Annotated in this window: 36 protein-coding genes and 1 tRNA gene; 19 read left to right on the top strand and 18 right to left on the bottom strand. The window is 61.8% G+C overall.

Going from position 1 to position 42515, the window contains the following annotated elements; all coding sequences use genetic code 11:
* Window positions 1-219: 219 nt before the first annotated feature.
* Together rapA and rluA are read left to right on the top strand one after the other, a co-directional pair.
* Window positions 220-3087, top strand: a complete 2868-nt coding sequence (gene rapA, locus BN1119_RS06390; protein WP_041995426.1) for an RNA polymerase-associated protein RapA — start codon at window positions 220-222, stop codon at window positions 3085-3087.
* Window positions 3088-3201: 114 nt separating this feature from the next.
* Window positions 3202-3858, top strand: coding sequence for a bifunctional tRNA pseudouridine(32) synthase/23S rRNA pseudouridine(746) synthase RluA (rluA, locus tag BN1119_RS06385; RefSeq protein WP_041995424.1), 657 nt, complete (start codon window positions 3202-3204; stop codon window positions 3856-3858).
* Window positions 3859-3931: 73 nt separating this feature from the next.
* Here the strand turns inward: rluA and BN1119_RS06380 are convergent, their stop codons facing one another.
* From BN1119_RS06380 to BN1119_RS06360, 5 genes are all read right to left on the bottom strand, one after another.
* Complete coding sequence (locus BN1119_RS06380; protein ID WP_244463689.1) at window positions 3932-4078, bottom strand: hypothetical protein; 147 nt, start codon at window positions 4076-4078, stop codon at window positions 3932-3934.
* Window positions 4079-4180: 102 nt separating this feature from the next.
* Window positions 4181-5998 carry a putative bifunctional diguanylate cyclase/phosphodiesterase gene (locus tag BN1119_RS06375; protein WP_244463691.1) on the bottom strand — a complete coding sequence of 606 codons (1818 nt, stop codon included), beginning with the start codon at window positions 5996-5998 and terminating at the stop codon, window positions 4181-4183.
* 124 nt (window positions 5999-6122) lie between these two features.
* Window positions 6123-6620 carry a putative pterin-binding protein gene (locus BN1119_RS06370; RefSeq protein ID WP_041995420.1) on the bottom strand — a complete coding sequence of 166 codons (498 nt, stop codon included), beginning with the start codon at window positions 6618-6620 and terminating at the stop codon, window positions 6123-6125.
* A 93-nt stretch (window positions 6621-6713) separates the two neighbouring features.
* The gene (groL, locus tag BN1119_RS06365) at window positions 6714-8351 is read right to left on the bottom strand and encodes a chaperonin GroEL (protein WP_041995418.1); all 1638 of its coding nucleotides are present in this window, start codon (window positions 8349-8351) and stop codon (window positions 6714-6716) included.
* A gap of 39 nt (window positions 8352-8390) precedes the next feature.
* Window positions 8391-8684 (bottom strand): co-chaperone GroES, encoded by a 294-nt coding sequence (locus BN1119_RS06360; RefSeq protein ID WP_041995438.1) that lies wholly within the window; start codon window positions 8682-8684, stop codon window positions 8391-8393.
* Between the two features lie 251 nt (window positions 8685-8935).
* On the opposite strand from BN1119_RS06360, the gene BN1119_RS06355 reads away from it, so the two are divergent.
* Window positions 8936-10261 (top strand): MATE family efflux transporter, encoded by a 1326-nt coding sequence (locus BN1119_RS06355; protein WP_244463690.1) that lies wholly within the window; start codon window positions 8936-8938, stop codon window positions 10259-10261.
* A gap of 103 nt (window positions 10262-10364) precedes the next feature.
* Here BN1119_RS06355 and BN1119_RS06350 read toward each other — a convergent pair whose 3' ends face one another.
* On the bottom strand, window positions 10365-10829 hold the full coding sequence (locus BN1119_RS06350; protein ID WP_041995414.1) for an FxsA family protein: 465 nt from the start codon (window positions 10827-10829) through the stop codon (window positions 10365-10367).
* Window positions 10830-11273: 444 nt separating this feature from the next.
* Between BN1119_RS06350 and aspA the strand changes: the two genes are divergently transcribed.
* The 3 genes from aspA (at window position 11274) to BN1119_RS06335 (ending at window position 15452) form a co-directional block, all read left to right on the top strand.
* Window positions 11274-12716, top strand: a complete 1443-nt coding sequence (aspA, locus tag BN1119_RS06345; RefSeq protein WP_041995412.1) for an aspartate ammonia-lyase — start codon at window positions 11274-11276, stop codon at window positions 12714-12716.
* A 128-nt stretch (window positions 12717-12844) separates the two neighbouring features.
* A complete protein-coding gene (locus tag BN1119_RS06340) occupies window positions 12845-14164 on the top strand; it encodes an anaerobic C4-dicarboxylate transporter (RefSeq protein WP_041995410.1) in 1320 nt (439 codons plus the stop codon).
* A 205-nt stretch (window positions 14165-14369) separates the two neighbouring features.
* Window positions 14370-15452, top strand: coding sequence for a porin (locus tag BN1119_RS06335; protein WP_041995408.1), 1083 nt, complete (start codon window positions 14370-14372; stop codon window positions 15450-15452).
* 74 nt (window positions 15453-15526) lie between these two features.
* Here BN1119_RS06335 and mdtH read toward each other — a convergent pair whose 3' ends face one another.
* Entirely contained in the window at window positions 15527-16720 is a 1194-nt protein-coding gene (gene mdtH / locus BN1119_RS06330) for a multidrug efflux MFS transporter MdtH (RefSeq protein ID WP_041995405.1), read from the bottom strand.
* Between the two features lie 94 nt (window positions 16721-16814).
* Here mdtH and BN1119_RS06325 point away from each other — a divergent pair, with 94 nt between their 5' ends.
* A complete protein-coding gene (locus tag BN1119_RS06325; RefSeq protein WP_041995403.1) occupies window positions 16815-17714 on the top strand; it encodes a LysR family transcriptional regulator in 900 nt (299 codons plus the stop codon).
* Between the two features lie 53 nt (window positions 17715-17767).
* On the opposite strand, the gene BN1119_RS06320 is transcribed toward BN1119_RS06325, so the two are convergent.
* A complete protein-coding gene (locus BN1119_RS06320; protein WP_041995401.1) occupies window positions 17768-19537 on the bottom strand; it encodes a M4 family metallopeptidase in 1770 nt (589 codons plus the stop codon).
* A gap of 343 nt (window positions 19538-19880) precedes the next feature.
* On the opposite strand from BN1119_RS06320, the gene BN1119_RS06315 reads away from it, so the two are divergent.
* The gene (locus BN1119_RS06315; RefSeq protein WP_041995399.1) at window positions 19881-20435 is read left to right on the top strand and encodes a GNAT family N-acetyltransferase; all 555 of its coding nucleotides are present in this window, start codon (window positions 19881-19883) and stop codon (window positions 20433-20435) included.
* Window positions 20435-20995 (top strand): GNAT family N-acetyltransferase, encoded by a 561-nt coding sequence (locus tag BN1119_RS06310; RefSeq protein WP_041995397.1) that lies wholly within the window; start codon window positions 20435-20437, stop codon window positions 20993-20995. Before BN1119_RS06315 ends, BN1119_RS06310 begins: the two co-directional genes overlap by 1 nt.
* A gap of 65 nt (window positions 20996-21060) precedes the next feature.
* On the opposite strand, the gene BN1119_RS06305 is transcribed toward BN1119_RS06310, so the two are convergent.
* Window positions 21061-21348: a hypothetical protein gene (locus BN1119_RS06305; RefSeq protein ID WP_041995436.1), complete on the bottom strand. Its 288-nt coding sequence runs from the start codon at window positions 21346-21348 to the stop codon at window positions 21061-21063.
* Window positions 21349-21855: 507 nt separating this feature from the next.
* The gene (locus BN1119_RS06300) at window positions 21856-23022 is read right to left on the bottom strand and encodes a multidrug effflux MFS transporter (protein ID WP_041995395.1); all 1167 of its coding nucleotides are present in this window, start codon (window positions 23020-23022) and stop codon (window positions 21856-21858) included.
* 172 nt (window positions 23023-23194) lie between these two features.
* On the opposite strand from BN1119_RS06300, the gene BN1119_RS06295 reads away from it, so the two are divergent.
* From BN1119_RS06295 to hemW, 3 genes are all read left to right on the top strand, one after another.
* Entirely contained in the window at window positions 23195-23884 is a 690-nt protein-coding gene (locus BN1119_RS06295) for a metallophosphoesterase (protein WP_041995393.1), read from the top strand.
* Window positions 23885-24004: 120 nt separating this feature from the next.
* A complete protein-coding gene (rdgB, locus tag BN1119_RS06290) occupies window positions 24005-24601 on the top strand; it encodes an RdgB/HAM1 family non-canonical purine NTP pyrophosphatase (RefSeq protein ID WP_041995391.1) in 597 nt (198 codons plus the stop codon).
* Window positions 24602-24734: 133 nt separating this feature from the next.
* Window positions 24735-25880: a radical SAM family heme chaperone HemW gene (hemW, locus tag BN1119_RS06285; protein ID WP_041995389.1), complete on the top strand. Its 1146-nt coding sequence runs from the start codon at window positions 24735-24737 to the stop codon at window positions 25878-25880.
* 90 nt (window positions 25881-25970) lie between these two features.
* On the opposite strand, the gene BN1119_RS06280 is transcribed toward hemW, so the two are convergent.
* The gene (locus BN1119_RS06280; protein WP_041995388.1) at window positions 25971-26210 is read right to left on the bottom strand and encodes an alternative ribosome-rescue factor A; all 240 of its coding nucleotides are present in this window, start codon (window positions 26208-26210) and stop codon (window positions 25971-25973) included.
* A gap of 145 nt (window positions 26211-26355) precedes the next feature.
* Window positions 26356-26796, bottom strand: coding sequence for a Zn(2+)-responsive transcriptional regulator (gene zntR / locus BN1119_RS06275; protein WP_041995386.1), 441 nt, complete (start codon window positions 26794-26796; stop codon window positions 26356-26358).
* Between the two features lie 455 nt (window positions 26797-27251).
* Between zntR and purH the strand changes: the two genes are divergently transcribed.
* From purH to BN1119_RS06250, 5 genes are all read left to right on the top strand, one after another.
* A complete protein-coding gene (gene purH, locus BN1119_RS06270) occupies window positions 27252-28844 on the top strand; it encodes a bifunctional phosphoribosylaminoimidazolecarboxamide formyltransferase/IMP cyclohydrolase (RefSeq protein ID WP_041995384.1) in 1593 nt (530 codons plus the stop codon).
* 68 nt (window positions 28845-28912) lie between these two features.
* Entirely contained in the window at window positions 28913-30202 is a 1290-nt protein-coding gene (gene purD, locus BN1119_RS06265; protein WP_041995382.1) for a phosphoribosylamine--glycine ligase, read from the top strand.
* Window positions 30203-30469: 267 nt separating this feature from the next.
* Window positions 30470-33043 (top strand): alpha amylase C-terminal domain-containing protein, encoded by a 2574-nt coding sequence (locus BN1119_RS06260; RefSeq protein WP_041995380.1) that lies wholly within the window; start codon window positions 30470-30472, stop codon window positions 33041-33043.
* 285 nt (window positions 33044-33328) lie between these two features.
* On the top strand, window positions 33329-33703 hold the full coding sequence (locus BN1119_RS06255) for a cytochrome b562 (RefSeq protein WP_041995378.1): 375 nt from the start codon (window positions 33329-33331) through the stop codon (window positions 33701-33703).
* Window positions 33684-34205 (top strand): cytochrome b/b6 domain-containing protein, encoded by a 522-nt coding sequence (locus BN1119_RS06250; protein WP_041995376.1) that lies wholly within the window; start codon window positions 33684-33686, stop codon window positions 34203-34205. Before BN1119_RS06255 ends, BN1119_RS06250 begins: the two co-directional genes overlap by 20 nt.
* Before the next feature lie 91 nt (window positions 34206-34296).
* On the opposite strand, the gene BN1119_RS06245 is transcribed toward BN1119_RS06250, so the two are convergent.
* Complete coding sequence (locus BN1119_RS06245) at window positions 34297-35184, bottom strand: NmrA family NAD(P)-binding protein (protein WP_041995374.1); 888 nt, start codon at window positions 35182-35184, stop codon at window positions 34297-34299.
* Between the two features lie 41 nt (window positions 35185-35225).
* Between BN1119_RS06245 and BN1119_RS06240 the strand changes: the two genes are divergently transcribed.
* Complete coding sequence (locus tag BN1119_RS06240) at window positions 35226-36185, top strand: LysR family transcriptional regulator (protein ID WP_084205321.1); 960 nt, start codon at window positions 35226-35228, stop codon at window positions 36183-36185.
* 218 nt (window positions 36186-36403) lie between these two features.
* Here the strand turns inward: BN1119_RS06240 and BN1119_RS06235 are convergent.
* The 5 genes from BN1119_RS06235 to rpsU form a co-directional block, all read right to left on the bottom strand.
* Window positions 36404-36480, bottom strand: a tRNA-Ile gene (locus BN1119_RS06235).
* Between the two features lie 181 nt (window positions 36481-36661).
* A complete protein-coding gene (rpoD, locus tag BN1119_RS06230; protein WP_280136472.1) occupies window positions 36662-38572 on the bottom strand; it encodes an RNA polymerase sigma factor RpoD in 1911 nt (636 codons plus the stop codon).
* Between the two features lie 168 nt (window positions 38573-38740).
* A complete protein-coding gene (gene dnaG, locus BN1119_RS06225) occupies window positions 38741-40525 on the bottom strand; it encodes a DNA primase (protein WP_041995370.1) in 1785 nt (594 codons plus the stop codon).
* Window positions 40526-40612: 87 nt separating this feature from the next.
* Window positions 40613-41056, bottom strand: a complete 444-nt coding sequence (locus BN1119_RS06220; protein WP_041995368.1) for a GatB/YqeY domain-containing protein — start codon at window positions 41054-41056, stop codon at window positions 40613-40615.
* Window positions 41057-41070: 14 nt separating this feature from the next.
* Complete coding sequence (gene rpsU, locus BN1119_RS19840; RefSeq protein WP_005309452.1) at window positions 41071-41286, bottom strand: 30S ribosomal protein S21; 216 nt, start codon at window positions 41284-41286, stop codon at window positions 41071-41073.
* A gap of 179 nt (window positions 41287-41465) precedes the next feature.
* On the opposite strand from rpsU, the gene tsaD reads away from it, so the two are divergent.
* Window positions 41466-42479, top strand: a complete 1014-nt coding sequence (tsaD, locus tag BN1119_RS06215; RefSeq protein ID WP_041995366.1) for a tRNA (adenosine(37)-N6)-threonylcarbamoyltransferase complex transferase subunit TsaD — start codon at window positions 41466-41468, stop codon at window positions 42477-42479.
* The last annotated feature ends 36 nt before the right edge of the window (window positions 42480-42515 follow it).

Genomic DNA, 42515 nt, shown 5'->3' with positions numbered 1-42515 from the left:
CAGAAAAGGTTCGTTCGCTGATAAATACAGCAAAACACTCATTTATCGAGCGTTTAACCCAAGGGACAGGCCGGTCAGGGGCAATCTGGCTCCACATGCATACATGGGGGAGCGGGTATCTTTGTTGCCCGCCATATCCATGATGATCGCGTTCACGCCTTCGGGTAACATAGCGCCCCTTTGTGATTCACACACTCTTGTTGGGCTTTGGAGAGTTTAATGCCTTTTGCACTTGGCCAGCGTTGGATTAGTGATACGGAAACGGATCTGGGGTTGGGAACAGTTGTGGCCGTCGAAGGGCGCATGGTGACCCTGCTGTTTCCGGCAACCGGTGAAAACCGCATGTATGCCAAAGAAGAGGCGCCGGTCACCCGGGTCAGTTTCAATGTAGGGGATCAGATTGCCAGCCATGAGGACTGGACCCTGACCGTCGACGAAGTGCAGGAAAAGGATGGCCTCCTTATATATGTAGGCACACGCACCGACAACGGTGAACCCGTGGCACTCAAGGAAGTGTTTCTCAACAATTTCATCAAGTTCAACAAGCCGCAGGAACGACTGTTCGCCGGTCAGATCGATCGGATGTCCCGCTTTACCCTGCGCTACGAAGCCCTGATCAATCAGCACAAGCGCCGTCGCAACCCGACTCGCGGTCTGGCCGGTGGCCGGGTCAGCCTGATCCCGCACCAGCTCTATATCGCCCATGAGGTGGGTCATCGTTATGCGCCCCGCGTCCTGCTGGCCGATGAGGTGGGTCTGGGCAAGACCATAGAAGCAGGCATGATCATCCATCAACAGCTGCTCTCCGGCCGCGCCCAGCGGGTGCTCATCCTGCTGCCCGAGACCCTGCAGCATCAGTGGCTGGTCGAAATGCTGCGCCGCTTCAACCTGCACTTCTCTCTGTTTGACGAGGAGCGCTGCATCGAGGCCTTCGCCGATGCGGAGAACCCTTTCGAGACCGAACAGCTGGTGATCTGCAGCCTCGACTTCCTGCGCAAGAAGCGCCGCCGCTTCGAACAGGTGCTGGAAGCCGAGTGGGATCTGCTGGTTGTCGACGAGGCCCACCACCTGGAGTGGAGCGTGGAGGCGCCTAGCCGCGCCTATGAGATGGTGGAAGCCCTGGCCGAACAGGTGCCGGGTGTGTTGCTGCTGACCGCCACCCCGGATCAGCTGGGTCACCAGAGCCACTTCGCCCGCCTGCGTCTGCTCGATCCCGAGCGCTTCTACGACTACGACGCCTTCCTCGCCGAGGAGCAGGCCTATGGCCAGGTGGCCACGGCAGCCCAGGAACTGCTGGATGGCGAGACCCTGAGCGAGGAAGCCAAGCAGATCCTCGCCAGCCAGCTGGAAGGGCTGGATCTGCGCGATGCCGCCGCCCGTCAGCAGGCAGTCGCCAAGCTGCTGGACCAGCACGGCACCGGCCGGGTGTTGTTTCGCAACAGCCGCGCCAATATTCAGGGCTTCCCCGAGCGTCACCTCAACGTCTACCCCATGCCGCTGCCGGAGCAGTACAAGACCGCCATCAAGGTGATGAGCATGATGGGAGGCAATGGGGGGGACCTGCAGTCACGTGCCCTGCGCTACCTCTATCCGGAGAAGATCTACCAGCAGTTCGAGGGCGATAGCGCCAGCTGGACCCAATTCGATCCCCGCATCGACTGGTTGCTGGAGCTGTTGCTCGGCGCACGCCAGCAGAAGGTGCTGGTGATCTGCTCGGAGGCGGCCACCGCCCTCGCCCTGGAAGAGGCACTGCGCACCCGCGAAGGGATCCGCGCCACCGTCTTCCATGAAGGCATGTCCATCCTGGAGCGGGATCAGGCGTCCGCCTATTTCGCACAGGCCGAGGGCGGCGCCCAGGTGCTGCTCTGCTCCGAAATCGGCTCCGAGGGGCGCAACTTCCAGTTTGCCAGCCACCTGGTGCTGTTCGATCTGCCCCTCAACCCGGATCTGCTGGAGCAGCGCATCGGTCGCCTGGACCGGATCGGCCAGCAGAACACGGTCGAGATCCACGTCCCCTACCTGGCGGGCAGTGCCCAGCCTGCACTCCTGCGCTGGTACCATGACGGCCTGGATGCCTTCGAGCAGACCTGCCCCACGGCCCGCCCGGTATTCGAAGCGGTGCGGGATCAACTGTTCGAGCTGCTGGCCGCCAACAGCGGTGACACCGACGAACTCGACGCCTTGCTTGGCCGAACTCGCGAGCTGCACGAACCGCTCAAGGCGCGCCTCGAGCAGGGGCGCGATCGCCTGCTGGAAATCCACTCCAGCGGTGGCGACGCCGCCAGACAGCTGGTCGAGACACTGGCCGCCGAAGATGACGACACAGCCATGATCTCGTTCGCCCTCAAGATGTTCGACGAGATCGGCGTCAATCAGGATGACAGGGGCGAAAACGCCCTGGTGCTGACCCCGGGGGATCACATGCTGGTCTCCAGCTTCCCGGGCCTGCCCCAGGATGGCATGACGGTCACCTTCGACAGGGATACCGCCCTCTCCCGGGACGACATGTTCTTCCTTTCCTGGGATCACCCCATCATGCGGGGCGGCATAGACCTGATCCTGGGTTCCGAGATTGGGGCCACCTCGGTTGCCCTGCTCAAGAACAAGGCGCTGCCGGTGGGATCCATCCTGCTGGAGCTGATCTTCGTGGCCGAGTCGGCGGCCCACCCCCAGCTCTACCGTTTCATGCCGCCAACCCCAATCCGCCTGCTGATGGACAAGAACGGCCAGAACCTGGGCGATAAGGTGGCATTCGATGCCTTCAACCGCCAGCTGACGCCGGTCAACCGTCATCTGGGCAGCAAACTGGTCACCGCATCCCAACCGGTGATCCATGGCCTTATCGGCAAGGGCCAGATCATCGCAGACACCCTGAAGGCCGCCATCGTCGACGAGGCCCGTGGCCAGATGGCGCAGACCCTGCAACACGATCTGGACCGGCTGGAGGCCCTCAAGGCCGTCAACCCGAACGTCCGTGACAGCGAACTCGACTATCTGCGCGACCTGCAAGCGGAGCTGCACCATCTGATCGATCAGACCCAGCTCAAGCTGGATGCAATCCGCTTTATCGTGGTGACCCATAACTGACGCGATACTGAGAGGCATGATCTGAACCTGCTCAAGCTGGATGTCATGCCCTTTAAGATTGTGGTTACCCATAACTGATGGGGGCTTGCCCCCACCTTCTGATGCGAGACCTTTATGTTTGAATACTCACCGCCTCTGGAACCCTGGCTCGATATCCTGTTCAAGGACAAGGACATCATGGTGGTCAACAAGCCCACCGGCCTGCTGAGCGTCCCCGGGCGCGGTCCCGAGAATGAAGACAGCGTCCTGCACAGGGTGAAGCAGCAGCACCCCAAGGCGGCGGCGGCCCATCGCCTCGACATGTCCACCACCGGGGTGCTGGTGATCCCGCTCAACCCCAATGCCCACCGGGAGCTGAGCCGGCAATTTCGCGAGCGGGAGACAGAGAAACACTACCTCGCCTGGGTCTGGGGCGAGCCGGCGGCGCAGTCCGGCGAGATTGACCTGCCTCTGTGCGTGGATTGGCCGAACCGGCCCAAGCAGAAGGTGGACTTCGAGGAGGGGCGCCATGCCCTGACCCTGTGGCAGACGCTGAAGGTGGAAAACGGCAACAGCCTGATCAAGCTGACCCCCATCACGGGTCGCTCACACCAGCTGCGGGTCCATATGCTGGAGCTGGGGCATCCCATCCTCGGGGACAACCTCTATGCCCACCCGCAGGCCCTGGCGGCGGCCCCCCATCTCTATCTCCATGCGGCCAGTCTGACCATCAGCCACCCCCGCAGCGGCGAGCGGATGACCTTCGAGGCCCAGGCCCCCTTCTCCTGCTGAGGCGCCTGCCAGAACAGAGTCCCACATAAAGAAAAGCCTCGGTCGAAAGACCGAGGCTTTTTGTTGCTGGGCATCATACGTGGATATTGATGTTGCCACCCAGGGTGTTGCCTGCCGTGCTCTGGGGGGCGGGAGCGGACTGCGCTGCGCCCTGCAACAGGGCCAGGGCGGTTTGCCCCTCCTGCACCTGTTGCTTCTTCGCCAGGCTGGCGACCATCATGGCACTTCCATAAGATGCAGATGTAGAACCGGATATTTCCATTTGCATTCCTCCTGCCCTCAGGCTATCGGCCATTACGACAGAAACATGAGCCGCAATCTCTCAACTGTTGCATGCCTTGCCGGGGGCCTTGCTTCCCAACCAGCGCTCTTCCATCTCCAGCAGGGTCTGATAGGCCGCCTCGGCCTGGGCCGGACGGCTGAACAGGTAACCCTGACCATAGAGATGAATATCGGTGAGGCTGCGCAACACATCGAGCTGGGCCTGGGTTTCTATCCCCTCGCACACCAGCGTCTTGCCCAGCATGGAGCCGAGTCGACAGATGTTGGCCACCAGTTCGGTCGCCTCCGTGGAGCTGTCGATCCCCTGGATGAAGGAGCGGTCGATCTTCACCTTGCTTACCGGCAGCTTCTGCAGATAGCTGAGGGAGGAGTAGCCGGTGCCAAAATCGTCAAGGGCCAGCTGCACCCCCTGCTGATCCAGATCCTGCATCAGTTGCAGCGAGTTCTTCACCTCGTTCATCGTCGTGTCCTCCGTCACCTCCAGTACCAGGTGGGCGGCGGAAATATGATGATCCATCAAGGCTTTGGCGACCAGCTTCAGCAGGCTGCGCTGGTACATGCCGGGGGAGATGTTGACGCACATCTGCAGATCGACCAGCCCCAGCTGCTGCCACTGATAGAGCTGGGCACAGGCACTGTTGAGCACCCAGCCCCCCAGCTTCTCGGCCAGCTGGAACTCTTCGGCCACCTGGATCACCTCGTTGGGGGGAATGAAGCCCAGTTCGGGGTGTCGCCAGCGCAGCAGGGCTTCGACCGCCTCGCAACGCCCCGTCTCCAGATTGACGATGGGCTGGTAGTAGAGCTCGAGGGCATTGCGCTCGAGGGCCACCACCATGTCGGAAGCCAGATGCTTGCGCCTTGCCGTCTCGTTTTGCAGTGACTTGTCGTAGATGACATAGGGGACATGGGTCTTGCGGCTGTGGAAGAGGGCCTGCTCGGCCCGGCTCAGCAGATCCTGGGTCTCTTCGCTGTCCATCGGGAAGAAGGCGATGCCGATCCCCACCTCCAGACGAAATGGGTAGTGATCCAGCAGGATATCCTGCTTGATCAGGTGAAGCAGGCGGGAGACCAGCTCGCGCACCTGCTTGAGGTCGCTGCTGCCTCGCTGGATGATGGCGAATTGATCCCCCACCAGCCGCGCGGCCCATTCACTCTCGTTGCACAGCGAAGCCAGCCGGCGTGCCAGCTCTTGCAGCAAGAGATCGCCGATGTTGTAGCCGAACTTGCTGTTGATATCGCGAAACTCATTGATGTCGACCAGCACCAGGCCAAAGGGTTGATCCCGGCTGGCGCACTCCTCCATCTGCTCCAGCAGGGCAAGGCGATTGGAGAGTCCGGTCAGCGTATCGAGGCGAGCCTCCCGGTAATGACGCCGCCCCTCACGGATCAGCAGGATGCTGAGCATGATCACCGACAGCAACAGACCACTCACCATGAAGAGCAAGGCATTGCGCAGGGTGCCGAAGTGCTGGTCATTGCCCGTGTAGACCTTGATGTTCTGCTGCATCACGGAGGCGAGAGAGTAGGAGAGCGGCTCTTGCAAGGGGGAGAGTCGCATCATGACGCGCTGGTAGTCACCGCTGCCGCGCTTGAGCTCCATGATACGGGGTTCAAGCTCGCGGATGGTGCTCTCGATCAGCTGCACCAGACGCAGGGCCTTCTGCTTGTCCCGCAGGCTTTCGCGCAGCTGGCCGCTCAGCAGCACGGGGGTACGGCTCCACAGGATGTCGTAACGCAGCATCAGGGTGTCATGGTCGATGCCGCCATAATGGTAGAGTTCGACCGAGTTGAGAAAACGTCCCAGCTCCAGTTGCAACTGCATCAAGGCCCAGGAGACATCGTAGGTGTACTTCTCCATGATCCGGGTCGCATTCTGGATCTGCACCAGGCAGTAGAGCGTGCTCCCGGTGAACGAGAGTATGGAGAGATAGAGAATGAGCAATATCGACCAACTCTTTCTTTTCACCCGCCCAGTCCCCTCGTCAGTTCTGGATATCGATGGCACTCAGTTGCCAGATCATCATGTCGGTGAAGGCAGACTGCTTGAGCTCCGGATATTGATCCAAGGGTAGGATAAACCAAAGCGGCCCCTTGTCACGTACCCGCATGGTGATGCCATCGTCCTGCCAGGCCAGTATGGGCTCGTATTTCTGCACCCTTTCCCAATCGACCTTGATCTGAAAACTGTTGAGGGCGGTCAGGGTCAGGGTCTTGCCCCTGGCATTGAGCGCCGCCAGCAGATCCGCCACCTTGGGCCCCTTGTAGTGATGGGGTTTGTCGACCCAGGGGTTGCTGGTGACTATTTCGTGCTGTGGCAGGGACTGGATGAGGGCCAGATCCAGTGCGACCCTGCCCTCTTGCCCTTGCTCGGCATTGACGTTGCCGGTCACGGTCAGGATAACGGGCCCCTTGGGCGCCTCCATGGCCATGGCCGGGTTCATGAGGCCGGCAAGCAGGGCGAGAACAGCGAGTTTCATCATAGATACACCAATGATTTTATTATCAATACAACCAGTTTAACCGCAGTAAAAAAAACGGCCCGCCAATGCGAGCCGTTTGATGGCAAGGTGCGATTACATCATGCCGCCCATGCCCCCCATGCCGCCCATATCCGGCATGGCAGGGGCATCTTTCTTCGGCAGTTCGGTGACCATGCACTCTGTGGTGATCATCAGACCGGCGATGGAAGAGGCGAACTGCAGCGCGGAGCGGGTGACCTTGGTCGGATCCAGGATACCCATGGCCAGCATGTCGCCATACTGCTCGCTGTAAGCGTTGTAGCCGTAGTTGCCTTCACCGTTCTTCACGGCATTGGCAATGACGGAGGCCTCTTCACCGGCGTTGATGACGATCTGACGCAGCGGTGCTTCCATGGCGCGCAGGGCAACCTTGATACCCACGTTCTGATCTTCGTTGTCGCCACGCAGGCCAGCCAGTTTGGCGGCTACACGCACCAGGGCGACACCACCACCGGCCACCACGCCTTCTTCCACGGCAGCGCGAGTGGCGTGCAGGGCATCATCGACGCGGGCTTTCTTCTCTTTCATCTCGACTTCGGTGGCAGCACCCACCTTGATCACGGCAACACCGCCAGCCAGCTTGGCCACGCGCTCTTGCAGCTTCTCGCGATCGTAATCGGAGGAGGTCTCCTCGATCTGTTGACGGATCTGAGCCACGCGGCTCTCGATCAGGGCTGCATCACCCACGCCATCGATGATGGTGGTGTTCTCTTTGGTGATGACGATGCGCTTGGCACGGCCCAGATCTTCCAGTGCCGCCTTCTCCAGCTCCATGCCCACCTCTTCGGAGATCACGGTACCACCGGTCAGAATGGCGATATCTTGCAGCATGGCCTTGCGACGGTCGCCAAAGCCAGGCGCCTTGACGGCAGCCACTTTGACGATGCCACGCATGGTGTTGACCACCAGGGTCGCCAGGGCTTCGCCTTCCACGTCTTCGGCGACGATCAGCAGGGGTTTGCCCGCCTTGGCCACACCTTCCAGCACCGGCAGCATTTCGCGGATGTTGGAGACTTTCTTGTCCACCAGCAGGATGAAGGGATCATCCAGCTCGACGGCGCCGGTTTCCGGCTTGTTGACGAAATAGGGGGAGAGGTAGCCACGGTCGAACTGCATGCCTTCCACCACGGCCAGCTCGTCTTCCAGGCCCTGACCGTCTTCGACTGTGATGACGCCATCACGGCCAACCTTGTCCATGGCTTCGGCAATCAGCTTGCCCACTTTCTCGTCGGAGTTGGCGGAGATGGTACCCACCTGGGCGATGGCATTGCTGTCGGCGCAGGGCTGGGACAGGGTCTGCAGCTCGGCAACGGCGGCCACCACGGCCTTGTCGATACCACGCTTCAGATCCATGGGGTTCATGCCGGCGGCAACGGCCTTCAGGCCTTCGTTGACGATGGCCTGAGCCAGTACGGTGGCGGTGGTGGTGCCGTCACCGGCGGCGTCGTTGGCCTTGGAAGCGACTTCCTTGACCATCTGGGCGCCCATGTTCTGGAACTTGTCTTCCAGTTCGATTTCACGGGCGACGGAGACGCCATCCTTGGTGATGGTCGGGGCACCGAAGGACTTGTCCAGTACCACGTTGCGGCCTTTGGGGCCCAGGGTCACCTTGACGGCATCGGCCAGGATGTTGACGCCTTCGAGCATTTTGATGCGGGCTTCGTTGCCAAACTTGACTTCTTTAGCTGCCATGATTCTTGAATCCTTTAATCAATTCGGGGGAAGGAAAAATTAGGCTTCGACGATCGCCAGGATGTCGGTCTCGGACAGGATCAGCACGTCCTGGCCGTCCAGCTTCTCGGTCTTGACGCCGTAACCTTCGTTGAAGATCACCTGGTCGCCGACCTTGACTGCGAGGGCTTTCACTTCGCCATTATCCAGAATTCGACCAGTCCCCACGGCCAGAACTTCACCACGGGTGGACTTCTGAGCCGCAGTACCAGTCAGGACGATACCGCCGGCGGATTTGGCTTCAGCCTCGATGCGCTTGATGATGACGCGGTCGTGCAGTGGACGAATTTTCATCGATAACTCTCCCAAAATGAGTCACTTTGTTACTTGAGGAATGGCCATTCCTGGCCAAATTGCATATGTCCCAGATGTGGGGCACTTATTCCTCCCCTTCAAGGGCGGATACAAAAAAAATTTTTTCACGTACTATGAACGCCTTCGATGGATCGCCGTGCCCCGTCATGGACCCAGGTTTGTCCCAGTGCAAACCAGACCTCAGTCCCCAGCCGTTATTAAGAGACGAGCCCTTGACCCGACCCAACCCCATGCTGACCGCCCCCATGCCTGCCGTTCTGCTGCGCATGACTGGTCCCATGATCCTCGGCATCGTCGCCATCCTGGCCTTCAACCTGATCGACACCTTCTTCATCGGCATGCTGGGCACCCAGGCGCTTGCCGCCATCAGCTTCACCTTCCCGGTCACCTTCGTGGTCACCTCCCTGGCCATGGGGCTGGGGGCCGGGCTCAGTGCCGTGATCGGCCACACCCTGGGTCAGGGCAAGCACGAGGAGGCGGCCCACCTCACCACGGACAGCCTGTTTCTCGCCGTGGTACTGGTCTGCGCCCTCGCCCTGCTGGGCGCCCTCACCATCAACCCCCTGTTTCGTCTGCTGGGGGCGGGAGAGGCCCTGATCGCCCTCATCCACGACTACATGCTGATCTGGTACCTGACGGTGCCCATGCTGGTGCTGCCCATGGTGGGCAATGCCGCCATTCGCGCCACCGGGGACACCAAGACCCCGAGCCTGGTGATGGCGGTGGCGGGGCTGGTCAACGGGGTGCTGGATCCCCTGCTCATCTTCGGCATAGGTCCCTTCCCCGAATGGGGCATTCGCGGGGCGGCCATCGCCACCTCCCTCTCCTGGCTGATGGCCATGCTGGTCAGCCTCTACATACTGCGTCATCGTGAGGGCCTGCTGCGCTGGCGCCTCTCGCCCCGTCGCGCCCTGCTGGCCCACTGGCGCGCCCTGCTCCATGTGGCCGTGCCCGCCTCCTTCACCAACATGCTCAACCCCCTGGCCAACGCCGTGCTGATGGCCATCTTCGCCGGGCTCGGCACCGAGGTGGTGGCCGCCTACGGGGCGGCGTCCCGGGTCGAGGCCCTGCTGCTCATCGTCATGATGGCCCTCTCCTCGGTGCTGGCGCCCTTCGTGTCCCAGAATTGCGGCGCGAGCAATCCGGCCAGGGCCAGGGCGGCGCTGCTGCTCTGCATGCGCTTCGCCCTGCTGTTCCAGCTCGCCATCTATGCCCTGACCTGGCTGCTCGCCCCCCTGATCGCCACCCTGTTCAGCGACCACCCCCAGGTGGTGCGTCTCATCGTCCTCTACCTGCATCTGGTACCCATCGGCTACGGCTTTCAGGGCATGGTGATGCTGCTGGCCTCCTCCCTCAACGGGGTGAGAGCCTCCAGCATCTCTTTCCTGTTCAATGGCATGAGACTATTTGTGTTCTTGCTGCCCGGGGCCTGGCTCGGCGCCCGGCTGGGCGGGGAAGAGGGGGTCTATCTGGGCATACTGATCGCCAATCTGGCGGCAGGGGGTCTGGCCTGGTTCTATGCCCACCACCACTTCGAGCGGCTCTGCCGCCGCTGAGGCTGGGGGAGCGCGAAGCCATATGACCAACGGGGCCGCTGTCGCGGCCCCGTTGTGTCTCATCCTGTCCCTGCCGGGTCAAACGTGCCCGTCGGCGCGAGGATCACTCCTTGCGCTCGAACTCCCCTTCTATGGTGGTGCCGGGACGATCGTGCAGGGTGGGCTCAGGGGAGGATCCAAAACCCTCCTGGGGTGGGAAGCCCCCCATGGCCCCCTGCACCCTGACCCCCTTGACCAGCCGATCTGCCAGTCGGCCCCGCAACGGCGGCAACAGCAGCAGCAACCCCAGCAGATCGGTGACGAAACCCGGGACGATCAGCAGCAGCCCCGCCAGGGCGAGCAGCATGCCCCCCAGCAGTTCGCGGGCCGGCATCTCCCCCAGCTGCATCCGCTGCTGGGCCTCCAGCAGGGTCTTGATCCCCTGTTGCCTTACCAGGGCGCTGCCCACCATGGCGGTCAGCACTATGAGTACCACGGTCGACAGGGCGCCGATCACGGTCCCCACCTGGATCATGACGGTCAGCTCCAGCAGGGAGAGACCGATAAACAGCAGAAACAACTTACCCATGTTGACCTCGGTGCGACTTGATAGAGATAGGCCAGTCCACACTGGCGCTCGCCTTCTCCACCCTGTGCGGGTCAAAGAAATGGCATTCCTGTTCCATAGATGGGGCGGCTCGGCGCATTTTCAAGTCAAAGCGCGATCCCTTCGTGATTTCAGGGAAATTTTCTGCCGTCATGGCTGGGCGTAAGTGCCCTGTTCTGTCACAGTAAATGGGGCAATTGCAACATCAGTTTAATAGGCGCAAAAAATTTGAGAATCCTTCAAATTTAGTGATCTGCGTCTAGTTAGATTTACCCCCAATGGGGTAAGGTTGCCGACAGTAATCGGGGGAGCCATTCCCCTACCGCCCCACTCGATGTGTGGTGCTTCAGGATGAAATGTGCGCAAGGAACTCGCGACCACTCGGTGAGGATCATTTTCCATTTATCTGATTTCTGAGGCATGACAATGAGCGACATCAAAAGCGTCCGCATTGAAGAAGATCTGCTGGGCACCAAAGAAGTGTCCAATGAACTCTACTATGGCGTCCACACCCTGCGGGCGGTCGAGAACTTCAAGCTGAGCACTCAGAAAATTTCTGACGTCCCCGAGTTCGTCCGTGGCATGGTGCTGACCAAGAAGGCGGCTGCGCTGGCCAACGGCGAGCTGGGTACCATACGTCCTGAAATCGCCGACAAGATAGTCGAAGCCTGCGACCTCATGCTCAACACCGGCAAGTGCTTCGATCAGTTCCCGATCGACGTCTACCAGGGCGGCGCCGGTACCTCGGTCAACATGAACACCAACGAAGTGCTGGCCAACATCGCCCTCGAAATCATGGGGATGGAGAAGGGCCGCTACGACGTCATCAACCCTAACGACCACGTCAACAAGTGCCAGTCCACCAACGATGCCTACCCCACCGGTTTTCGCGTTGCCGTGGTCAACAGCACGGACACCACCCTGGATGCCCTGGAAGACCTGATCACCGCCTTCGATGCCAAGGCCAAGGAGTTCAGCGGCGTGCTCAAGATGGGCCGTACCCAGCTGCAAGACGCCGTGCCCATGACGCTGGGCCAGGAGTTCCACGCCTTCGCCGTCACCCTGCGTGAAGAGATCAAGTCCATCAAGCGCTGCCAGGAGCTGCTGCTGGAGGTGAACCTGGGGGCGACCGCCATCGGTACCGGCCTCAACACCCCGCCCGAGTACTCCGCCCTGGCCATCCAGCGCCTGGCCGAGATCACCGGTCGTGCCTATGTGCCCGCCGAGGATCTGATCGAGGCGACCTCCGACTGCGGCGCCTATGTGATGCTGCACGGCGCCGTCAAGCGTCTGGCCATGAAGCTCTCCAAGATCTGCAACGACCTGCGTCTGCTCTCCTCCGGCCCGCGCACCGCACTCAAGGAGATCAACCTGCCGGAGATGCAGGCGGGTTCTTCCATCATGCCGGCCAAGGTCAACCCTGTCATCCCGGAAGTGGTCAACCAGGCCTGCTTCAAGGTATTCGGCAACGACGTCACCATCACCTTCGCCGCCGAGGCGGGTCAGCTGCAGCTGAACGTGATGGAACCCGTGATTGGTCAGGCCATGTTCGAATCCCTGAGTCTGATGAAGAATGCCTGCGTCTCCCTGCGCGAGAAGTGCGTGGAAGGCATCACCGCCAACCCGGAGATCTGCATGAACCACGTGCTCAACTCCATCGGCATCGTCACCTACCTCAACCCCTTCATCGGTCACCACGAAGGGGATATCGTCGGCAAGATCTGTGCCCAGACCGGCAAGAACGTCCGTGAAGTCGTGCTCGAGCGCGGTTTGCTGACCCCGGAACAGCTCGACGAGATCCTCTCCATCGACAACCTGATGAACCCGCAATACAAGGCCAAACGCTTCCAGCGCGGCGTCACCGCATAAGCGAGTCAGGGCCGGGACACTCCCGGCCCTGAAAGTCATTTCCCGAGCGGCCGGTTCACCCGGCCCATCAGGAAATGGCTTTGTGCCAGACCCCATTTTCAAAACTAAAAAATAATGGAGTGTTCACTATGATTGGAATCGAGTTGGCCGTCGTGCTCGGCGCTATCTATCTGGGGGCCCGGATAGGCAGCATAGGCATCGGCTTCGCCGGTGGCCTGGGGGTACTGGTGCTGACCTGGGGGCTGGGCATGCAGATCCCGGGTGATCAACTGGTCAGTTACATCCCCTGGGACGTGATCATGATCATCGCGTCCGTCATCTGCGCCATCGCCTGCATGCAGCTGGCCGGCGGCATGGACTACCTGGTCTCCCTGGCCGAGAAGGCACTGCGCAAGAATCCCAAGCACATCACCTTCGCCGCCCCGGTCGTCACCTACCTGATGACCATGCTGGCCGGGACAGGCCACACCGCCTTCTCCACCCTGCCGGTGATCGCCGAGGTGGCCAAGGAGCAGGGCATTCGCCCGTCCCGTCCGCTCTCCATCGCCGTGATTGCCTCCCAGATCGCCATCACCGCCTCCCCCATCTCCGCGGCCGTGGTGGCCTTCTCCGGCATGCTGGAACCGTTTGGCGTCGACTACCTGACCCTGCTGGCCATCTGCATCCCCTCCAGCTTCCTGGCCTGCATCCTGGGCGCCTTCGTGGCGAACCTGATGGGCAAGCCCCTGGAGCAGGATGAGGTCTATCTGGAGCGTAAAGCGAAAGGCCTGATCAAGTTGCGCGGCACCAGCCAGATCGAGCTCAAACCCTATGCCAAGCTGTCTGTGGGCATCTTCGTCGCCGCCATCGTCGCCGTCATGGCCTATGCCACCGCCATCTCCAGCAACGTGGGCCTGATTGCCCACCCGCCCATCCCCCGCGATGGCGCCATCATGGGCATCATGCTCGCCGCCGCCACCATCATGACCCTGGTGTGCAAGCTGGACGCCACCCAGGTGACCAACATGCCCACCTTCAAGTCCGGCATGTCCGCCTGCATCTGCGTGCTGGGGGTGGCCTGGCTCGGCAACGTCTTCGTGAAGGGCAACATGGACACCATACAGATGGTCGCCGGCGATCTGCTCAACAACTACAGCTGGCTGCTGGCCGTGGTGCTGTTCTTCTCCTCCATGCTGCTCTACTCCCAGGGGGCCACCACCAAGGCCCTGATGCCGGCCGCCCTGGCGCTGGGTGTCAGCCCGCTGACCGCGATTGCCTCCTTCGCCGCCGTGAGTGCCCTGTTCGTGCTGCCCACCTACCCGACCCTGCTGGCCGCGGTCGAGATGGACGACACCGGCTCCACCCGTATCGGCAAGGCGGTATTCAATCACCCCTTCTTCGTGCCGGGTGTCGCCACCATCGCCATGGCCGTGACCCTGGGCTTCTTCTTCGGCGGTCTCATGCTCTGACCCCGATCCCCCTTCGGTGATCAAGCGGCCTGCGGGCCGCTTTTTTTTGTCGTACTGCGTCACAAAAACGGTGACCGTTCGGGCGAACAAGCCCCGGCTTCAGCTCCCATCAAGGTTCCCCCTCCTAGAATGGCCACATCGGAAAATACCGATCATTCAGGCTCCTGCGTGGACCTGGAGAGTACTTACCCCAGAGGAATAGACAATGAAAAAGAGCGCATTGACCCTGGCTGTTTCCAGCCTGATGCTGGCCGGTACCGCCCAGGCTGCCACCCTGTATGATCAAGATGGCACCAAGCTGGACATCGGCGGTCGCGTACAAGGCATGTACTACGGCACCAGCAATGACGATCTGGAAGGCGACCAGAGCTACCTGCGTCTGCACGTCGCAGGGGAGACCCGCATCGATGACGAGACCAAGGCATTCGCCTTCGCCGAATACAACCTGCCGACCTCGGGTTCCGACAACGACGAGCTGCGTTACGGCTACGTCGGTATCCAGCACGATCGCTTCGGTACCTTCAGCTACGGCCGTCAGGATGGTCTGTTCGCCAAGGCGGTCAACAACTATACCGACGTGCTGCCGGAGTGGGGGGGCGACGGCCTGGGCAAGGACACTGACGTGTTCGGCACCGGTCGCACCAACGGCCTGGCCCAGTATATCTACACCTATCAGGGGCTGACCCTGGGTGCCCAGTTCACCGGCAAGAACGATCCCTGGAACGACAAGGACAGCAAGTGGATGAAGGGCTCCGACGAGGGCTACGCCCTGTCCGCCAACTATGACTTCGACATGGGTCTCTCGCTGGGTGCCGCCTACAACATGGCCACCAAGACCAGCGACCAGAAGGCACTCGCCGCCTTCGGTGGCGATGACGACGCCCAGCTGTATGGCGCCGGCATCAAGTACGCCTCGGGCAATCTCTACCTGGCGGCCAGCTATGCCCACGGTCAGGATCATGTCTTCGTCAGCAAGAACGGCCAGAGCGGATTTGCCGACAAGAGCGATGGCTATGAAGCCGTGGCCCAATACAGCGTCACACCCAAGTTCAAGCCGTCCGTCGCCTACCTGCGTACCGACGTGAAGGATAATCGCAGCGGCGCCAACATCGACGATACCCTGACCGAATACGTCAGTGTCGGTGCCTGGTACAACTTCACCGACAACTTCAACGCCTACGTCGATTACAAGATCAACCTGCTCGACGAAGACGGCAGCAATGGCTACAGCAAGCTGGGCCAGGTCTCAGACGACGTGGTCGGTGTCGCCCTGCAGTACAACTTCTGACACAGGATCGGCCCTCGCGCCGACACCCAGTCCCGAACCGGCCGCATCAGCGGCCGGTTTTTTTTGCCTCGCGGTCATGCCCGGAGCCGGGTCAGCTCAGGGCGGTGGGCGAAACAGTGCGCCAGCAGCAGCAGGGTCACCACGCCGACGGTGCCGAGCACCAGCCAGGGCAGCCAGGGTTGGCCCTGAACGCTGGCATAGTCGTGCAGCGCGCCCCCACCCACATACCCCGTCATGCCCCCCAGGGCCAGGCCGAGTCGGCTGAAGCCCATGTAACTGCCCCGCGCACCGGGGTGGGCCAGCCGGGTCATCAGGGTCTCCCGGGCCGGCTCCACTATGATGATGCCGAGATAGAAGCAGGCCAGCAGCACGAAGATCGCCTCCAGGCTGGTGGCAAACGCCACCAGACCTATGCCGGTGGTCATCAGCAAGATGCCCGCCAGCAGCCGGGTCTCCAGCCGGAAGTGACGCTCGCCGTAGCGGGCCAGGGGATAGAGCAGCGCCAGGGAGAGGGCCGCCTCCAGGCTGTACATCCAGCCTACCGCCGTGCTGCTGCCCGCCATCTGCTTGACCAGAATGGGGAAGATCAGCATCACCTGCACCCAGAGCGCATAGTAGCCGCTCAAGATCAGCACCAGTCGGCAGAACCCCTTGTCCGCCAGCACCCGGCCAAGCCCGGCCTTGATCGGCGTGGGACGCAGGGAGATCCTGTAGGCAGGCAGGATCAGCCAGTTGCACAGGGCGGCGCTGACGAAGAGCCCGGCGCCCAGCAGGCAGACATATTCAAAGTCGAAGTTGAGCAGCCAGCTGCCGAGCAGGGCGCCGAGCACGGCCCCGGCACTCTCCAGCATCATCAGCAGCGAGATGTAACGCCCGCGCTGGTGGGGACGGGTGAACTTGATGACCAGGGCCGCCCGGGGCGGATCGAACAGGCTGCCCCCCAGGCCTGAGATGATGCAGGAGAGGATCAGGGCCAGGCCGCTCTCGGCATAGGCCAGGCTGGCGAACCCCAGGGCCCGCAGCAGCATGCCGCCGACGATGAGCGGCCGCGCCCCGAAGCGATCCGCCAGGGAGCCACCAAAGATGCCGAGCCCCTGCTGGGTCAGCTGACGCAGGCCCAGGGCCAGCCCCACCACCCCGGCCGCCCAGCCAAGCTGATCGACGAACCTCAGGCTGATCATGGGCATCACCACGAAAAACCCCAGGATCACCAGCAAGGAATCCAATGCCAAAAACCAGCGTCCCAGCCGCCGCGCCCGCTCCACCATAGCCACCTCAGTCCCCAATTGATGCTGCTATTCTGCGAGGGGCAGAGATATAGTGGTAGCCGACAACTGGCTATATTTCATATTGGAAAATTTTATGGCTATGACGCTCGATGATCTGCAACTGCTGCTGGATGTGGTCAACCGGGGCAGCTTCAGCAAGGCGGCCGCTGTGAGGGGCTGGTCGCAACCCATGGTGAGCCAGCGTATCGCCGTGCTGGAGCAGGCTCTCGGCCAGCCGCTGTTTCGCCGCCACCGCCGTGGCGCCACCCCCACCGCGGCCTGCGAACAGTTTCTGCCGGCGGTCAATACCGCCCTCGCCACCCTGGCGGCCGGCCAGCTCGCCCTGCAGGGAACCCCCCTGCTGCCACGCATCCGTCTCTCCTGCCTCCCCTCCCTCACCACAGTGGTGTTCGGCCCCCTGTTGCTGGCCCTGGTGGACGAGAGCTTCGAGATCCGCTGCAGCACGGATCACTCGGGCATCATCATGCAGGAGCTGCTGACCGGGGAGACGGATGTCGGCTTCATCCTCAAGTGTCCCGCCATCGCCGGCATCCAGCTCGAGCTGCTCTACCGCTCCCCCATCATAGCGGTGGCCTGTGCCACCCACCCTCTGGCCGGCCGCCAGGGACTGACCCTGCAAGACATCGCCAACGAGCGCCTCGCCCCCCAGCAATGGGGCACTGGCTGTGACGAGCTGCTGATCCAGCTGAGGCTGCTGCGCCAGGTGACCCGGCCCCTCCATGCCATCCAGCCCGCCAGCGCCGCCCGGGAGCTGGCCCTGGAGCACGGCTTCATCACCCTGATGCCCGCCCTGGCCATCGCCCGGGATCTGGAGTTCGGCCGCCTGGTACAGCTGGATGTGACGGATCTGCCGCCGGATCACTGGGACGTCATGATGGCCTGGCGCGGCGGCAAGCGCCCCAACCCGGAGAAGGAGCGGGTACTCGAGGCCGCCCGCACCCTGGCCCGGCGCTGGGCGGGGGATCTCACATAAAAAAGCGCCGGACAAGTCCGGCGCTCTTCTTTATCCCGTTATCCCGTTCAGGCTCAGTAACTGGCCTTGAGGGTCACGCCTGAGAAGGCGCTGTAACCGCTCAGCTGCACATGCCAGGTCCCCGCCTTGGGGGCATTGAGGGTACAGGTCTCGCCATTGCCGCTCTTGTAGGGACGGCAGTCATAGCTGGTCGCTGTGGGCGCCGCGCCGAACTTCACGTAGAGATCCGCATCCCCGCTGCCACCGCTGCTGGTCACCACCAGCTGGCTTCTGCCGGCGGGCACCTCGACGGTGAAGTTCAGCTTGCCCCCCTTGGCGGCGGTGAGATTGTTCACCGGTACCCCGTTTTGCAGCACGCTGCCCGGCTGGGGCGTGGTGCCACCACAGCTGGCATTGACCCCGACCGCGCTGAAGGCGGCCGCCACGTCGCTCACGCTGTAACCGAGATCCGTGGCGGCCTTGGTCACCCCGCACGCTCCCTGATCGAAGCTGGTGTTGGGGCCCCAGTAGAGGCGGTTGGCCAGCACGAACACCTCGAACGCCTTGCGGGTATGCCAGCCGCCTGTGTTGGCCAGCAGGTAGAAGGCGCGGTTGTAGACCCCTGAGCTGTGGTGCACATCCATGCCGCTGCGATAATCGCTGGCATGGCCGATGGACTTGCCATCCCGGGTCGGATCCTCGAAGTAGCGCAAAGAGCCGTTTCCCTTGAAGATCTGGGCCCCCACCAGCCAGTCATTGCTGCCCTTCATGTAGTTTTCCGCCGCCTCCCCGGCCATGTCCGAGAAGGCCTCGTTGATGCCGCCGGACTGGCCAGAGTAGACCAGCCCCGAGTTCTGCTCGGTGAAGCCGTGGCTCACCTCGTGGGCGGCCACGTCCAGGCTCACCAGGGGATAGAAGGTGGTGGCGCCGTCGCCGAAGGTCATCTGGCTGCCGTCCCAGAAGGCGTTCTCGTAATTGCGGCTGTAGTGGACCCGCATCTTGAGCTTGAAGCTCAGCGGCGCCGTGTTGTACCAGTTGCGGTACATGTCGAACACCACGTTGCCGAAGTAGTGGGCATCGTTGAGGGGGGAGTAGGCGCCGTTGATCTCCTTGACCGTGTTCTCCGGGCAGGTGAACTGGTGGATGGAGCCCCCCGAGGTGCCATGGTTCATGTTGATGGTATCGACATTGGTGCTGCTCATGCGGCAGTTGGCATCGACCACCAGGGGGCCGAAGTCGGCACCGTAAAAGTACTTCCCTGTCTTGGTGTTGCCCCCGGGACCACCGGCGTTCTGATGGTTGATCCCCTCCCAGCGCTTGAGCTCGACGCCGCTGTTGGCATCCACCATCACGAAGGGACGACTCGGCGTCTCGCTCGCCGCCAGCCAGGAGACCAGGTAGACCAGCCGGGCCTGGCCCGCCTCATCCTGCACCACGAACAGCTTGACCCGCTCGTTGCTGCCCTTGGCCCCGGCGCGGGCCTTGGCCGCCGCGTCGGCGGGGGAGAGGCTGGCTTTCGGGCTGCTCAGATCGCCCTCGATCTGGCGCAGCATCTGACCAGACAGCTTGCTGACCTGACCGCCGAGGGACTGCTCGGCCACCAGCACCTGACCCCAGACCGGGATCCCGTGCCAGGTCTGCTCATAGCGGACCCGCTGTTGACCATTGGGCAGGGTGACGGCCCGCACCTGGCGATACTCCCCCTCCCCTGCCAGTGCGCTCACTCCGGCCGCGCCACTCGGCGCCCCTTGCATGCCCGCGATCTGGGTGATGGTTACCTGCTCGGCCGCCAGGGCAATACCGCCCCAGCAGGCCAGCGCGACGGCCAAATAGACTCTGTTCATCTCAGCTTTCCTTAAAATCGATGATATGCCGGGCCACTCCCGGCGCTTCTAAGCTAGCGAGCGCCCGGCCGATTGCGCCCTGTCAAAACTGACAAGGCAGCACAAAGGGGTAGCAGGATCTGCTGATGAGCCTTCCAGGGGGCCATGAAGACGCCCGGCTCAGCATCTTGTGCCACTGGCGGAGAGTCCGGGGCCAAATGCCCCCCCATATTCGACGTATCTGTCACAGGGGTCCCCCCTGTGCGGTTCGCACACCGGCAGACGATGACGACCCCATGGCACTCCACGGGCCAATTGGCTACATTGGCACCACACAACCTGATGGCATGGATGGAGAGACCCTATGTTCACCTGGCAGCTGGATGACGAACTGGCGCTGATCTTCTTGCAGCCCGACATGGCGACCGAACTGTACGCCCTGTGTCGGCAGAACCGGGATTACCTCGCCCAGTGGCTGCCCTGGCCTCCCCTCATCCAGCGCCGCGACGACACGGCCACCTTCATCCGCCATGCCATCGAGGGTTTCGCCCGGGGCGAGTCCCTCACCACCGCCATCGAATACCAGGGAGACCTGGTCGGCATCATCAGCTACAACCAGATCGACCACAGCCTGGGCAAGGTGACCCTGGGCTACTGGCTGGCGGAGCGCTGGCAGGGCAACGGCATCGTCACGCGCGCCTGCCGCGCCCTCATCCATCACGCCTTCGAGGAAATGGCCATGGAGAAGGTGGAGATCAGTGCCGCCCTCGACAACGAACCGAGCCGGGCCCTGTGCGAGCGGCTCGGCATGCGTCAGGAGGGAATAGTGCGCCGGGCCGAGCGGCTGGGGGACAGGGTGCTGGATCACGCCCTGTACGGCCTGCTGCGGGACGAATGGCTGCAACAGAGGGACGCCTGATGGCCCTGCCTCACCTGACGACGGCGCGCACCCGGCTCACCGTGCTGCCCCCCGAGCGGGCGGATCTGATGCTCGACTATTACCTGCGCAACCGCCAGCACCTGGCCCCCTGGGAGCCCAGGCGCGACCCCGAGTTCTACACCCTGGCCTGCTGGTTCACCCGACTGCGGGAGAGCTATGCCCAGTTCTTCGCAGGCCAGGCGGTCAACCTGGTGGCCCTCGATGGCAGCGGGGAGCGGGTGATCGCCACCTGCAACTTCACCAACATAGTCCATGGCATGTTCCAGGCCTGCCACCTGGGCTACTCGATCGATGAGGCCCATCAGGGCCAGGGGCTGATGCAGGAGGTGGTGCAGGGGGGAATCGGCTATCTGTTCGACGAGCTGGGACTGCACCGCATCATGGCCAGCCACATGCCGGCCAATCTGCGCAGCGCCGCCCTGCTGGCCCGGCTCGGCTTCGAGCGGGAGGGATATGCCCGCGACTACCTGATGATCAATGGCCGCTGGGAGGATCATGTGCTGACCGCCCTGCTCAATCCCGACTGGCGCGCCTCCTGAACCGGAGCCGTAATGAAAACGGGCCCGGGGATATCCCCGGGCCCGTCTCTCAAGACAGAGCCGGCTTAGTTGGCCTTGGCATCGCTCACGGCGGCTTCAACCTTGTCGGCGGCGTCGCTGGCGGCCTGTTCAACGGCAGCGCCCGCATCGGCGGCAGCCTGCTTGGTTGCTGCACCGGCTTCGGCGGCCTTGTCGGCAACCTGGTCAGCGGCCTGCTCAACGGTGGCGCTGGCTTCGCTGGCGGCTTGTTCTACTTTGGCAGCAACGTCAGCGGCAGGGGTCGCCGCTTCTTCTTTCTGACCACAGGCGGTCAACATCAGACCCAGGATACCGGCTACCAGTACTTTGTTCATGTGCATACCCTCAAGAAATTGGAGAGATGGCATCGTTGCCATCACAGGCATCTTGCCCCCTCTTCGATCTGGGATGAAAAAGGGAGTCAAGAGACGCGCAAAATATAACGCCAACCCCGGGCAATAGAAACGCGTATCACAATGATATTTTCTCACCCACTGGATAAATAAACCCGTTTAAACGCATTTTCTTGACACAAAAAACCAACAAAAAACGATTTCACGCACAATTTGCTCACTGTTCAGGCAACCCTCTCCTTCTTGTCGCCACTGAAGATCACGCCCCGCAGGGACCCGGTCTCAGACAGCTTCTGACCGGATGGGCGGTGCCAGGGGCACAAACGAAGACGGGGGCCTGGGCCCCCGTCTTCTCGTCTTTACCTCAGCCATTGACGCAGAGGCTGCGGCCACGGCGGGTCAGCAGCACCAGCAGAGGCGGCAGCAGCAGCCACATGTGCAGGGCCAGCTGAAAGACGGGGGCCTGGGCCCCGTCTTCTCGTCTTTACCTCAGCCATTGACGCAGAGGCTGCGGCCACGGCGGGTCAGCAGCACCAGCAGAGGCGGCAGCAGCAACCACATGTGCAGGGCCAGCTGGTTGAGGGGGTCCGGCGTCAGGGCCCCGGTGATCCCCACCAGGGCTCCGGCCCCGCTCATCTGGAACAGGCCCAGCAGGGCGGCGGCGGTGCCGGCGCAGTGACCGAAGGGGGCCAGTGCCATGCCGGCGGCGGCGCCCAGCACCATGGCAAACCCTATGCTGGAGAGGAATACCGGGCCCATCATGGCCAGGGGATGGGGAACATGTTGCACCAGGGTCAGCATCAGGGCCGACAGGCAGATCACCAGCAAGCCGAGACGCAGGGTGCGCCTGGGGCCAACCCTGGCGATGAAGCGTGGCGCCAGGAAGCAGGTGGCGATATTGAGGACGGCATTGGCGGTGAACCAGTGACTGAAGCCGTTCATGTCCAACCCGAGCTTGACCATGAGTTGCACCGGCGCTGCCGTGACATAGGCCAGGATCACCGCCATCGCCAGCATGCAGAGGCTGGCATTGAACAGGAAGCTGGGGGAGCGCAGCACGGGGCTGTAACGCTGCCAGCTGATCAGGGATCCCTCGCTGCGGGTCTCCTCGGGACGGGTCTCCGGCATGCGCCACACCAGCCAGCAACCGACCAGGGCAGCATAACCCGCCATGAACCAGAAGTTCGCGGACCAGCCCGCCTGGGCAGTCAACCAGCCACCGAGCAGGGGAGCCAGCGCCGGGATGAAGCAGATGGCACCATTGAGATAGGAGATCATCTGGCCGCTCTTCTTGGGACCATAGCTGTCACGCACCACGGAGAAGGCGGCCACCGAGGTGGCGCACGCGCCGAAGCCTTGCAGCACCCGGGCCAGCATCAGCTCCCCCAGGCTGGCGGCAAAGCCGGCCCCCAGGGCGCTCAGGCCATAGAGCAGCACGCCGCACAGGGCGATCGGCTTGCGCCCGTAGCGATCGGCCAGCGGCCCCACCAGCAGCTGACCCAGCCCCATGCTGAACAAGAACCAGGTGATGGTGCCCTGCATCAGGGTCACCTCGGCCCCCAGTTGCTCGGCCATCTGCGGGATGGCAGGCAGATAGATGTCGATGGCCAATGGGCTGAACAGCACCAAGAGCACGAGTAACAGGATCAGGGGCATGGCTTACCTCATACGGGCCTAGGGAGACCTAAGCTTACTGGAGTGGGGCGGCAGTCTACTGGCTCAGTGAAATGAACAGAAATGGTATTTACTCACTAATGTTATTCCATATGAGAAATTCATCCCCCGCGACACCCTGTCATCACCTGGATAACCGACACCCAGAGGTCCCATGCCCCCTCTCATCGCCATCCCCGGCCGCACCCTGATCGTCGGAGATCTGCACGGCTGCCTGGCCCAGCTCAACCAGGCCCTGGCGCGCCTCGACTTTGATCCGGCGGCCGGGGACCGGCTCTGCTCGGTGGGGGATCTCATCGACCGGGGCGACGATAGCCCGGGCTGCCTGGCCCTGCTCGATCAACCCTGGTTTCATACGGTGCTCGGCAATCACGAAGCCATGCTGCACAGCGCCCTGATCGGCGCCGATCCCCTGGCCCGCTCGCACTGGCGCCGCAATGGGGGCGCCTGGTTTGATGCCCTCCCAGCCCGGGAGCAGGCCAGGATCCGGGCGCGGCGGCCCCAGCTGGCCCGCTTGCCCCTGGCCCTCACCCTGCAGACGGCCCTGGGTCGACGCATCGGCCTGGTGCATGCCGATCCGGTGGCGGACGATTGGGATGCACTTACCCCGGCTTTCCTGGCCAGGCACAGGGAGACTCTCCTGTGGGAGCGCGGCCGCCTGCTGCGTTTGCTGCAAGACCCCGCCCAGCCCCAGACGCGGATCGCCCATATCGACCTGGTGGTGATGGGCCACACCCCGCTGCGTGCTGGCTGGTGGCGCCACGGCAACCTCTGCTGGATAGACACGGGGGCCGTCTATGGCGGCGCGCTCACCCTGCTCGAGCCAGACTGCCTCACCCTGTGAGCCCGCATGGCGCACGTCGGCGCAGCGCCCGCTCCCGGGCGCCACAAACTCGACAATTGCCCCTTTGATTGGCGCGGGCCTGCCCGTAGAATGCGCAGGTTATTTTTGCGGAGGTGCACGATGAACAAGCTTGTCCTGGCAACAGGAAACCAGAAGAAGGTCAAGGAATTGGCCGCCATGTTGGCCGATATGAAGATCCAGGTGATCCCCCAGAGCGAGTTTGCCGTGCCCGATGCCGACGAGACGGGCACCACCTTCGTCGAGAACGCCATCATCAAGGCGCGCCACGCCGCCCGCCTCACCGGCCTGCCCGCCGTGGCCGACGACTCCGGTCTGGAAGTGGATCTGCTCCATGGTCGCCCCGGGGTTTATTCCGCTCGCTTCGCCGGGGATAAGGCCAGCGACAGGGAGAACATCGACAAGCTGCTGACCGAGCTCAACGGCGCCCCCGACTACCTCAAGAGCGCCCGCTTCTGGTGCGTGCTGGTCTATATGCGCCACGCCGACGATCCCACGCCCATCATCTGTCAGGCGAGCTGGGAAGGGCTCATCCTGGATGCGCCCCGCGGTGAACAGGGCTTTGGTTATGACCCCGTCTTCTTCGTGCCCGACGAGGATTGCACCGCCGCCCAGATGCCGGCGGAGCTCAAGAACCGGCTCAGCCACCGCGGCCAGGCCCTGGCCAAGCTGAAAGCCGCCCTGGCGGCGGTCAACTAAAGCGCTGTCTCTCGCCGCGTTGTCATCTACAATGGGGGCCATCGGCCCCCGTTTCGTTCGCGGCGCCCCGGCCCGTTGTCATCGGCAACCCGGGCAACCCGACCCCTTTTGATGTTTGAACAGTGGAAATCCCATGCTGCAACTGCCGCCCCTCTCCCTTTATATCCATGTGCCCTGGTGCGTCCAGAAGTGCCCCTATTGCGACTTCAACTCCCATGCCCAGAAGGGGGCGCTGCCGCACATGGAATATGTGGCCGCCCTGCTGGAGGACCTGAGCAAGGATCTGAAGTGGGCCCAGGGCCGGGCGCTCTCCTCCATCTTTATCGGCGGAGGGACGCCGAGTCTATTGAGTGTCGAGGCAATGCAGGCGCTGCTTGACGGGGTACGAGCCCGCATTCCCCTGATGGCGAACTGCGAGATCACCATGGAAGCCAACCCCGGCACTGTGGAGGCGGACAAGTTCGCCGGCTTCCAGCGGGCCGGCATCAACCGCATCTCCATCGGGGTGCAGAGCTTCCAGCAGGACAAATTGACCCGGCTCGGTCGCATCCACGGCCCCGAGGAGGCGCGCAAGGCCGCCGCCCTGGCCCACGCCATCAAACTTCCCACCTTCAACCTGGATCTGATGCACGGCTTGCCGGATCAGAGCCTGGACGATGCCCTCTATGATCTGCAGCAGGCCATCGACTGCGCGCCGCCCCATCTCTCCTGGTATCAGCTCACCATAGAGCCGAACACGGCGTTTGCCTCCAAGCCGCCCACTCTGCCCGATGACGACATCCTGTGGGACATCTATGAGCGGGGCCATGCCCTGCTCACCGCCCGGGGCTATCGCCAGTACGAGATATCGGCCTATGCCAGGGAGGGTTACCAGTGCCACCACAACCTCAACTACTGGCGCTTTGGCGACTACTTGGGGATAGGCTGCGGCGCCCATGGCAAGGTGACGGATCTGGCGGGACAGCGGGTGCTGCGCAGCGCCAAGGTCAAACACCCCAAGGGCTATCTGGATCCGGCGCGGGACTATCTCGACAGCCAGTGGCAGGTGGAGGCGGCGGATCTGCCGCTGGAATACTTCATGAACCGCTTCCGCCTGTTCGAGCCCGTGCCCAAGTGGGAGTTCGAAGCCTATACCGGTCTGCCCCTGGAGCGGGTCGAGACCATGCTCGACATCGCCCACAGCAAGGAGCTGATCGACGATCACGGGGATCACTGGCAACTGACGGCCCTGGGCCATCGTTACCTCAACGTGCTGCTCGAGCTCTTTATGGATGAGTGAGGCGGCTTGGCGCCTTCCTCCTTCACCATGACAAAGGGGCGCCGATGGCGCCCCTTTGTCATCTGGCCCACTTGGCCGGCAGAAACCCGCTCAGCAGCAGACGCTTACCCTCTGCTGCTGACCGGGCTCCCACCGCTTGCCGTGCTTGGCCTTGCGCTGGTAGCTCCCCTTGCCCTTCCTGCTCGGCTCGACCCGGCTGCGAAACAGCGGATCCGTCAGCAGCGCCTGCAGGTGGTTATCCTTGATCTCGCCCCTTTGATGGGCATAACCCGGCTCCCGGGTTGTCATCACAGACGCCATGATGACGTCATCCTTCTTCTTCCTGGCCATGATGGCTCCTCACTGTCACTCTCTTCATCAAGGGGTTGAGGCGGCCTCGGCAGGCCGCGCCCGGCAACCCGAACCGGTCAAAAACCCGGCGATTCTGTCACCGAATCGCCGCCGGGGCAAGGGGGCTGCCCCTACCCCCTCGGCCCTATTCATGGCGATGATCATGATGCTCGTGGCGGGAAGGGGCGCCGGACTCCAGGGTCTCGAGGATGGCGCAGTGCTGGGCCGAGCGGGGGCCGCCGCAGCAGATGTCGGACAGCGCCTTCAGGTTCTCCCGAAAACGGGTCAGCTCCAATATCTTCTGCTCCACCTGTACCAGCTTGGCATCGGCCACCGCCTTTACCTCCTGGCAGGTCACCTTGGCCTTGTTGGTATCGAGGTTGAGCAACTCCCCTATGTCCATCAGGGAGAAGCCCACCGACTTGGCGCGGATGATGAATTCCAGCCGCCGCCTGTCCTGCTCGCCATAGAGCCGATAGCCGGACTCGTTGCGGATGCTGGGGGCGATCAGCCCGCTTTTTTCGTAAAACCTCAGGGTGTCGGCCTTGACCCCGCATGCCTTGGCCAGCTCTCCAATCCGGTACATGTCTCCCCCCTCAATCCGGCCCCCATCGACCGATGTCATGAACCCAGGCCCTCAAAAAATCCATTTGAAGCCAAACCTTGTCACTATCCCGCCTTTGCCGCCAAATTGCCAGCCAAGGGCCAGAAACAACATGGGAGCACCCTGGCCGCCTCGGCTTTTACCCCTAACTCACTAAAAATAAAAACGTTTACCAAAAAGCCATGGAAAAACGTTTAGCCCCTTGTGGCACAAGGGGTTGCCGCGACAAAAAATCCACCACGGCTCACATTTTTTGTGTAGAATACGCGCCCACAAGAGAGCGCCGCACCAAGCGGGCATTTCCTAAACCACTCTTGCCCCGCCGGGCCCAGAGTGGTTTGCGAAATACCCCCACATCCATTTATTTGGGGACTCTCTGTGTCATGGTGCTTACACAGCCTGCATGGAAGTCCCCGCACCCTGAGGACGATAGAGTGATGGAACAAGCCAGGCCCATTCGCCGTGCACTGCTGAGTGTTTCTGACAAGACCGGCATACTGGAATTTGCCAAGGCACTCAACGAGCGCGGCGTGGCTCTGCTCTCGACGGGCGGCACCGCCAAGCTGCTGGCCGACGCCGGCCTGCCGGTGACCGAGGTCTCCGACTACACCGGATTCCCCGAGATGATGGACGGCCGGGTCAAGACCCTGCATCCCAAGGTTCACGGTGGCATCCTCGGCCGTCGCGACCAGGATGACGCCATCATGGCCCAGCACGCTATCTCCCCCATCGACATGGTCGTCGTCAACCTCTATCCCTTCGCCGCTACCGTGGCCAAGCCCGGTTGCACCCTGGCTGACGCCGTCGAGAACATCGACATCGGCGGCCCGACCATGGTGCGCTCCGCCGCCAAGAACCACAAGGACGTCACCATCGTCGTCAAGGCGGCCGATTACGCGCGCGTCATCGCCGAGATGGATGGCAACGGCAACAGCCTGACCCTTGCCACCCGATTCGATCTGGCCATTGCCGCCTTCGAGCACACCGCCGCCTACGACGGCATGATCGCCAACTACTTCGGCACCCTGGTGCCCTCCTACGGCGACAACAAGGAGGGCGACGAGGAGTCCCGCTTCCCGCGCACCTTCAACGCCCAGTTCATCAAGAAGCAGGACATGCGCTACGGCGAGAACAGCCACCAGGCCGCCGCCTTCTATGCCGAAGAGCAGGCTGCGCCGGGCTCGGTGGCAAGCGCCATCCAACTGCAGGGCAAGGCCCTCTCCTACAACAACATCGCCGACACAGACGCGGCGCTGGAGTGCGTGAAGGAATTCAGCGAACCGGCCTGCGTCATCGTCAAGCACGCCAATCCCTGCGGCGTCGCCATCGGTGACGACCTGCTGGCTGCCTACGATCGCGCCTACCAGACCGACCCCACCTCGGCCTTTGGCGGCATCATCGCCTTCAACCGCGAACTGGATGGCGCCACCGCCGCCGCCATCGTCGAGCGCCAGTTCGTCGAGGTGATCATCGCCCCCAGCATCAGCCAGGCCGCCCGCGACGCCGTGGCCGCCAAGCAGAACGTGCGTCTGCTCGAGTGCGGCCAGTGGACGGCGCCGGCGCAAGGGTTTGACCTCAAGCGCGTCAACGGCGGCCTGCTGGTGCAGGAGCGGGATCACGGCATGGTCACCCTGGGGGATCTGACCGTGGTCAGCAAGCGCCAGCCGACCGAAGCCGAGCTCAAAGACCTGCTGTTCTGCTGGAAGGTGGCCAAGTTCGTCAAGTCCAACGCCATCGTCTACGCCAAGGACGGTCAGACCATAGGCGTGGGCGCCGGCCAGATGAGCCGCGTCTACTCGGCCAAGATAGCCGGCATCAAGGCGGCCGATGAGGGGCTGACTGTGGCGGGTTCCGTCATGGCCTCCGACGCCTTCTTCCCGTTCCGCGACGGTATCGATGCCGCCGCCGCCGCGGGCATCTCCTGCGTCATCCAGCCCGGTGGCTCCATGCGCGACAGCGAGGTGATCGACGCCGCCGACGAACACGGCATGTGCATGGTGTTCACCGGCATGCGCCACTTCCGCCACTGATCATCAGAAGAGGGCTGCCCAGGCAGCCCTCTCGGATCCGACCCTGATCCCTATTCGAGAGCCCAGACATGAAAGTATTGGTAATTGGTAATGGCGGTCGTGAACACGCCCTGGCCTGGAAGGCCAAACAGTCCCCCCTGGTGAGCCAGGTGTTCGTGGCCCCCGGCAATGCGGGCACCCGGCTCGAGCCGGGGGTCGAGAACGTCGCCATCGAGGCCACCGACATCCCGGCCCTGCTGGCCTTCGCCAAGGAGCAGCAGATAGGGCTGACCATAGTCGGGCCGGAAGCCCCCCTGGTGAAAGGGGTGGTGGATGCGTTTCGCGCCGAGGGGCAGACCATCTTCGGCCCCACCGCCGCCGCCGCCCAGCTGGAAGGCTCCAAGGCCTTCACCAAGGACTTCCTGGCGCGCCACGCCATCCCCACCGCCGCCTACCAGAACTTCACCGAGGTGGAGCCGGCCCTGGCCTACCTGCGCCAGCAGGGTGCCCCCATCGTCATCAAGGCCGACGGCCTGGCGGCCGGTAAAGGGGTGATCGTCGCCATGACCCTCGAAGAGGCCGAAGAGGCGGTGCGTGACATGCTCTCCGGCAACGCCTTCGGCGATGCCGGTGCCCGGGTGGTGATCGAGGAGTTCCTCACCGGCGAGGAGGCCAGCTTCATCGTCATGGTGGACGGCGAGCAGGTGCTGCCCATGGCCACCAGCCAGGATCACAAGCGGGTCGGCGATGGCGATACCGGTCTCAACACAGGTGGCATGGGGGCCTACTCCCCCGCTCCCGTGGTGACCGACCTGGTGCACCAGCGTGCCATGGAGCAGGTGATCATGCCGACGGTGCGCGGCATGGCCGCGGAAGGCAACCGCTATTCCGGCTTCCTCTACGCCGGCCTGATGATCGATGCCGAAGGCAACCCCAAGGTGATCGAGTTCAACTGCCGCTTCGGCGACCCCGAGACCCAGCCCATCATGCTGCGGATGCAATCCGATCTGGTGGCGCTCTGCCTCGCGGCCTGCGCCGGCGAGCTGGCAGGCAAGGAGGCCATCTATGATCCCCGCGCCGCCATCGGCGTGGTGCTGGCGGCCGGCGGCTATCCTGGCGATTACGCCAAGGACTTGCCCATCAGCGGCCTGCCAGAAGAAGAGGTGCCGGGCGAGAAGCTGTTCCATGCCGGTACCCGCTTCGAGGGCGACACCGTCGTCACCAGCGGCGGGCGCGTGCTGTGCGCCACCGCTCTGGGGGAGACGGTAGCCCAGGCCCAGGCCCGCGCCTACCAGCTGGCCGATCAGGTACAGTGGCAGGGCGTCTTCTGCCGCCGGGACATCGGCTGGCGCGCCATCGCGCGCGAGCAGGGCGAGTAACCGCCATCCCCGAAGGGCCCGCCGCTGCGGGCCCTTCCATTTTTCCTCCTGTCGCCCCTCAAGAAACCGCTTTCAGGCTTTGTCACCGGATCGCGGATCTTCTCTGCCGTTGAAAGCATTTTCACTCACACTTCTCAACTTATTCCCTCCTTTCTATTTTCACGCCCCGCTATTTCATCAATGCTGATTACTCGAACGAGGATGGTTCGATGTCCGTTCGACAAACGACTGTGACAAGCCAATAACAAGATCGAAGGGAAAATCGTCATGCACAGCACACTGTTTCGAACCGCCCTGCTGGCGGCGGCACTCGGCTCTTTCAGCCACACTGCCAGCGCCGAAGGAGTCATGGTTCACCTGTTCCAATGGAAGTTCAACGACATCGCCAACGAGTGCGAGACCGTGCTCGGGCCCAAGGGGTTCGGCGGCGTCCAGATCACCCCGCCTGCCGAGCACAAACAGGGCAGCCAGGTCTGGTGGACCGTCTATCAACCGGTCAGCTTCAAGAATTTCAACAGCTTCGGCGGCAGCGAGGCAGAGCTCAGGAGCATGGTAGCCCGCTGCAACGCGGCCGGGGTCAAGGTCTACGCCGACGCCGTCTTCAACCAGCTGGCATCGGGCTCGGGCACCGCCACCGGCGGTGGCAGCTATCACTCGGGCCAGTTCCAGTATCCCCAGTTCGGTTACAACGACTTTCACCACAACGGTGACATCAGCAACTACGGCGACAGCAACAACGTCTGGAACGGCGCCCTCTACGGCATGCCGGATCTGAAGACGGAGTCCCCCTATGTGCAGGATCAGATAGCCGACTACATGAAGACCCTGCTCGGCTGGGGCGTGGCGGGCTTTCGCATCGATGCGGCCAAGCACATGCCCCCCGCCGATGTGAAGGCGATCCTCGACAAGGCGGGCAGCCCCAGGGCCTACCTGGAGGTGATAGGCGCAGGCGGCGAGTCCCCCGACATCCAGCCGGGCCGCTACACCTATGTCGACACCGTCACCGAGTTCAAGTACGGCACGGATCTCGCCGCCAACTTCAACGGCCAGATCAAGCACCTCAAGACCCTGGGGGAGAGCTGGGGCCTGCTCCCCTCCAACAAGGCCTTCGTCTTCGTGGTCAACCACGACCGCGAGCGGGGCCACGGCGGTGGCGGCATGCTCACCTTCATGAGCGGCGCCCGCTACGATCTGGCCAACACCTTCATGATGGCCTGGCCCTATGGCTGGAAGCAGGTGATGTCGGGCTATCGCTTCGAAAACATGGGCACCTATGAAACCGACAAGGGGGCGCCGGGCAGCACGCCCTGCACGGACAGCCAGTGGAACTGCGAACAGCGCCGACCGACCATCATGAACATGGCCCTGTTCCACAACCGGACCGAAGGCCAGCCCGTCAGCAACTGGTGGGACAACGGCAACAACCAGATAGCCTTCAGTCGCGGTGACAAGGGCTTCGTCGCCATCAACAACGAGAGCGGCAGCCTGGTGGCCTCGGTGCAGACCGGACTGCCGGCCGGCGAGTACTGCAACCTGCTGGGGGGCAATGACTACTGCAGCGGCGGCTATGTCACCGTCGACGGCAGCGGCAAGGCCAGCCTGAACGTCCCCGCCATGAAGGCGGCCGCCATCATCGCCGGTTGCACCAAGGCCAGCCCCTGTGGCGGTTCCGTCCTGCCGGGCAACAAGTTCAGCAGCATGAACCTGCGCGGCACCCACAACGCCTGGGGCAACACCCCCATGACCGTCGATGCCAACCGTGTCTGGTCCGCCACCCTCACCCTGACCGGCAACGGTCACGCCACCGGTGCCCAGCGCTTCAAGTTCGACGTCTTCGGCAACTGGGCCGAGCACTACGGCGACAACGAAGGGGATGGCATCGCCGACAAGGGCAGCAGCAAGGATATCCTGGTCAGCGGGGCGGGCAGCTACCGCATCACCCTGAGCGAGAGCGATCTGCGCTACACGGTCACCCCCCTCACCAGCAACCAGGCGCCGGTCGCCGTCCTCTCCCCCAAAACCCTCAACGTCAAGGCGGGGGAGAGCGTGGTGTTCGATGCCTCCGCTTCCAGCGATGACGGCGGCGTGGTGGGCTACAGCTGGTCCAGCGGGGGCAGCGCCCCTACGGAGACAGTCCGGTTCGATACCCCGGGTACCCATACAGTGACGGTCACCGTGACCGATGCGGAAGGGTTGACCGCCAGTGCCAGCGCCACCGTGACCGTCACCGACGACAACGGCACCTACGCCAGCGTATTGCCCACCCTGAACTTCCGCGGCACCCCCAATGCCTGGGGATCCCTTGCCATGACGCTGATCGCCGACAATCAGTGGGAAGCCTTGGTCACCTTCGACGGTCAGACCAACCAGCGCTTCAAGTTCGACGTCAAGGGGGACTGGACCCAGAACTACGGCGACACCAACAAGGACGGCGTGGCCGAACAGGGGGGCGCCGACATACTGACCACGGTCAGCGGCCAGTATCGGGTGCGCTTCAACGATCTGACCCTGCAATACAGCCTGAGCCCGATCGGCGGCTTCGCCAGCACCTTCCCCACGCTCAACCTGCGGGGCACTGTCAACGGCTGGGGCAACACGACCATGACCCTGGTCGGCGACCATCTGTGGCAGGCCAGCGTCGACTTTACCGGCGCTGGCGATACCAACGGCGGCCAACGCTTCAAGTTCGACGTCAAGGGAGACTGGACCCAGGGCTATGGTGACAGCAATGGGGACGGCACCGCCGAGCCGGGCGGCGCAGACATAGGCACCCAGGCAACCGGGCTTCATCTGGTGCGTTTCCATGACCAGAGCCTCGCCTACAGCCTGACCCCCCAGTAACAGGGCGCAGCCATGCTTCCGGGCGCAGGATGCCAATGCGCCACCATGACAAAGGGCCCCAGCGGGCCCTTCTTACTGTCCTGTATTCAGGGCGTGTCGTCCCCACCCAGGCGCACGCCACTGCCGGCAAGTCGTGCCACCCTGTTAACCCCCTGTCACCTTTTGTCACAAAAAAACCAACTATTCACAAACGGTTCACGGTACCTCATGGCATCATGCAGGGTAAGAACCCAAACCAGGGTTCAATTGCAACCTACGCATGTCGTTATCGAATAAGGAGATCCCATGTTGAATACCGTTCGCCCCCTGCTGCTGCCGCTGATGTTCGGCCTCTTCACCCTGCCCGCCCTGGCAGGTGATCTGGAGCAGCCGATGAAGAAGATGGGCTTCAACTACAAGCAGGCCACCAAGGCGAGCGATCCGGCCACCATGGAGAAACACATCAACCAGATGCGCGCCGAGATCGATGAAGCCAAGACACGCCAGATGCCGACGGCCAAGAAAGAGAAGTTTCTGGAGGGCCTCACCGAGGTGCAGAGCGAGCTGGATGCCAGCCTGGCTGCCCTCAAGGCGGGTGACGAGGCCAAGGCCCGTGAGCACCTGGCCAAGGTGAATGACCTGAAGAAGGAGTACCACAAATATGCCAAGCAGAAGGGCTGATCCCTTTCGCTGGGATCCTCTGGTGCGTCTGACGCACTGGGGGCTGGCCGTCGCCTGTATCGCCAACCTCTGGCTCAACGAGTCGGGGGAGGAGTGGCACGAGTGGCTGGGCTACCTCGCCATGTCCCTCATCGGGCTGCGCCTGCTGTGGGGGCTGACCCTGGCCAGAGGCGATGCCCGGCTGGGCGCCCTGCTCCCCAGCCGCGAGGACTTTCGCCAGCAGGCACGGGAGATGCGCGAGCGGCTACCCGCCTCCCCCGGTCATCATGGCAGCGGCAAGCTGGCGGTCTGGGCCATCTGGCTGACCGTGCTCGCCACCGGCTTCACCGGCTGGTTTCAGAACACGGAACTCGGTTTCGAGCTGGAAGCCTATGACTGGCACACCTGGTGTACCTGGGGGCTGCAAGGGCTGATCGCCCTGCACCTGACGGCCCTGGTGTTCACCTCCTGGCGCCAGCGCAGCAACCTGCTGCGGCGCATGCTGCCGGGCAAGGCGCACTGAGCCCCTTTGCCACGCCATGACGCAGCCGTGATGGCCCACAACAGACCCGCCCCATGGCGGGTCTGTTGCATCGGGATTCAGCGATACAGGCTTACCCCGCAGCCAATGTATCCATCACCACATCAAGCGTGATGGTTCCCTGGCGTCGCTCAACGCTCAACAAGTCATCAAACGCTATATGGCCAGTGTTAATCCCTTGAGTCATTTCAATAAATCCGCAGATGGCCGCCGATGAAAAACCTCGACCCGCGATCGACTGTGCCCAGTCTGACTCAGGTATCGAAAAAGGCGATATCGCTTCTCCGAGTGTCAAAGACAAGTGCTCCGCAATATCGTTCGGGGAATACCGGGCAGGACCTTCCAGATCAATCACTCGCACACCGTCCCAGTTTTCACAGAGGGCTTCGGCCGCCATGCGGCCGATATCGGCTGCGGCAATCATCGGAAACTCTTGATTCAACGGCGACAAAAAACTGGGTAGTTGACGCTGGCACACCGCCATTTTAACGAGCGGCGCCCAGTTTTCCATGAAGTAGGCTGCACGAAGAAATGTTACTGACAGCCTGGTATCGCTCAATGACTCCTCAAGCATACGATTCATGGCAATCCAGCCAGTTCCCTCGGGTTGCTCTGCGCCGATTGACGAGAGAACAACCAGCCTGGACAAGTTCGCCAATTTTGCCGCCTTCGCAATGGAGCGAGCCATCGTGCCAGCCTGTGAAAAGAGATGCTCTGACGAATACTGCGGGGGGCTGACGATGTATGCACCGTCCGCACCAGAAAAGGCCTTGCACAGGGCAGCGAAATCAGAGAAATCAGCCACAGCAACGTCAGCCCCGAGAGCCGCCCACACTTCCCCTTTTGGCTCATCTCGCACGACAACCCGCACGCGCTTTCCAGCATCGAGCAATGTCTTTGCAGCAGCAGATCCCGTACGGCCTGTGGCACCTGTTACAACAAACAATTCGTTAGCACTCATTTTTCCTCCCGTTAAGAAGCTTGATGGATTCGTCATGAGGAATGCTATACAGTTCATCGACATATGAAAAATGCATGCAGGTTATTTCAAACATGCACAAGCCGGATATAGGTGAGGTCGACCTCAACCTTCTCAAGTTGTTTGACGCCCTGCTCAAAGAAGGCAGCGTCACAGGTGCGGGCACACGATTAGGGCTTAGCCAGCCCGCCGCGAGTCGGGCTTTAGGACGCTTGCGCCGGTTGTTGAACGACCGGATTCTGGTGCGAACGGCCAATGGATGGGAATTAACGCCAAGAGCGCTCGCGTTGTCGGCATCGGTGACCAGGTTGCTTGATGATGCTCGCGCCATTGTCTCCCCTGCAGAATTTCATCCAGGCAGCGCATCGGGGCGATTTACGATTGCCACTGGGGATCACTTGGCCCTTTTATTAATGCCTGAGCTGGTTTCTAGACTTGCCTCCTTGGCACCCGGGATCGATCTGGTCATGTCGGCACCCGCGGGTGACAACGTCGATTTAATTGCTCAGGGTGGCGCGGATCTGGCAGTAGGCTCTTTCGAGGGGCTGCCTGCACGGTTTTACAGCAAGCCACTCTATGATGAAGATTTGGTCTGTGTGGTTCGCCAAGGCCATCCGATCCTCGCCGAACCACTGACACTCGAACATTTTGTCTCGTGGCCGCATCTTGCGGTGATCATCACGGGCCACGGAGGAAGTGCCGTGGATGAAGCGCTGGCACAGCGTGGGCTCACCCGCAGAATTGCGGTACGGACCCCTCACTTTCTGGTTGCTCCCAACATGGTGGCCAAGAGCGATTTGGTTCTCTGTCTTCCACGTAGACTGGCCCACCGAATTGCCGAGTCAGTCAGCATTGAAATACTCGCTCTGCCGATGGAAATCACGCCATTCACGCCATCTATTATTTGGCATGAGAGACAACACTATGACCCTGCACACAAATGGCTTCGCAACCAGATTCTTGAAATTGCCCGTATCGTGTAGCAGGTCTTGATTTGCCTTCATGGTTCGATGACCACTCGTGAAGGTCATCTAACACATGCCACCTTGAGGAGGCATGTGCATTTTTCTCACTGAAGGAGAAAAACAGTTTGGGGAGGGAGAGAGCCACTCTGGAGTGGATGACCTGCTGGTTGAAATACCCTGTAGGTATCCTAGCGAAAAGAGGGCTGGCGAGTAATAACTCGCCAGCCCTCTGGAATTGGTGGCCCCTGCCCGACTTGAACGGGCGACCAATCGATTATGAGTCGACTGCTCTAACCAACTGAGCTAAGGGGCCGTATGCGTTGGTTTGCGGCGTGGATTATAGGGGATGGAAAAGCCCTAGTCCATAGCCAGATCAATCACTTGGCGACATTTTGTCCATTCGCTCCCCAAGTGCGTGATCCCTCTGACATAAATAAAACAAAGCCCCGCGTGGCGGGGCTTTGGGGGGGATGGCCGGGGCCAATGCCTCAGGACTACTCGTCCAGGAAGCTGCGCAGCACTTCCGAGCGGCTCGGATGGCGCAGCTTGCGCAGAGCCTTGGCCTCGATCTGACGAATACGCTCACGGGTGACGTCGAACTGCTTGCCCACTTCCTCGAGGGTATGGTCCGTGTTCATGTCGATCCCGAAACGCATCCGCAGCACCTTGGCTTCGCGGGCGGTCAGACCGGCCAGCACTTCGCGGGTGGCGTTGCGCAGGCTCTCGCTGGTGGCCGCATCCGCCGGCAGGGCCAGGGTGGTATCTTCGATGAAGTCGCCCAGGTGGGAATCTTCATCATCACCGATGGGCGTCTCCATGGAGATAGGCTCCTTGGCGATCTTCAGTACCTTGCGGATCTTGTCTTCCGGCATGCCCATGCGCATGGCCAGCTCTTCCGGGTTCGGTTCACGACCCATCTCCTGCAGCATCTGACGGGAGATACGGTTGAGCTTGTTGATGGTCTCGATCATGTGCACCGGGATACGGATGGTACGGGCCTGATCCGCGATGGAGCGGGTAATGGCCTGACGGATCCACCAGGTGGCATAGGTCGAGAACTTGTAGCCACGACGGTATTCAAACTTGTCCACCGCCTTCATCAGACCTATGTTGCCCTCCTGGATCAGATCCAGGAACTGCAGACCACGGTTGGTGTACTTCTTGGCGATGGAGATAACCAGACGCAGGTTCGCCTCGACCATCTCTTTCTTGGCACGGCGAGCCTTGGCCTCACCTATGCTCATGCGACGGTTGATGTCCTTGATCTGGGTAATCGACAGGCCAGTCTCTTCTTCGATCTGCTGCAGCTTGCCGATGGCGCGCAGCACGTCTTCGTCCATCTCGACCAGACGGGGAGACCAGGACTTGCCAGCTTGCTTCTGGTATTCAAACCAGGCTGTTTCGCACTCGTTGTTGGTGAAGGCCGCGACGAAGGTTTTCTTCGGCATCTTGGCCTGCTCAACGCAGAGCTTGAGAATGATCCTTTCCTGTACCCGCACACGCTCCATCATCTCGCGCATGTTGTTGACCAGACGGTCGAACTGTTTGGGCATCAGACGGAACTGACGGAACACGTCGGCCAGCTGAGCGATGGCGGCCTGGGTTTCGTCGTGAGCACGGCCGTTATTCTGGATGGAGAGGCGGGTGACTTCGTACTGGGCACGCAGTTCACCAAACTTCTCGCGGGCGACTTCGGGATCCGGACCGCCGTCCCCGTCGTCATCCGAACTGTCGCCGTCTTCGTCTTCGTCTTCGTCTTCGTCCTCATCCTCGTCGGCGAGGTCGTCTTCGCTGAGCTCGGAACCGATATGGGTCGCCGTCGGCGCCACATCATCGGCCTCGTTGGGATCGATGAAACCCGAGATGATGTCGGACAGACGCAGCTGTTCGGCTTCAAATTTATCGTACTGTTCAAGCAGATAAGTGATGGCTTCCGGGTACTCTGCCACCGAGCTCTGTACCTGGTTGATGCCGTCTTCGATACGCTTGGCGATGTCGATTTCGCCTTCACGGGTCAGCAGCTCGACGGTACCCATCTCCCGCATGTACATGCGGACCGGGTCCGTGGTGCGACCAATTTCAGATTCAACAGAGGCCAAGGCTTGAGCCGCTGCTTCGGCGGCATCTTCGTCGGCGGTGCCGCCTTCGGCCATGATAAGGTCATCGGCATCCGGTGCGTTTTCCACTACCTGGATACCCATGTCGTTGATCATCTGAATGATGTCTTCGATCTGATCAGAGTCAACGATCTCTTGAGGGAGGTGATCGTTCACCTCGGCATAAGTCAGGTAGCCCTGTTCTTTACCTTTGGCAACGAGGAGTTTAAGCTGAGACTGCGGGGTTTGCTCCATAGAACTCATCCGGTTGGTGTTGCTAGGTTGCGCGAGCGATGCGCTGGTGCGCAAATAGCCAATTCTAATAGAAAACCGCCAGACATGCTATGTCTGGTTGCGGCGTCGGTCTGAGAAACCCCTGCCCGCTTTGTTTGTCGGGGCCAGGTGGTTATAGGTTTTTGCATCTAATTCCCGTCGATTCGGGCAACTCTGTTTATATTGGGACTAACCACTCAGATATCAAGCCCCAATGTCATTTCTTTTCTCATTCTGTACTTCCCGGATCAACATCATCAGCTCCTTGGTTTCCTCGGCGCTCAGTCCTTGTAGGGCCACCTTGGCCTGCAACTCTTCGATACGCTGCTTCAAGAACTGGTTGATGAAGCCGACGAAAGTATCCTGCAACTCGCCCAAGATGTCCGGTTCACGCTCGAGCTGGATCTCGAACAAGTCGTGCATGGCCAACTGAGCCAGGATCTCTCCCTCTTTGGTGCCACGCCAGTGTTCGAGCAGTATCCCCGTGGTGATGCCGGGCTGTGCCAGGATCTGCTGGTGCAGCTTGAGCAGAAACCCAATTCCCTGCAACTTGAGCCCGGCCAGTTCCGGCATGGCGGGCAGTTCAGCTGTCACCCCGGGATACTGCACCATGAGCGCCAGCGCCCGGCGCAGAGGGGTCAGCTTGCCGCGCTGTGGCTTGGCCTGTTCCACCTTCGGCTGGCTATGACGGGCAAACAGCTCGGTAATACGCTGCCGGTTCTCGCCCCAGCGCATCATGCTGGAGAGCCGGGTGATCAGTCCCTCCCGGGTGAAGCCTTCCGGCACCCGGCGGATCAGATCGGCAGCCTTGTTCGCCACCTCGAACTTGCCCGCCTCGCCGGTCAGGGCCGCATCCCGCGCGAGGCGCTCGAACATGAAATCGGCGAAGGGCTGCGCCTCGTCCAGCAAGGCCTCAAACCCCTCCTTGCCAATCTGACGCACCAGAGAATCGGGATCCTCGCCATCGGGCAGGAACACGAACTTGAGCTCGCGGCCATCCTGCAAGTGAGGAAGGGCATTCTCCAGTGCCCGCCATGCCGCTTCCCGACCGGCATTGTCACCGTCGTAGCAGCAGACCACCTCGGCGGTGGTGCGAAACAGGGTATGGATATGATCGCTGGTGGTCGCCGTGCCAAGCGCCGCCACCGCATAGTCGATCTCGTACTGGCCGAGCGCCACCACATCCATGTAGCCCTCCACCACCAGGATCCGGCGAGGATCCTTGTGCGCCTGCTTCACCTCAAAGAGGCCGAACAGCTCCCGCCCTTTGTGGAAGATGGGGGTCTCCGGCGAGTTCAGATACTTGGGTGTCCCATCACCAAGCACTCGGCCACCGAAGCCGATGACCCGGCCTCGCTTGTCGCGGATGGGGAACATGATGCGATCGCGAAAGCGGTCATAGCTGCCGGGACCGCTGTCGCGGGGGATCAGCATGCCGCCGGTGATGAGCAGCTGCTCGTGATCCCGGCTGGTGCCAAAACGGCGCCGCACCTGATCCCAGTCCCCCGGGGCATAGCCTATGTTGAAACGCTTGACCACTTCCCCGGTGAGGCCGCGCCCCTTGAGATACTCCACCGCGTGGGTAGCGCTCTTGAGGTTGCTCTCGTAGAAGCGGGCGATCTGGTTCATCAGCTCATAGAGATCCTTGCTGACGGCCGGTTGAGAATTGCCGGCCCCCCCTTGGCTCTGCTCACGAGGCACCTGCATGCCCTGCATACTGGCCAGCTCTTCGATGGCGTCGGGAAATTCGAGGCCGTCATACTCCATGACAAAACCGATGGCATTGCCATGGGCGCCACAACCGAAGCAGTGATAGAACTGCTTCTCCTGACTGACGGTGAAGGAGGGACTCTTTTCGTTATGGAAGGGGCAGCAGGCCTGGTAGTTCTTGCCGGCCTTTTTCAATCGCACCCGTGAGTCGACCAACTCGACAATATCGGTACGAGCGAGCAGATCATCGATGAAGGATTGCGGGATCCTGCCTGCCATAACCATCCTGATTCATAAGGAGAAAAAGAAAAAAGCCGCGCATTCCCAGGGAAGCACGGCTTCTTCGACCAACAAGAGCACAGCCTGTTACGCCAGGCGGGTTTTCACCAACGCGCTGACGGCGCCGACATCGGCACGCCCCTGAATGTTTGGCTTCAAGACAGCCATGACTTTACCCATATCGGCCATGACGGCAGCACCGCTCTGGGCGATGGCTTGCTCTATCAGGGCATCAATTTCGGCAGCGGTCAGCTGTTGCGGCAGGAACTCCTGCAGCACCTGGATCTCGGCGGCTTCGACATCGGCAAGATCTTGGCGACCAGCTACTTCATATTGGCTGATGGAATCACGGCGCTGTTTGACCATCTTGGTCACGACAGCGAGGATATCCTCATCATTGAGCTCAATACGGGAGTCAATTTCACGCTGTTTGATCTCGGCCATCAACAAACGGATCGTCCCCAGGCGGGCCTTGTTCTTGGCCAGCATGGCGAGTTTTTGTTGATCCTTGAGCTGATCTTTCAGAGACACGGCTGAAACTCTAATTAGTACAGGCGGATACGACGAGCGTTTTCGCGAGACAGCTTCTTGGCGTGACGCTTGACGGCGGACGCTTTGGCGCGCTTACGAATGGTAGTCGGCTTCTCGTAGAACTCACGGCTACGAACTTCAGACAGGATACCGGCCTTTTCGCAAGAACGCTTGAAGCGACGCAGAGCAACGTCAAACGGCTCATTTTCACGGACTTTGATTACTGGCATGTGCCTTTCACCTCAGTGATAAATTGTTAGCTGACCATCATTCGATCAGCATGTCTTAAAATGGTGCGAAATTATACTCTGGACAGGGAATGAAAGTAAACCCGCAGAGATCGCTCTGGTTTAAAAAACCCGCGAAGGTTACCATAGCCGTCTCATTTTAGCAGTGAAAATTTTTAGCAATGCGTGTATTGGGCATAGAGACATCCTGTGACGAAACCGGGATCGCGATCTTCGATGATCAAAAAGGGATCCTTTCCCATCAGTTATACAGCCAGGTCAAGCTGCATGCGGACTACGGTGGCGTTGTCCCCGAGCTCGCCAGCCGGGATCATGTCCGCAAGACGATCCCCTTGATCCAGGCCGCATTGCTAGAGGCTGGCCTGGGCAAAGATGACATAGACGGCATCGCCTACACGGCCGGACCGGGTCTGGTGGGCGCCATCCTGGTAGGCGCCACCATAGGTCGTTCCCTGGCCATGGCGTGGGGCAAACCTGCCGTGGCGGTGCATCATATGGAAGGCCACCTGCTTGCCCCCATGCTGGAAGAGCGGGCCCCCGAGTTCCCCTTCGTGGCGCTGCTGGTTTCCGGCGGCCATTCCATGCTGGTACGGGTGGATGGCATCGGCCACTATCAGCTGCTGGGCGAATCCATCGATGATGCCGCCGGCGAGGCATTCGACAAGACCGCCAAGCTGATGGGGCTCGACTATCCTGGCGGCCCCCTGCTCTCCCGTCTGGCCGAGAAGGGGACCACGGGACGTTTCCACTTCCCCCGCCCCATGACCGACAGGCCCGGGCTCGACATGAGCTTCTCCGGGCTCAAGACCTTTGCCGCCAACACCATAGCCGCCAACGGTGATGATGAGCAGACTCGTGCCGATATCGCCCGTGCATTTGAAGATGCGGTGGTCGACACTCTGGCCATCAAGTGCCGTCGTGCGCTGAAAGAGACGGGGCTGAACCGCCTGGTGGTCGCCGGCGGCGTCAGTGCCAATCGCCATCTGCGCGCCCAGTTGGCCGAGCTGATGGAGAGCCTGAACGGTGACGTCTTCTACCCACGCACCGAATACTGCACCGATAACGGTGCCATGATCGCCTATGCTGGCATGCAACGCCTGAAAGCTGGGGTATTCGAACCGCTGGAGGTCAAGGCGGTGCCACGCTGGCCGCTCGATACCCTTGATCCCGTTTGAACATCACCACCATGAAGAAGGGGCCCGCGGGCCCCT

The organism is Aeromonas bivalvium (assembly GCF_000819765.1).
Classification (GTDB): Bacteria; Pseudomonadota; Gammaproteobacteria; order Enterobacterales; family Aeromonadaceae; genus Aeromonas; species Aeromonas bivalvium.
This window is presented reverse-complemented; position numbering and strand designations above follow the sequence as displayed.

What these genes read in the sequence shown, in the direction of transcription:
- BN1119_RS06310 (WP_041995397.1), top strand. Translation starts at nt 20,435, where the DNA reads ATGGCCCTGCCTCACCTGACGACGGCGCGCACCCGGCTCACCGTGCTG.
- rluA (WP_041995424.1), top strand. Translation starts at nt 3,202, where the DNA reads ATGTTTGAATACTCACCGCCTCTGGAACCCTGGCTCGATATCCTGTTC.
- dnaG (WP_041995370.1), bottom strand. Translation starts at nt 40,525, where the DNA reads ATGGCAGGCAGGATCCCGCAATCCTTCATCGATGATCTGCTCGCTCGT.
- BN1119_RS06295 (WP_041995393.1), top strand. Translation starts at nt 23,195, where the DNA reads ATGCCCCCTCTCATCGCCATCCCCGGCCGCACCCTGATCGTCGGAGAT.
- BN1119_RS06240 (WP_084205321.1), top strand. Translation starts at nt 35,226, where the DNA reads ATGCTATACAGTTCATCGACATATGAAAAATGCATGCAGGTTATTTCA.
- BN1119_RS06305 (WP_041995436.1), bottom strand. Translation starts at nt 21,348, where the DNA reads ATGAACAAAGTACTGGTAGCCGGTATCCTGGGTCTGATGTTGACCGCC.
- hemW (WP_041995389.1), top strand. Translation starts at nt 24,735, where the DNA reads ATGCTGCAACTGCCGCCCCTCTCCCTTTATATCCATGTGCCCTGGTGC.
- purD (WP_041995382.1), top strand. Translation starts at nt 28,913, where the DNA reads ATGAAAGTATTGGTAATTGGTAATGGCGGTCGTGAACACGCCCTGGCC.
- BN1119_RS06335 (WP_041995408.1), top strand. Translation starts at nt 14,370, where the DNA reads ATGAAAAAGAGCGCATTGACCCTGGCTGTTTCCAGCCTGATGCTGGCC.
- BN1119_RS06250 (WP_041995376.1), top strand. Translation starts at nt 33,684, where the DNA reads ATGCCAAGCAGAAGGGCTGATCCCTTTCGCTGGGATCCTCTGGTGCGT.
- rdgB (WP_041995391.1), top strand. Translation starts at nt 24,005, where the DNA reads ATGAACAAGCTTGTCCTGGCAACAGGAAACCAGAAGAAGGTCAAGGAA.
- rpsU (WP_005309452.1), bottom strand. Translation starts at nt 41,286, where the DNA reads ATGCCAGTAATCAAAGTCCGTGAAAATGAGCCGTTTGACGTTGCTCTG.
- aspA (WP_041995412.1), top strand. Translation starts at nt 11,274, where the DNA reads ATGAGCGACATCAAAAGCGTCCGCATTGAAGAAGATCTGCTGGGCACC.
- BN1119_RS06320 (WP_041995401.1), bottom strand. Translation starts at nt 19,537, where the DNA reads ATGAACAGAGTCTATTTGGCCGTCGCGCTGGCCTGCTGGGGCGGTATT.
- BN1119_RS06280 (WP_041995388.1), bottom strand. Translation starts at nt 26,210, where the DNA reads ATGGCCAGGAAGAAGAAGGATGACGTCATCATGGCGTCTGTGATGACA.
- BN1119_RS06340 (WP_041995410.1), top strand. Translation starts at nt 12,845, where the DNA reads ATGATTGGAATCGAGTTGGCCGTCGTGCTCGGCGCTATCTATCTGGGG.
- mdtH (WP_041995405.1), bottom strand. Translation starts at nt 16,720, where the DNA reads ATGGTGGAGCGGGCGCGGCGGCTGGGACGCTGGTTTTTGGCATTGGAT.
- tsaD (WP_041995366.1), top strand. Translation starts at nt 41,466, where the DNA reads ATGCGTGTATTGGGCATAGAGACATCCTGTGACGAAACCGGGATCGCG.
- BN1119_RS06315 (WP_041995399.1), top strand. Translation starts at nt 19,881, where the DNA reads ATGTTCACCTGGCAGCTGGATGACGAACTGGCGCTGATCTTCTTGCAG.
- BN1119_RS06260 (WP_041995380.1), top strand. Translation starts at nt 30,470, where the DNA reads ATGCACAGCACACTGTTTCGAACCGCCCTGCTGGCGGCGGCACTCGGC.
- BN1119_RS06350 (WP_041995414.1), bottom strand. Translation starts at nt 10,829, where the DNA reads ATGGGTAAGTTGTTTCTGCTGTTTATCGGTCTCTCCCTGCTGGAGCTG.
- BN1119_RS06360 (WP_041995438.1), bottom strand. Translation starts at nt 8,684, where the DNA reads ATGAAAATTCGTCCACTGCACGACCGCGTCATCATCAAGCGCATCGAG.
- BN1119_RS06325 (WP_041995403.1), top strand. Translation starts at nt 16,815, where the DNA reads ATGGCTATGACGCTCGATGATCTGCAACTGCTGCTGGATGTGGTCAAC.
- groL (WP_041995418.1), bottom strand. Translation starts at nt 8,351, where the DNA reads ATGGCAGCTAAAGAAGTCAAGTTTGGCAACGAAGCCCGCATCAAAATG.
- BN1119_RS06375 (WP_244463691.1), bottom strand. Translation starts at nt 5,998, where the DNA reads ATGGAGAAGTACACCTACGATGTCTCCTGGGCCTTGATGCAGTTGCAA.
- zntR (WP_041995386.1), bottom strand. Translation starts at nt 26,796, where the DNA reads ATGTACCGGATTGGAGAGCTGGCCAAGGCATGCGGGGTCAAGGCCGAC.
- BN1119_RS06255 (WP_041995378.1), top strand. Translation starts at nt 33,329, where the DNA reads ATGTTGAATACCGTTCGCCCCCTGCTGCTGCCGCTGATGTTCGGCCTC.
- BN1119_RS06245 (WP_041995374.1), bottom strand. Translation starts at nt 35,184, where the DNA reads ATGAGTGCTAACGAATTGTTTGTTGTAACAGGTGCCACAGGCCGTACG.
- BN1119_RS06300 (WP_041995395.1), bottom strand. Translation starts at nt 23,022, where the DNA reads ATGCCCCTGATCCTGTTACTCGTGCTCTTGGTGCTGTTCAGCCCATTG.
- BN1119_RS06370 (WP_041995420.1), bottom strand. Translation starts at nt 6,620, where the DNA reads ATGATGAAACTCGCTGTTCTCGCCCTGCTTGCCGGCCTCATGAACCCG.
- rapA (WP_041995426.1), top strand. Translation starts at nt 220, where the DNA reads ATGCCTTTTGCACTTGGCCAGCGTTGGATTAGTGATACGGAAACGGAT.
- purH (WP_041995384.1), top strand. Translation starts at nt 27,252, where the DNA reads ATGGAACAAGCCAGGCCCATTCGCCGTGCACTGCTGAGTGTTTCTGAC.
- BN1119_RS06355 (WP_244463690.1), top strand. Translation starts at nt 8,936, where the DNA reads ATGCTGACCGCCCCCATGCCTGCCGTTCTGCTGCGCATGACTGGTCCC.
- BN1119_RS06380 (WP_244463689.1), bottom strand. Translation starts at nt 4,078, where the DNA reads ATGATGGTCGCCAGCCTGGCGAAGAAGCAACAGGTGCAGGAGGGGCAA.